This is a genomic window from Ruegeria sp. BG6, from assembly GCF_056538465.1.
Window position 1 is genome coordinate 1 of sequence record NZ_JBQFTB010000003.1, and the last position, 57048, is coordinate 57048.

General features: G+C 56.2%; 53 protein-coding genes, 1 tRNA gene and 1 pseudogene (1 of these 55 only partly in view). 20 read left to right on the forward strand and 35 right to left on the reverse strand.

The window, feature by feature from the left end; translation table 11 throughout:
• Positions 1-34 precede the first annotated feature (34 nt).
• Positions 35-1192 carry a cation:proton antiporter gene (locus tag ACR0JW_RS06965; protein ID WP_480713741.1) on the forward strand — a complete coding sequence of 386 codons (1158 nt, stop codon included), beginning with the start codon at positions 35-37 and terminating at the stop codon, positions 1190-1192.
• 15 nt (positions 1193-1207) lie between these two features.
• Here the strand turns inward: ACR0JW_RS06965 and ACR0JW_RS06970 are convergent, their stop codons facing one another.
• From ACR0JW_RS06970 to ACR0JW_RS07000, 7 genes and pseudogenes are all read right to left on the reverse strand, one after another.
• Positions 1208-1699: a c-type cytochrome gene (locus ACR0JW_RS06970; RefSeq protein WP_480713742.1), complete on the reverse strand. Its 492-nt coding sequence runs from the start codon at positions 1697-1699 to the stop codon at positions 1208-1210.
• 30 nt (positions 1700-1729) lie between these two features.
• Complete coding sequence (locus tag ACR0JW_RS06975; protein ID WP_480713824.1) at positions 1730-3334, reverse strand: Na/Pi cotransporter family protein; 1605 nt, start codon at positions 3332-3334, stop codon at positions 1730-1732.
• Positions 3335-3570: 236 nt separating this feature from the next.
• The gene (locus ACR0JW_RS06980; RefSeq protein ID WP_170680624.1) at positions 3571-4278 is read right to left on the reverse strand and encodes an IS6 family transposase; all 708 of its coding nucleotides are present in this window, start codon (positions 4276-4278) and stop codon (positions 3571-3573) included.
• A gap of 205 nt (positions 4279-4483) precedes the next feature.
• Positions 4484-5191 (reverse strand): annotated as a pseudogene (locus tag ACR0JW_RS06985) (IS6 family transposase).
• Between the two features lie 55 nt (positions 5192-5246).
• Complete coding sequence (locus tag ACR0JW_RS06990) at positions 5247-6764, reverse strand: bifunctional aminoglycoside phosphotransferase/ATP-binding protein (protein WP_170680627.1); 1518 nt, start codon at positions 6762-6764, stop codon at positions 5247-5249.
• A gap of 43 nt (positions 6765-6807) precedes the next feature.
• The gene (locus tag ACR0JW_RS06995; protein WP_170680630.1) at positions 6808-7287 is read right to left on the reverse strand and encodes a cytochrome c; all 480 of its coding nucleotides are present in this window, start codon (positions 7285-7287) and stop codon (positions 6808-6810) included.
• Positions 7288-7562: 275 nt separating this feature from the next.
• The gene (locus tag ACR0JW_RS07000; protein WP_480713743.1) at positions 7563-9404 is read right to left on the reverse strand and encodes an AMP-dependent synthetase/ligase; all 1842 of its coding nucleotides are present in this window, start codon (positions 9402-9404) and stop codon (positions 7563-7565) included.
• A 112-nt stretch (positions 9405-9516) separates the two neighbouring features.
• Here ACR0JW_RS07000 and ACR0JW_RS07005 point away from each other — a divergent pair, with 112 nt between their 5' ends.
• Both ACR0JW_RS07005 and ACR0JW_RS07010 read left to right on the forward strand, forming a co-directional pair.
• A complete protein-coding gene (locus ACR0JW_RS07005) occupies positions 9517-10746 on the forward strand; it encodes an aminotransferase class I/II-fold pyridoxal phosphate-dependent enzyme (RefSeq protein ID WP_480713744.1) in 1230 nt (409 codons plus the stop codon).
• 12 nt (positions 10747-10758) lie between these two features.
• Positions 10759-11541: an SDR family NAD(P)-dependent oxidoreductase gene (locus ACR0JW_RS07010; protein WP_170680639.1), complete on the forward strand. Its 783-nt coding sequence runs from the start codon at positions 10759-10761 to the stop codon at positions 11539-11541.
• A 4-nt stretch (positions 11542-11545) separates the two neighbouring features.
• Here ACR0JW_RS07010 and ACR0JW_RS07015 read toward each other — a convergent pair whose 3' ends face one another.
• From ACR0JW_RS07015 to ftsH, 3 genes are all read right to left on the reverse strand, one after another.
• On the reverse strand, positions 11546-12604 hold the full coding sequence (locus ACR0JW_RS07015; RefSeq protein WP_170680641.1) for a hypothetical protein: 1059 nt from the start codon (positions 12602-12604) through the stop codon (positions 11546-11548).
• Complete coding sequence (locus ACR0JW_RS07020; RefSeq protein ID WP_480713745.1) at positions 12594-14138, reverse strand: GH3 family acyl-acid amido synthetase; 1545 nt, start codon at positions 14136-14138, stop codon at positions 12594-12596. The genes ACR0JW_RS07015 and ACR0JW_RS07020 overlap by 11 nt, the downstream gene beginning before the upstream one ends.
• A gap of 408 nt (positions 14139-14546) precedes the next feature.
• A complete protein-coding gene (gene ftsH, locus ACR0JW_RS07025) occupies positions 14547-16460 on the reverse strand; it encodes an ATP-dependent zinc metalloprotease FtsH (protein ID WP_170824818.1) in 1914 nt (637 codons plus the stop codon).
• Positions 16461-16805: 345 nt separating this feature from the next.
• Here ftsH and ACR0JW_RS07030 point away from each other — a divergent pair, with 345 nt between their 5' ends.
• Together ACR0JW_RS07030 and ACR0JW_RS07035 are read left to right on the forward strand one after the other, a co-directional pair.
• A complete protein-coding gene (locus ACR0JW_RS07030) occupies positions 16806-17333 on the forward strand; it encodes a universal stress protein (protein WP_170680650.1) in 528 nt (175 codons plus the stop codon).
• Positions 17334-17391: 58 nt separating this feature from the next.
• On the forward strand, positions 17392-18423 hold the full coding sequence (locus ACR0JW_RS07035; RefSeq protein ID WP_480713746.1) for a zinc-dependent alcohol dehydrogenase family protein: 1032 nt from the start codon (positions 17392-17394) through the stop codon (positions 18421-18423).
• Positions 18424-18782: 359 nt separating this feature from the next.
• On the opposite strand, the gene ACR0JW_RS07040 is transcribed toward ACR0JW_RS07035, so the two are convergent.
• The 6 genes from ACR0JW_RS07040 to ACR0JW_RS07065 all read right to left on the reverse strand — a co-directional run bounded on the left by ACR0JW_RS07040 (position 18783) and on the right by ACR0JW_RS07065 (position 25071).
• On the reverse strand, positions 18783-19472 hold the full coding sequence (locus ACR0JW_RS07040) for a DUF6629 family protein (protein WP_171237006.1): 690 nt from the start codon (positions 19470-19472) through the stop codon (positions 18783-18785).
• A 787-nt stretch (positions 19473-20259) separates the two neighbouring features.
• Positions 20260-21381, reverse strand: coding sequence for an adenylate/guanylate cyclase domain-containing protein (locus ACR0JW_RS07045; protein WP_170824816.1), 1122 nt, complete (start codon positions 21379-21381; stop codon positions 20260-20262).
• Between the two features lie 288 nt (positions 21382-21669).
• Entirely contained in the window at positions 21670-21813 is a 144-nt protein-coding gene (locus ACR0JW_RS07050) for a hypothetical protein (protein ID WP_480713747.1), read from the reverse strand.
• Positions 21814-21827: 14 nt separating this feature from the next.
• A complete protein-coding gene (locus ACR0JW_RS07055; RefSeq protein WP_480713748.1) occupies positions 21828-23090 on the reverse strand; it encodes an MFS transporter in 1263 nt (420 codons plus the stop codon).
• Positions 23091-23145: 55 nt separating this feature from the next.
• A complete protein-coding gene (locus tag ACR0JW_RS07060) occupies positions 23146-23946 on the reverse strand; it encodes an efflux RND transporter periplasmic adaptor subunit (RefSeq protein ID WP_480713749.1) in 801 nt (266 codons plus the stop codon).
• A gap of 51 nt (positions 23947-23997) precedes the next feature.
• Positions 23998-25071, reverse strand: coding sequence for an alpha/beta hydrolase (locus ACR0JW_RS07065; protein WP_480713750.1), 1074 nt, complete (start codon positions 25069-25071; stop codon positions 23998-24000).
• A 112-nt stretch (positions 25072-25183) separates the two neighbouring features.
• Between ACR0JW_RS07065 and ACR0JW_RS07070 the strand changes: the two genes are divergently transcribed.
• Positions 25184-26197 carry a helix-turn-helix transcriptional regulator gene (locus tag ACR0JW_RS07070; RefSeq protein ID WP_480713751.1) on the forward strand — a complete coding sequence of 338 codons (1014 nt, stop codon included), beginning with the start codon at positions 25184-25186 and terminating at the stop codon, positions 26195-26197.
• Positions 26198-26401: 204 nt separating this feature from the next.
• Here ACR0JW_RS07070 and terL read toward each other — a convergent pair whose 3' ends face one another.
• From terL to ACR0JW_RS07085, 3 genes are read right to left on the reverse strand one after another with little or no spacing between them, the layout of a single operon-like run.
• Positions 26402-27835: a phage terminase large subunit gene (gene terL / locus ACR0JW_RS07075; protein WP_480713752.1), complete on the reverse strand. Its 1434-nt coding sequence runs from the start codon at positions 27833-27835 to the stop codon at positions 26402-26404.
• Positions 27816-28271, reverse strand: coding sequence for a DUF5681 domain-containing protein (locus tag ACR0JW_RS07080; RefSeq protein ID WP_058280320.1), 456 nt, complete (start codon positions 28269-28271; stop codon positions 27816-27818). Before ACR0JW_RS07080 ends, terL begins: the two co-directional genes overlap by 20 nt.
• A complete protein-coding gene (locus tag ACR0JW_RS07085) occupies positions 28271-29728 on the reverse strand; it encodes a DNA modification methylase (RefSeq protein ID WP_058280319.1) in 1458 nt (485 codons plus the stop codon). Before ACR0JW_RS07085 ends, ACR0JW_RS07080 begins: the two co-directional genes overlap by 1 nt.
• 339 nt (positions 29729-30067) lie before the next feature.
• On the opposite strand from ACR0JW_RS07085, the gene ACR0JW_RS07090 reads away from it, so the two are divergent.
• From ACR0JW_RS07090 to ACR0JW_RS07100, 3 genes are read left to right on the forward strand one after another with little or no spacing between them, the layout of a single operon-like run.
• The gene (locus tag ACR0JW_RS07090; protein WP_058280318.1) at positions 30068-30310 is read left to right on the forward strand and encodes a DUF3489 domain-containing protein; all 243 of its coding nucleotides are present in this window, start codon (positions 30068-30070) and stop codon (positions 30308-30310) included.
• A complete protein-coding gene (locus tag ACR0JW_RS07095) occupies positions 30307-30714 on the forward strand; it encodes a DUF2924 domain-containing protein (protein WP_082643527.1) in 408 nt (135 codons plus the stop codon). The genes ACR0JW_RS07090 and ACR0JW_RS07095 overlap by 4 nt, the downstream gene beginning before the upstream one ends.
• Positions 30711-32369, forward strand: a complete 1659-nt coding sequence (locus tag ACR0JW_RS07100; protein WP_480713753.1) for a recombinase family protein — start codon at positions 30711-30713, stop codon at positions 32367-32369. The genes ACR0JW_RS07095 and ACR0JW_RS07100 overlap by 4 nt, the downstream gene beginning before the upstream one ends.
• A gap of 334 nt (positions 32370-32703) precedes the next feature.
• On the opposite strand, the gene ACR0JW_RS07105 is transcribed toward ACR0JW_RS07100, so the two are convergent.
• A tRNA-Ser gene (locus ACR0JW_RS07105) sits at positions 32704-32793 on the reverse strand.
• 128 nt (positions 32794-32921) lie between these two features.
• Here ACR0JW_RS07105 and ACR0JW_RS07110 point away from each other — a divergent pair.
• The 8 genes from ACR0JW_RS07110 to ACR0JW_RS07145 all read left to right on the forward strand — a co-directional run bounded on the left by ACR0JW_RS07110 (position 32922) and on the right by ACR0JW_RS07145 (position 40470).
• Positions 32922-34178: an SPOR domain-containing protein gene (locus tag ACR0JW_RS07110; protein ID WP_480713754.1), complete on the forward strand. Its 1257-nt coding sequence runs from the start codon at positions 32922-32924 to the stop codon at positions 34176-34178.
• Positions 34179-34227: 49 nt separating this feature from the next.
• Entirely contained in the window at positions 34228-35364 is a 1137-nt protein-coding gene (locus ACR0JW_RS07115) for a D-alanyl-D-alanine carboxypeptidase family protein (RefSeq protein ID WP_480713755.1), read from the forward strand.
• A complete protein-coding gene (gene tmk, locus ACR0JW_RS07120) occupies positions 35361-35987 on the forward strand; it encodes a dTMP kinase (RefSeq protein WP_170677767.1) in 627 nt (208 codons plus the stop codon). The genes ACR0JW_RS07115 and tmk overlap by 4 nt, the downstream gene beginning before the upstream one ends.
• A 7-nt stretch (positions 35988-35994) precedes the next feature.
• Positions 35995-37116, forward strand: coding sequence for a DNA polymerase III subunit delta' (locus ACR0JW_RS07125; protein WP_170677769.1), 1122 nt, complete (start codon positions 35995-35997; stop codon positions 37114-37116).
• Positions 37113-37919, forward strand: coding sequence for a TatD family hydrolase (locus ACR0JW_RS07130; RefSeq protein WP_170677771.1), 807 nt, complete (start codon positions 37113-37115; stop codon positions 37917-37919). The genes ACR0JW_RS07125 and ACR0JW_RS07130 overlap by 4 nt, the downstream gene beginning before the upstream one ends.
• Positions 37916-38713: an MBL fold metallo-hydrolase gene (locus tag ACR0JW_RS07135; RefSeq protein ID WP_170677772.1), complete on the forward strand. Its 798-nt coding sequence runs from the start codon at positions 37916-37918 to the stop codon at positions 38711-38713. Before ACR0JW_RS07130 ends, ACR0JW_RS07135 begins: the two co-directional genes overlap by 4 nt.
• A 66-nt stretch (positions 38714-38779) precedes the next feature.
• Positions 38780-39712 (forward strand): AEC family transporter, encoded by a 933-nt coding sequence (locus tag ACR0JW_RS07140; protein ID WP_480713756.1) that lies wholly within the window; start codon positions 38780-38782, stop codon positions 39710-39712.
• Between the two features lie 62 nt (positions 39713-39774).
• Entirely contained in the window at positions 39775-40470 is a 696-nt protein-coding gene (locus ACR0JW_RS07145) for a CbiX/SirB N-terminal domain-containing protein (protein WP_170677776.1), read from the forward strand.
• A 104-nt stretch (positions 40471-40574) separates the two neighbouring features.
• On the opposite strand, the gene ACR0JW_RS07150 is transcribed toward ACR0JW_RS07145, so the two are convergent.
• The 5 genes from ACR0JW_RS07150 to ACR0JW_RS07170 form a co-directional block, all read right to left on the reverse strand.
• The gene (locus tag ACR0JW_RS07150; protein WP_480713757.1) at positions 40575-41591 is read right to left on the reverse strand and encodes a diguanylate cyclase domain-containing protein; all 1017 of its coding nucleotides are present in this window, start codon (positions 41589-41591) and stop codon (positions 40575-40577) included.
• A complete protein-coding gene (locus ACR0JW_RS07155; protein ID WP_170677786.1) occupies positions 41588-42175 on the reverse strand; it encodes a heme NO-binding domain-containing protein in 588 nt (195 codons plus the stop codon). Before ACR0JW_RS07155 ends, ACR0JW_RS07150 begins: the two co-directional genes overlap by 4 nt.
• A 101-nt stretch (positions 42176-42276) precedes the next feature.
• A complete protein-coding gene (locus tag ACR0JW_RS07160) occupies positions 42277-43836 on the reverse strand; it encodes a trimethylamine methyltransferase family protein (RefSeq protein WP_170677788.1) in 1560 nt (519 codons plus the stop codon).
• A 106-nt stretch (positions 43837-43942) separates the two neighbouring features.
• Positions 43943-44644: an HAD family hydrolase gene (locus ACR0JW_RS07165; RefSeq protein WP_480713758.1), complete on the reverse strand. Its 702-nt coding sequence runs from the start codon at positions 44642-44644 to the stop codon at positions 43943-43945.
• A 24-nt stretch (positions 44645-44668) separates the two neighbouring features.
• Complete coding sequence (locus tag ACR0JW_RS07170; protein WP_170615403.1) at positions 44669-44953, reverse strand: DUF3572 domain-containing protein; 285 nt, start codon at positions 44951-44953, stop codon at positions 44669-44671.
• 88 nt (positions 44954-45041) lie between these two features.
• Between ACR0JW_RS07170 and ACR0JW_RS07175 the strand changes: the two genes are divergently transcribed.
• Positions 45042-46442, forward strand: a complete 1401-nt coding sequence (locus tag ACR0JW_RS07175) for a diguanylate cyclase (protein ID WP_480713759.1) — start codon at positions 45042-45044, stop codon at positions 46440-46442.
• Between the two features lie 18 nt (positions 46443-46460).
• On the opposite strand, the gene ACR0JW_RS07180 is transcribed toward ACR0JW_RS07175, so the two are convergent.
• Genes ACR0JW_RS07180 through ACR0JW_RS07195 form a run of 4 tightly spaced genes read right to left on the reverse strand, consistent with a single transcriptional unit; the run spans position 46461 to position 48359 of the window.
• Positions 46461-46934, reverse strand: a complete 474-nt coding sequence (locus tag ACR0JW_RS07180; protein ID WP_170677794.1) for a periplasmic heavy metal sensor — start codon at positions 46932-46934, stop codon at positions 46461-46463.
• Complete coding sequence (locus tag ACR0JW_RS07185; protein WP_170677796.1) at positions 46931-47278, reverse strand: hypothetical protein; 348 nt, start codon at positions 47276-47278, stop codon at positions 46931-46933. Before ACR0JW_RS07185 ends, ACR0JW_RS07180 begins: the two co-directional genes overlap by 4 nt.
• Entirely contained in the window at positions 47271-47885 is a 615-nt protein-coding gene (locus ACR0JW_RS07190; protein ID WP_170824648.1) for an RNA polymerase sigma factor, read from the reverse strand. The genes ACR0JW_RS07185 and ACR0JW_RS07190 overlap by 8 nt, the downstream gene beginning before the upstream one ends.
• A 6-nt stretch (positions 47886-47891) precedes the next feature.
• A complete protein-coding gene (locus tag ACR0JW_RS07195) occupies positions 47892-48359 on the reverse strand; it encodes an EF-hand domain-containing protein (protein WP_170677800.1) in 468 nt (155 codons plus the stop codon).
• A gap of 198 nt (positions 48360-48557) precedes the next feature.
• Here ACR0JW_RS07195 and ACR0JW_RS07200 point away from each other — a divergent pair, with 198 nt between their 5' ends.
• A complete protein-coding gene (locus ACR0JW_RS07200; protein ID WP_170677802.1) occupies positions 48558-48956 on the forward strand; it encodes a DUF983 domain-containing protein in 399 nt (132 codons plus the stop codon).
• Between the two features lie 9 nt (positions 48957-48965).
• Positions 48966-49667, forward strand: coding sequence for an NUDIX hydrolase (locus tag ACR0JW_RS07205; RefSeq protein WP_170677804.1), 702 nt, complete (start codon positions 48966-48968; stop codon positions 49665-49667).
• Between the two features lie 9 nt (positions 49668-49676).
• On the opposite strand, the gene ACR0JW_RS07210 is transcribed toward ACR0JW_RS07205, so the two are convergent.
• The 6 genes in view from ACR0JW_RS07210 to nuoL are tightly spaced (at most 54 nt apart) and all read right to left on the reverse strand, a layout consistent with a single transcriptional unit that may run on beyond the window.
• Positions 49677-51344 carry a ribonuclease J gene (locus tag ACR0JW_RS07210; protein WP_170677806.1) on the reverse strand — a complete coding sequence of 556 codons (1668 nt, stop codon included), beginning with the start codon at positions 51342-51344 and terminating at the stop codon, positions 49677-49679.
• On the reverse strand, positions 51341-52120 hold the full coding sequence (locus tag ACR0JW_RS07215) for a type III pantothenate kinase (protein ID WP_480713760.1): 780 nt from the start codon (positions 52118-52120) through the stop codon (positions 51341-51343). The genes ACR0JW_RS07210 and ACR0JW_RS07215 overlap by 4 nt, the downstream gene beginning before the upstream one ends.
• An 11-nt stretch (positions 52121-52131) precedes the next feature.
• The gene (locus ACR0JW_RS07220) at positions 52132-52881 is read right to left on the reverse strand and encodes a biotin--[acetyl-CoA-carboxylase] ligase (protein WP_480713761.1); all 750 of its coding nucleotides are present in this window, start codon (positions 52879-52881) and stop codon (positions 52132-52134) included.
• 54 nt (positions 52882-52935) lie between these two features.
• Positions 52936-54378: an NADH-quinone oxidoreductase subunit NuoN gene (gene nuoN / locus ACR0JW_RS07225; protein WP_170677812.1), complete on the reverse strand. Its 1443-nt coding sequence runs from the start codon at positions 54376-54378 to the stop codon at positions 52936-52938.
• Between the two features lie 15 nt (positions 54379-54393).
• On the reverse strand, positions 54394-55938 hold the full coding sequence (locus tag ACR0JW_RS07230) for an NADH-quinone oxidoreductase subunit M (RefSeq protein WP_170677814.1): 1545 nt from the start codon (positions 55936-55938) through the stop codon (positions 54394-54396).
• On the reverse strand, positions 55938-57048 hold the 3' portion of the coding sequence (gene nuoL / locus ACR0JW_RS07235; RefSeq protein ID WP_480713762.1) for an NADH-quinone oxidoreductase subunit L. It continues 1079 nt past the right edge of the window; 1111 of the gene's 2190 nt are visible here — the last part of the coding sequence; its start codon lies off the right edge, out of view; its stop codon occupies positions 55938-55940. The genes ACR0JW_RS07230 and nuoL overlap by 1 nt, the downstream gene beginning before the upstream one ends.

Consider the following 57048-nt stretch of genomic DNA (forward strand, 5'->3'; position numbering starts at 1 on the left):
GTAGTCTAGACAAGAACTTAACGCTTGGTTTTCTATGCACATTGCCGGCTTTCTGATTACCCTTGGTGTCCTTTTCCTTGCCGGATTGGCGGCCGATCAACTTGGCCGGGCCACGCATCTTCCTCGTGTTACAACCTTACTGTTCCTCGGCCTGATTGCCGGGAACGCAGGGTTCGGGGTGATCCCGGTCGACGTTGCCAAGTGGTTCGATGAGATCTCCATTGTTGCCTTGACGATGGTCGCGTTTCTTCTTGGAGGATCTTTGACCCGCAAAAACCTGGTTCGGCATGGCCGAGCCATTCTGACGATTTCGATTTCAATCGTGGTTGCAACCCTTGTTATTGTGTCGGTTGGACTGACCGCGATTGGCGTACCGTTCGGGTTGGCGTTGGTGCTGGCGGCAATTGGCACGGCTACAGCTCCGGCCGCCATTGCAGACGTGATCAAACAATCTGGGGTGTCCAACAGCTTTACCGAAACATTAAAGGGCGTAGTCGCAATTGATGACGCTTGGGGTCTGATCGTTTTCAGCATCGCCTTGGTTCTGGCCGGTCATTCGGATGGTTGGGCCACCGTCACGACCACAGCGATGTGGGATTTCGGAGGGGCGATACTATTGGGTACCGCACTGGGCGTGCCATCCGCTTACCTGACAGGCCGCTTGAAACCCGGAGAACCCATGCAGGCAGAAGCAGTGGGCATAGTCTTTCTGACAGCGGGCCTCGCGCTTTGGCTGGAGGTTTCATTCTTGGTAGCAGGCATGGTTGCGGGCGCAGTGATCGGAAATCTTGCCCGCCATCACGACCGTGCTTTTCATGAGATCGAGCACATTCAATGGCCATTCATGATCCTGTTCTTCTTATTGGCTGGCGCCACATTGGATATTGAAGCCTTTGGCTTGATGGGCTGGGCTGGTGCACTTTTCCTGATCTTGCGCGCCGTGGCCCGCCTTGTCGGGGGTTATTGCGGAGCGAGGCTGGGCGGCCTGCCTCGCCGTGAGACCCGCTGGTACGGTCCCGCTTTGTTGCCACAGGCCGGTGTTGCGGTCGGAATGGCCCTTGTAGCTGGAGAGCAATTTCCGCATTGGGCCGCGTCGATCATGGCCATTACTCTGGCCAGTACTGTGGCCTTCGAGGTGTTGGGGCCGCCGTTGACTCTCATGTCGATCAGACGCACGGCGGATACCGACTAGCGGATTGGTCAGCGCCTATTCAGACTGGATCGATTCAAGAAAAGCGAGCAAATTCGCCAACGGCAGGCCAACCATCATAGATTGCCCATTGGGCAAAGCCACCGCGATTTGCTGGTCTGTCTCGAACACCGCGCCAAAGATTGGCATTTCGCCCCCATGAGCGAGCAATTGTGAACGACCATCAATCTGTTCAGCTATGCGAACTATCGGAAACACACCGTCGTTTTCGCCCGCCAATTTGGTGAGGTCAGGTGTTCGAATAGCAAGCATTTCGGCCATTGGCCCATCTCCGGTCGCTTCGAAACCGTGACATTGCCAACAATACGTCCGGTACAAATCACTTCCCTCGCTGACGCTGACCTCCTGCGCTAGTGCAGGCCCCGTGACTAACAGTGCCAGTAAAATCCCTCTATAAACCTGCATATTGTCCTCCAAATCGCTGCCACAAATGATGATCCCATTAAACAGCATAGTTAAGGTACGTCTTTGACCCTGCTCATGTTGCACGCGCCGAGTCTAATCCAAGCCAGCCACCAACTACGCCACTTCGTCATTGACCTCACCACCATCGCGCCCTGACGGCACTCCTTCCAATGCGTTCAAATGCCAACGAATTCGCCAGAGGTGATAAGACACACGATGCAACCATCTGAGAGCATCCAGCCGAGCCCAAACTACATCGTCCGGCAGACTGTCAGTCGCAGCGTCGGAGATGAGCAAGTCTCTGCGAAGTTTCCTCTGTCGTCGAAGAAAACGGCGAACGCGGTTCAGCGTGTTTTCACACTGCGCTGGATTGTCGACTTCCAAGTAACCATCAGTTGCTGCAATCATCACCGAAGCAAGCCGGTCCAAACGCCGGTCTTTTGGTAACTCGCTTATCCGATCATCTTGGCTACACCGGTAAAGCAGCCGGTCAAGATGATCGAGGACATGGTACATACCCTTGATGCTGGATATCTCTGCGTCGGACCTGCTGGGCAATTCTATCTTGTCTAGGTACGAGCGCGCTTCAGATACAGCAGTCTCAATGTTGTCCCGCCCATAATCGGCTCTGCTTGACTGCGATACTCCCATACATGACCAGAGGTGCGCTACTTCGGCCCTTACAATTTGTTCGACTGCAGCTTTTGCTGCATCCACAGCTATTTCCGGCACCCCGAGGACGAGAGGATCCAAAGATCTCGTTAACTCAGCACCTCGGTCCGGTACGAGCGCCTCGACAAATCTGGCGAAGGGTTTGGCGAACGGCAAGATCAGCGCTATGCCAATGGCGTTGAAGAAACTATGGAACGCGACAAGCGCAGTCAGAGAGTTTCCAGTCCCCGCCCCGCTTACAAAGACCGCAGTAAACGGCCCCATCAGGAAAAATGCCATTACCCCTGTCATCACGTTGTAGATCACGTGAGCAAAACCGGTGCGGCGCGCCATCGTGCCCCCACCTAAGGTGGCCAGAACAGCGGTGAAGGTTGTCCCCACGTCCATTCCAATGACCAGAGCCGCCGCTTGAGGGAAGTTCACAGCACCGGCGCTCAACGCAGCCAACGCCGTTGCAACACCAGCACTCGAAGACTGCGTCACCATCGTTATCAGGACGCCGATCAATACAAGCTTCAGCCTGCCAAGCAGTGTATCTGGCGGAAAATCGGCAGGAGTGACTACGCCGCGAAACGCGTCAAGCCCGGACTTGAGTTGCTCGATCCCAATGAAAATCAAACTGAACCCGGCCAACGCCAGCCCAAGGCCGGAAATCGCTCTTCTTCCCGAAAGCGCCAGCAAAGCCCCAATAAAAACAACCGGCAACATCACTTGCCCCAAGTCTAGCTTGAACCCCAAGAGCGCGACGAGCCAACCTGTCATGGTCGTTCCGATATTGGCCCCAAAGATGATCCCAAGCGCTTGGGGAAACGTGAGCAGACCAGAAGCGACAAATCCAACGGCCGCAACCGTGGTCGCACTGGAAGATTGGATTGCAGCTGTCGTGACCGCGCCTGTTACGGCCCCGGTAAACGGTGTCGACGTGAACCGGCCCAAAATATCTCGCAGTCGCGCCCCTGCCAAAGCCTTCAATCCGTCCGTCATCAACAGCATTCCGACAAGGAACAGGCCGATGCCACCCAAGGCTGGTAACAGGTTCCAGAACATCACGAATAGCTTTCCACCCTAAATCTCACACCGCCGAACATGTTTGCTTTGCCTTTAAGCCCGACGACAAACGACGGTTGGTTTGCGTTCAGCCTCGCAGACCCGACACCGCGAGTTGATTGACATAGATCAAAGCACCAACATGAATTACATAGTGAAATTCGAATGTTTCAACATACTCTAGGTGCTGTCAGACGAATTCGAATTCGTCTCTGATAGGCCAGTGATATTGTCCTTTATCCCGCGCCAAGTTCGCGCCACTCGGCAAGAGCGGTGGATCGTGTCAGCTTGAAGGTGTCTCGGCTGGCGAGCGATCTTTCCTGGTTGAAGTGGTTATAGACAGAGGAATGGACGGAGGCGAATTTCTGCAAACTTCGCATGCGCCTGAAACGCTGCATGGCGCGTTCTCTTCGTCGGAACGGCAGATGAGAATTCTCAACGCGGTTGTTGAGCCATCTGCCCGTCATTTGCTTTTCCAACGCACCCATTTCTCTGAGCGCCGCCTTGTAGGATGCGAAGCGATCTGTGACTAATTCTTCAGCTTTGCCGTGCCGCTTCATTAATTTCCTGAGGAATTTCAGCGCTGCAGCTTTGTTTCGGCGTTTGGTGACAACGGCTTCCAGCACCTCGCCTTCGTGATCAACAGCTCGCCACAGATAATGTCGCTTGCCATTTACCTTCACAAAAACCTCGTCGACATGCCACTTCCATTTCGAGAATGCACGAAGTTGCTGGACCCGTTTGCGTCTAATCTCAGAAGCAAACATTGGGCCGAACCTGTTCCACCAGTATCGGACGGTTTCGTGGCTCACGTCGATGCCTCGCTCATGCAGCAGATCTTCGACATTCCGAAGCGAGAGTGGAAACCGAATATACAGCATCACCGCAAGACGGATGATCTCGGGACTGGTCTTAAAGTACTTGAAGGAGGCAGGTTTGGTCATTCCCAAACGCTACGCATACCCCCTGCCCCGTTCAAGCAAAGTTCTTCTGACAAGACCTTTCATACGAGTGATCTTTCCGAAACGGTGCATCAAAGTTAACGTTTCTTTTCAACCAGTACTTTGATCCCGGTCAATTGACTAATCACGGCTTAGGTGCTGTCAGACTAATTCAAACCAGTCTCAGCTAGGCCAATATAGTTGCCCTTTAAGTTGCACCAAGTTCGCGCCACTCGGCGAGAGCAGCGTTACGTGTCAGCTTGAAAGTGTCTCGGCTGGCGAGCGATCTTTCTTAGTTGAAGTGGCTTCAGATAGAGGGGTTGACGGATGCGAATTTCTGCAAACTTCGCATGCGCCTGAAGCATTGCATGGCGCGTTCTCGTCGCCGGAGAGGAAGATGCGAATTCTCTACCCGGTTGTTGAGCCTACGGCCCTTTAGTTGTTTTTCGAGAGCACCCAAATCTCTGAGCGCCGCCTTGTAGGATGCGAAGAGGTTTGTGACTATTTCCTCTGCACAACCGCGTCGCTTCATCAATTTCTTCAGAAAATTTGACGCTGCAGTTTTGTTTCGGCGTTTGGTGACAACGGCTTCCAGCACTTCACCTTCGTGATCGAGGGCCAGCCAAAGATAATGCAGCTTGCCATTCACCTTCACGAAAACCTCGTCCACGTGCAACTTCCATTTTGAGAATGCGCGCAGTTACTGGACGCGTTTTCTGCGGATCTCTGCGGCGAAAACTGGACTAATCCTGTTCCGCCAGTACCGGACAGTTTCATGGCCAACGTTGATGCCTCGCTCATGCAGCGGATCTTCGACATTCCGAAGCGAGCGCGGGAAGCGGGTGTATAACATCACCACAAGGCGGATGATCTCGGGGCTGGTTTTAAAGTACTTGAAAGAGGCAAGTCTGGTCACGGGCAAAAGCTACGCAACTGCGTTGCCTGCCTCAACCCAAGCTCTTCTGACAGTTTCAGGCCAGCGTTTTCAAAATCTTCAACCGCGTTTCTTCTATCGTACAAGAGGTCTTAATATGGTTCCAATCAATCGGACCCAAGTGCTTTTGCAACTGACTTTCAAGCACTCTCGGAGTCGCATCAGAAGCTGATTTAGGCCGTGTCTGAACGCGTCGTTTGAGTTCTCCCGGCGCCGCGGTTAACCAGATGCCGTCGAAGCGAACGCAAGCTTCTCGCGCGACCAGTTCGACTTCCTTCCTTCGGCTAGGGCGATCGTAAACGGCGTCGACCACCACCGCGCTTCCACCGCTTAAAAGTGAGCCGGCTCGCTGCGCCATTGAACCATACACCCTATCCGAAACCTCAGGCGCATAGGCATGGTCCGGCAACTTGGTGTGTGGATCGCACCCAAACATTGCTTTGCGAGTCCTGTCACTTTCTATCACCCTTGCACCCGGCGCAGATCCGATGGCAGGAGCGATTGCACTCGACATAGTCGACTTGCCGCTACCACTGAAGCCGCCGATCGCGACTAAGCGTGGCTTCGAGGCACCCAAGATAGATATTGCCAGATCGTAGTAACTGCGGGCGTCTTGCCGCTTGTCGTTTGCGTCTTCGACATGTGGGTCTTCGGATTGGGTCGCGAGGACATGCGCTCGGACCGCTGCTCGAAGAGCAATAAAAAACGGCAAACAAGGGTAACCGTCTTCTTCTTCCGAAACATCTAGATAGTGATTTACGACGAGGTTCGCGAACTGAAGTAAATCTCTGTGCCAAAGGTCCATAGCTAAGAAGGCTAGATCATAAAGAACGTCAACTGTCGCCAGTTGGTCATTGAAATCGATGCAGTCGAAGAGTCTGGGGCGCCCGCCGTAAAGGCAAATGTTTCGAAGATGAAGGTCACCATGGCACAGTCTAACGCAACCACGCGCGGCGCGTTTGTCGAGGATAGGTGCCTTCTGCTTCAAGTCTGCGTGAAAAGCCCCGTCCATTAGGTCAACTTCAGCCTTGGAAAACACCGAACTTTGCTGAAACCCCGCATGATTAATATCTAGGACGGCTTCGATATTTTCACGCCCATTGGCTTGGACCTTTTTTGCCAACTGATGAGCTTTGGCGATCGTCTTGGCCAGGACACTCATCACGTCCGCATTCAACTCTCCACGCACAGCCATTTGGTCCAGAATTGCATCTTGATCGAAGCGTACCATCTCAACAACTGCGTCAACAAACTCGCCCTGCCCGTCCAAATTCAACCCTGAGCCGCTTCGAGTAATGTGCCGCACGCCGAGATAGATTTCGGGCGAAGTGATTTTGTTAAGTTGCAACTCCTTTGCGCATGCCTCTGACCGAATTTCAGAAGTTGAGAAGTCTGCATAAGGCAAATAGACCGCCTTCTTCAGCTTGTATGCTCGACTTCCGGCAAGAAAAACGATTGAGATATGTGTTTCGATAACATCGATTTTATTATTGATGCCGTACGTGGCTGGGTCCGACAGGAAAGCCACTACTTCGCTTTGGTCTTCAACAATCATCTTTGCCTCCGGTGACCAAGAAAAGTCTGTTTCGGCTCGGTGTTCACGGCACGTAACTAAGCGGCTTGGGAGATTGAATGCTCTCCAGATACTCGGTCAACGCGATGAGTTTGGCAGGAACTTCTGCTACCAAGCCATTTCCCGTATCAAATTCGACCGTAGAGCCTTCGCTTAACTCGGCGATAACGGGCATGTCCTCACGTGGGTTCGTTGTTTTTAGATAGCCATCCAAGATCGACATCACTTCTAGCATTGGCCAAACCCCGCTTCTTCGGTCGGCAATCTTGGTCAAATCCGGAGGTTGTGTTTTCACGGCTGTCGCCGCAAGCCCATTTCCCTGTGCATCAACGCCATGGCATTTGGCGCAGTGTGCGATGAATAGATCTTCGCCTTGTGTTGGAACTGTTTCCGCCAAACTCTGAAACGGATAAAACACGGAGCCAACCAGGATTACTGCCGTCAGTTTTTTCATAGTCTCAAGCCCACTAAAATTGAGTTTTTTGCCCTTCAAGATTTGAAGCAAGTCAGCGTCCTTAGGGGTGCCAACTCCACTTGTTTTCGTTGACTTCGGAAACGGCTATTGGAGCGGGCAGCAAAAAGCGAAAAACAGCTTAACCACTTAACAAGCCTATCTTAGCATTCGAAACCCGTCCAACTCCTTGATGTGGGGCAGATGACCAAGGATTGGATTCGTTTGAAAGTTCACACCGTTTTCGTATTTGTCACCCGCTGGCATACAAAAAAGACCCTGCATTGCGCGTGCGCCAATGGTGGTAAGGCGCAACAAGAAATATGTATTCAGCGGTAAAGATCTGAGAGTGCTTTCTCATACTTTGCTAGAACTCTAGCTCGCTTAGGCTTTAGTGTCGGCGTGATTAGACCGTTTTCTAGACCCCAGGGTTCAGTCTCGATGACAATGTCGCGGATGCGGGCAAAGGGCGGGATATCTTCCAATCTATTTGTTAGATATTCAACCAGATTCCGTCGAACTTCTTCGGACATTGGGTTAGCTAAGGAAACATCCGTCTTTTCGCACCAAGCTTGGAATTTCGGTGCATTTACAACGACAACCGCCGAGCACCATGGCTTGCTATCACCCAACACACAGACCTGTTCGATCAGAGGATCGGCAGCCAGAGCTGCTTCTATAGGCGTTGGATTGACGTTTTCCCCGGTCGATAGCACGAGGATGTCCTTTATTCTTCCCCTTATATAAACACGCTCATCGATTATCTCGGCCGCATCGCCTGTACGAAGCCAATAATCTTGATCGAAGGCATCGTTTGTCGCGTCTGGGTTATTCCAGTAGCCGATCATAGCGCTCGGTGAGTGGATCAACAGTTCTTGCCGATCACCTATTTTTAGTTCGCTGCCCGGAAGCGTGAAGCCGACGCTGTCACAGCGACGATCATCAATTGTCGACCCGGTTACTGCAGGTCCAGCCTCTGTGAGTCCGTACCCCTGAAGCAGCGGGATTTCCATTGCTGCGAAAAACCTAGATGTATCTGCGGACAAAGGCGCACCACCGCAAACCAGCATTCTAATTTGCCCCCCGAAAACTTCGTGCACACGCCTGCTGACACGTCTACCGATCAGGGTCCAATAAAGGTTAGCCACAATAGAAGGAGGCGGCAGTTTATTTTCAACAACTTGCCGACGGCGCCAGCCGATTGCCTCTGTCCAAGCTAACAGCCTGCTGGCTATTACCGAACCTTCTGCTTCCGAAATCACTTTATCATGGACTCTCTCGAAGAGTCTCGGCACCGCAAGCATGACGGTCGGACGCAGAGCCCGCATGTCTTCAGCCAAGTCTTGAATGGAGCGCGCGAAAGCCACCGGGCTGTTCGCAAGCATGGGACAGATATAGCCCAGGGTTCTCTCGAATGCGTGGGCCAAAGGAAGGACGGACAGGAATAAGTCCTTTTCGGAAATTGGATTGATTTCGCCCACAGTCGCCGCGTTCCAGAGGAGCGCTTTGTAAGTTAGCATCACACCCTTAGGAGGCCCCGTAGTGCCGGAGGTGTAAATAAGTGTCGCCAAATCATCTGGCGAACCAAATTCACCTCGATCTTCTTTGTAACTTCCGATCTCTATGTCGGGGCAAACCATCGCTCGACCTTTATTCGGCCCTTCCCCACTAACCAGCCAAACTTGTTTCAATACGGTCAAGGACTTACGTTCAGCCCCCAAATCTTCCCATCTATCGATACTATCGGTCACACATAAAACTGCACCGCTGTCGCGCAGAACGTGACAAATATTGGCAACACTATCCCGCGTGTAGACCGGAACAGTTACCAACCCCTCGCACATGGCCGCCAGATCAGTGACTATCCAATCGACACAGTTCGGTAAGAAAATCCCGATCCGATCCCCGGCGCGCAAATCAGCTTGCGCGAAGGCAGCGCGGCGTTTGACAACACGCTCATTCACCATGCGCCAAGTCAGTGTCCGCCAGGCACCGTTCACGAATTGAATATAGGCGGGGCTATCAGGCGTATCGTTGACCCTTGCTTCGAATGCTTCGGGAATCGTCTGGCACAGCGCTACATCCGCCCCGCTGGTTGGCGATTTCTCAAGCATGTTTAATTTTCCGAGATCGCGTTCAAAACCTCCATGATTCAAATCAATTTCATTCAACGTTTGGCGGGTTAACCTGTCGGAGTGCGCCTTGAACGGCTCGACAATTCGAAGCTTGGAAAGAAAGGTTCGACTTATGGCAGGAACTACTTCTTCACCAGCTACACGAATAATGTCCTTGACGAAACTCGTGCAAAACTCAGGGCTGTACCCAAACAACCCTATCGTAAACAGCGCGACGACCGAGCCTGTGATATGGGTCGACGGTCGAGATCATCTGCTATTTTGCTCCAACAACCTACTAGGCCTTTCCAACCATCCAGACGTCAAAGCAGCGGCCCAAAAAGCACTGGAGCGCTACGGGCTCGGATCCGGCGGATCACGACAGATGGCAGCGAACATCGATGTTCACAGAGCGCTCGAGCAGCGTATCGCCGAATTCGTTGGCCAAGAAGACGCGATCTGTTTTGCGGCAGGGTACATGGCTAACGTCGGGGTGATCCCTGCGCTTATGAAAGTAGACTTTCTTCAGTCTTTGGCCGAAACCCATCTTGGCCATCCCAGCCAAGACAAGCTTGGAGAAAATGACGCCGTTGGTTGGGAGGTGTTTAGTGAAGAACTGAACCACGCAAGCGTCGTAGACGGCGTCCGCCTTGCTAAGGCGAAGATCAGCAGGTTCCCACACAAGAATATGAAATACCTCGCTAAGGCAATTGGCGAATCGAAAATGCCTTCCAAGCTTTTGGTAAGTGATGGCGTTTTCAGCATGGATGGAGACATAGCTCCAATCCCGGCGATGGCCGATTTGGCTCGCGAGCACAATGCCATGCTGATGATCGATGATGCACACGGGGTCGGTATGCTCGGGGCCAATGGACGGGGGAGCCTCGAACACCACGGGGTCGCCACAACCGACGTGGACTTGCAAATGGGGACATTTACAAAGGCTTTTGGAGGCGTCGGTGGATATGTTTCCGGGGATCAGGAAGTAATCGACTTTTTGCGTATTTCTGCACGGACATACATCTTCTCCGCACCATTGCCGCCAGCCATCGCAGCCGGGGTAACCGAAGCTATCGACATTGCTGAACGCGAGCCTTGGAGACGCGAAAAAGCGCTTGAGAATGCATTTTATTTCAGACGTGAAGTGGAATCCCGTGGGTATGAAACTCTTGGCAGTGAAGCACACATTGTCCCAACCTTGATTGGCGACGAACTAAAAGCGGCCGAGGTTACCCGCCTGCTTAGACATCGCGGTATCGTCGCACCACATGCTCGTTACCCCGCTGTTGCGCTCGGCCAGGCTCGCATCAGGTTTGTAATGACCTGTCAACACGAACGCGAGCAGATTGACTTCCTGCTGGGTTGTCTTGCCGAAATGCGTGAGAGCCTGAACCTTTAGGAGCGCGTGACGTTGGAACCGCTAGACAACAGAACGGCGCTCATTACAGGAGCATCTTCGGGGATTGGGCGGGCATTTGCGGAAGAATACGCATCCGAAGGCGTCAATTTACTCATCGTCGCACGTCGGAATGATCCCTTACAATTGTTGGCGTCACAACTGCGATCAAAGTACGGAATAGACGTCCAAGTTTGGGTTGGAGACCTTGCTATCCCTGAGACGCCTCAAAGTTTGTTCGATTATCTGATTGAGCAAAACATCCAAGTGGACATCCTTGTGAACAATGCCGGGTTCGGCGTTCCTGGAAACCTGTGTGAGGTGGAATGGGACAGGCATCGAGAAACCATCGAAGTCATGGGCGCGGCTCCAGTGCGACTATGCTATCTTATTGCTCCCGCAATGCAGGAAAAAAGATCAGGGCGGATCATAAACGTATCCTCGCTGGCGGCATTTGTTCCACCTCACGCAGGAGGAACACTGTACTACCCTTTAAAATCGTACCTTGCTCAGTTCTCAATCGCATTGCGGGCGGAAATGAAACCAAGCGGCGTGCACGTTACCGCTGTGTGCCCCGGCTTCACACGCACGGGATTTCAGGCCGCAGCAGGTGGAACAGTAGAATCCGTCACGATCCCAAAGTGGATGTGGAGCGAGCCGAATGATGTCGCGGCTACCGCGATACGCGCCGTAGAAAAAAACCAACCAATCTGTATCCCGGGTTTTTTCAATAGGGCTGTGGCATTGTTCTTCAAGATCATACCCGGTTCGCTGGGACGCAAGATAGTTGGCGAGTGACCGATCAGAAGACGTCACCAGCACTCACCATTACAGGACCGTTTCGCAACTTCGCGATCATATCCTCGCCCATTCCGACTACGTCGATCCTCAATTTAGCTGAGCCTGACATGGCATGAGATAAGAGGCCCATTTTTCCACATTCTCGAATGCGACGTAAAACGCCGCTTCGTTCATCAAGCATTATCAGGCCAATCTTGGCTTGGTAATGATGCAAGCAGGCTTCCAATAGCTTAAAGAACACCGCTTCCTGTCCCTCTTTCACGACCAAATTTCCAAATCTGACGACCCTAAGATCCTGCAAACAGAAAACGCTATTTAGCCCAGGCAAATATGGGAGAATCCTAAGAAAAAATGCCCCTTGGATTCCGGGCATCGAGACGATCGACCACCTCAACAGTTCTGCCTGAGCAAGCGCTATTATCGCGTCTCCTTCTCTTACAGCAAAACACTCATCCGATTTGAATGAAGAGCGGAAGTCGGTCAATTCGTGGTCTTGATAAGCCTGCTCCAACTCGGCCAAAACCTGTTCCGCTTCCTCGGGACGGACCATGCCCACTTTTGGATCCTTGCGCGGAAAAAACCGCGAAAAAAGAGCCAGAGGTATGTTGGCCTCAACCGTATGACCAATCTGATCCGATAGGTGGAGCGAGTATTCAGTCGTTTCTTCGACATAGGCAAATCCAAACCCCGGTGACCCGACGGTCGAGATGCAATAATTCCGAACATGCTCAATCAGCTGCCCTGCAAGTCCCTCGTGCTGTCTATCTGGTCTAGTCGAGGCCATTACAAAGTGGAAACCATGGCACCTTTTCCCCGCTAACAATTTCAGACACTTATCCAGAACGAAAACGCAAAGCTCTTGCCCGGCATCAGACAAAACGAAAAAACTTGGGTCACGCAACCGAGCCAACTTATTTGGGACATCAATAATGCGGTATTTCGTGGATCGGCTCCCCCAGACTGTATGTCCGAGCAATTCAACGGTTGCCGCCGAAGGTTCATCCGATCGCGTGATCAGTCTGAGTAAGCTGGGGTCTTGCCAAATCAACTCAACCGTCATGAGTTTGACCTTCGTTTGACTGGCACAAAATCGCCTTGCGCATGTCATCGAACAACTTGGCATCTGTCACGATCCTGGGAACCTTATATTGACCGCCCAAGCCACGACGAGATTTCATCCATCTGAGGAACCCTCCCGAGGAAACGAAATTCACCACTGGTGCTGTAAGAGCGAGACCTCTTGCACGTAACTCGGAATAATCTTCATTTCGGCTGCACAAGACTTTGTCGACTTTTGAAGCGAACGTTTCCGCAGCATTCGGATGAGGTTCTCCCTCTACTTCGACGAGATAGAGATGGCGATTGCGCTGATCTTCGCAAACTGCGCCCACGCTATAGTCGACAACGGAGAGTCCTGTGTTCGATGCGGCCACAGCTACTGCCTCCGCGATTTCCGCTTCAATCAGATGTTCACCGAAGACGGACAGCCCGTTTTCCACTCGCCCGACCACCAACAAGCGCGGTGGCGAGAGATCCAAGAAGCGCACAATATCCCCTACAATATACGACCACAGTCCGGCGGCTGTTGAAATTGCCAAGGCGTAATCAACTCCGGTTTCAATATTTCCAACCCAGTACCGTTCGGGATTTTTGGAATGGAGCTGTTCCGCCGGAATAAACTCAAAAAACACATGACCATTAAGGTGCAGGCGCATACCCTCCCCGTCGCCTCGGTCGGCGTAGGCAAATACGCCCTCGCTGGCAGAGTACATCTCTCGTGTTTCTGCGTGGCCTCCCTGCATCAGCGCCACAAACCGCTGCCGGTACGGAGCGAAATTTACGCCACCGTGAACGATAAGCTCTAGGTTTGGATACCAATCGACTAGTTTTACTCCCGAAGTGTCCCGATCTTTTGCGAGTTCGTCCAAAAAGATAAGCAACCAGTTTGGTGACCCCCCCAAAAAACGCACATCTCTCTGCAAAGATAGGGGTGCCAGACGGCGGATCTTTTCCTCCCAATCTGCGATCCCGGCAATATCGGGGGTTGGCAACACTCGACCCTCAAACCAGTTTGGCATTGCACCGGCAGTGATGGCACTGACGGTACCCACATCCACCTCTGGAGTGGCGTGCTGCAAGTCAGTTGGGCCGGTCAAACCAAGTACAGAGCCCCCCAGCACCCTGCTGCCCGGTCGATTAACAAAGTGGTGACACAAAAGATCTAGAAATCCGCGCGCCGCAGAACGCCGCATCTCGGTCGAATATGGAATGTATTTGGAGCGACCCGTTGTTGTCCCGGAGGTCATTGCAAAATGCGGAATTCGCCCCGGCCAAGTTTGGTCGATGAGATCGGGGTATCTTGCCTGCCACCACTCCTGCCAGAACTCGGCGTATTGGCGGATAGGCACTCTCTGCTGGTAGTCTCCGAGTTTGGAGATTTGGTCAAAGCCATGGGCTTGTCCGAACTTCGTTTTAGACGCGCGGCGAACAAGCCTAGTCAACAGCGTCGATTGAACAACAGAGGGGTTCTGTCGATTCAAACTCCAAACCCTAGCCTTCGCGTACCGACGAGCCAATGGGCTGAAGTCGATCATGCGACTGGATCGGCTAATTGCTCGTGTCGGTTGAGGTTTGTTCATCGCCTAGGCTGCCCAGTTCACAATGTTAATTTGCGAAAACGATTACTTCTCCAGTGTTTCACACTTGCCATTGACTGTCGGCTAGACTCTCCGTCGTAAAATTCGCATAGCGCGGCGCCTTGTACAGAAAAATGTCCGTTTTCCACAAATACGTTGGTCTCGGCCTGCGCTACCGCTGACAGATTTCGGCATATTCTATCGAAATCTTTTTGGCCTCCCAACTTGAGAACCGTAGCTGTTCAAGTGGCGCGCCACATTGATTTGGCTCAAGCACCGTTGGCCTGACTTTGCTGTCTGCACTGAACCAAAGAAGTTGAACATTTGCTGCGTGGCCAGCGAACACAGTAGTTGATAATCTTGGTATCAGTTCTGCGGAACCGCCGGTATTTTGGTCACCGAACTCCGAGTTTGCTGCGGCTGCTCAATTGTACGTTCTGGATCCAGGCAGGCCTGAATTTCCGAGAAGTCCAGAGTTTCATTTTTTTCAAGCGCTGCAATCAACGTCTCGACCTCGGGCTTGTGCTCTTCGAGAGTGGAAATTGCTCTGGCTTCGGCGTCAATGAGCATTTTCATAACCGCCCGGTCTACTTGTGCTGCCGTTGTATCAGCTATGTTCGTCGGCTGCGCGATTGTACGTCCCAGAAATGGGTGGTCGTCGCTTTGCCGCAGGTCGATTGGGCCGAGTTCTTCGGTCATCCCCCACCTTGTCACCATACGTCTGGCGGTTTCGGTAGCCCTTCGGATGTCGTCGTCAGCGCCGGAACTGACCGTTCCCAGGAATAGTTGCTCAGCCGCTCGCCCCGCAAGCAACGCAACAATCTGATCTCTGAGAAACGTTTCACTAAGGGTATGACGCTCTGCTTCCGGCAATGAGTGTGTCCCCCCAAGTGCGTGACCTCGCGGAATAATCGTCACTTTGTACAAGGGGTCAGCTTCTGGCGTGAAATAACAAACGGCGGTGTGTCCAGCCTCGTGCACGGCAAGACGGTGCCTTTCTTCGGGTCGTATCGCAAGAGTGCGGACAGTCCCCATCATCACTTTGTCACGCGCTTCATCAAGGTCGTTGCGAGAAATCAGATCAGCTCTGCGCCGCGCTGCTCCGATTGCGGCCTCATTGAGCAAGTTTTTCAGGTCAGCCCCCGAGAACCCCGGCGTTCCTGCTGCGATCCAACCCAGGTCGCCAGTATCTTCAAGCGGCAGTTTTCTTGCATGTATGTCAAGAATAGCCCGCCGGGCATCTTTCTCAGGCAAGTTCAGTGTTACATGACGGTCGAAACGGCCAGGCCGGAGTAAGGCTGGGTCCAGCACATCTGGCCGATTGGTCGCCGCCAGCACAACAACAGATTCTCGGCCACTAAATCCATCAAGCTCGGCAAGTATCTGGTTCAGTGTCTGCTCCCGTTCATCATGACCACCGCCAAGCCCTGTTCCGCGAGTACGTCCGACGCTGTCCAACTCATCGATAAAAATAATGGAGGGAGCAGCCTTACGCGCCTCTTCAAAGAGTTTACGCACCCTTCCTGCGCCAACGCCGACGAAAATCTCAATAAACTCGGAACCAGATGTCGAAAAGAATGGTACGTCGGCCTCGCCGGCAAGGGCTTTGGCCAGAAGCGTTTTGCCCGTCCCCGGGGGGCCAACAAGCAAAACCCCATGTGGGACCTCAGCGCCGACACGGGCAAAACGCTCTGGGTCGCGTAAAAACTCTACTAACTCAATTACTTCGCGCTTAGCCTGATCCTGCCCCGCGACATCTTCGAAGGTTACCTTTCTTCTAGCTTCGTTTGGTTTTGAGAAACGACCGCTTAGTAGACCACCAGAAATACCTCCCGGACCGCCGGCTATCCCGCCCGTCATTCGTCTTTGAAACCAGAAATACAGGGCCAGGATAAATATCCACGGAATAAGATAGACGAAGACCGAGGTTCCAGATGGCTCAATCGCAGTAACATCAACACCGTTATCTTCCAGCAGCGCCAACAAATCCGGGTCGCTCTGGCTTGGCACAACGGCCCGGAAAGCTTGCTCACCATCCCCGTCTGCAGAGGTAGCGCGAACCGTTATGCTGTGATCACTTAATTCTGCTGAACGAACCCGTCCCGCACGAATGATCTCTTTCACGCCGCTATATGAAATCGTCGTAGCGGTCAGATCGGTAGGCGGCGCAAAGAAACTTGCGACAATTAAAGTTCCCATCGTGGCAACAAGCGCAACATAATAAATCCACTCTGGCCATTTTGGCCCACTGCCGGGATCTTTCGGTGGCTCTTGTGGCATAAGCGAAATCTTTCAAACAGACTGGTACTTGCGTCCGCAGACAGCACAACCTCAGACCCTCAACCAACCACACAGACTATGCATCCTTGATCAAGGCCCAATCAAATAATAGTCGACATTGCATTATCTTAGCAAAACCAAATGCAGATTTAGCTGAAGTTACATGCGTTTGAACAAACCGCTTTTCACGGCAAACCTCCAGGCTTCAACACCACTCGAACCTCGGTCAAAAGGTTGGCAACGGCGGAAATCGCAAGTTTCGAGTTCACTGAGGCTATTGACCTGCATCAATGCATCTTCCTCTGATACCCGTCAGTCTTGGCCTTTCAAAACGGAGGGGAAGCAATGATTTCGAATATCTTGGTCGCAACTGACGGCTCTGAAACAGCTGATCGTGCCGTTGAATTCGCTACAGACCTGGCGCTCAGACTGGATGTGCCAATGACTATCGGCCATGTTCTTCAACATGGCGCTCGCATTGAAGAATTGGGCCGCATGACTGAGGTCGAGCACTTAGTTCAGCAAGTCAAAAGCGATGTGAAGCTTCATTTGGGCGACATTCCATCCAATATTGACGCGGTATTTTCGGGCCCCCTGTCACGCGCAGACAGAGAGCGTATCATCACAGTGATTGGCGAGAAAATCGTTGATGGAGCGGCGCGACGCGCGAAGGATGCAGGCGCGAAGAGCGTTTCGACACGGGTAAACAATGGGGATTACGATGAAGGCATCCTAAAAATGGCCAGTGAAATCGGTGCAGACACAATAGTTATAGGCCACCGCGGCTTGGGCCGGGTTCAACGGATCTTTCAAGGCAGCGTTTCGCAAAAAGTCAATCAGCGTGCAGACTGCACGGTGATTACCGTACGCTAAAATAAAGCAAACGGACCGGATACTATTCTGTGGTACCGACGCATTCAGAATTTCTGCAATGCGCTGCGTCAATGTCGGCAACAAAGGAGATCCAGAGGAAAAAACTATGCGAGCAATGGTTTTTGGCAATGCCGTCTCAAAACTGGAACTCAGAAATGTTCCGACCCCGAAACCCGCCGCCAACCAGGTGCTTATCAAAGTTCTGGCATGTGGCGTGTGTCGAACCGACTTGCACGTTATTGACGGCGATCTTTCTGAACCAAAGCTCCCGCTTATCCCTGGGCACGAGATCGTTGGCTGCATCGAAAGATTGGGGACCAATGTCGAAGGTTACCAAGAAGGGCAGCGCGTTGGTGTGCCCTGGCTCGGGCGAACGTGTGGGAATTGCTCTTATTGCCTGGAAGGACGGGAAAATCTGTGTGATCACCCCGGGTTTACTGGCTATACGATCAATGGAGGATACGCCGAGTACTGTGTCGCTGATGCCAAGTTTGTTTTCCCATTGTCCGAAAAAGCTGACCCCGTTTCCCTGGCACCTCTTTTATGTTCGGGCTTAATCGGCTACCGAAGTTTAAAACTCGCAGGCAAGGTCCAGACACTGGGCATCTATGGTTTCGGCGCCGCCGCACACATTCTTTGCCAGATTACGAAACATCAGGGTATTGAAGTTTTCGCCTTTACTCGAGATAGCGATATAGCCGCGCAAAATTTTGCGCGAAACCTTGGTGCAAGTTGGGCAGGAGGCTCTTCGGAGACGTCACCATCACCATTGGATGCCGCAATAGTTTTCGCTCCAGTCGGAGCTTTGGTGCCTGCTTCGTTAAAGTCTGTGCGCAAGGGAGGCCGTGTTATTTGTGGGGGAATCCACATGAGCGATATTCCAAGTTTCCCGTACGCCGATCTTTGGGAAGAGCGATCAATAGCCTCCGTCGCAAACCTTACGCGTCAGGATGGCAGAGAATTTTTTACTCTTGCTGAAGCTGCAAGTGTTCGGACGGAAGTAATTCCTTATCCTCTTGAGAAAGCCAACGACGCGCTTGATCACCTTCGGGAAGGCAAGCTGCAAGGAGCAGCGGTGCTTGTACCTTAGACGTTCTGCCTGCATTTGTGCGACGTGAAAAGCCTGAGTTCTGGAACAGGCGAAGCAGTCAGCGAGAACTGCCGCGCAATGCTCATTTCCTGAACCCATTTTCTCCGGACTTCTAACGCAAACATCGTTCCACAACGGTTCTACCGGAAGCGAACAGTTTCACTGCAAAGTTCGATGCCAAGCTCTTGAAGAAAGACCTCGACGTTTAGAAGCGATATCGGGAACCAAACGTACGGCATCACGGTGAGACAAGTGATCTGGGGGATAATATTGAAGCCGTTGAAAGGAAATCGCTTATTCATGCGCTAAACCTGCGAAAGCCCCGTGCCCGAACTTAAACGCATTTTTCAAAATGTCCCTCAACCTTTGGCGGGCCCACCTAAGCCGTCTACCTCCCAGTAGTGAAACTTTAGAACGAAGTAGATATAGGCAGACAAACCAGCCGCAACGAAGCACCAGATTGACGTGAAGGCATGAGAAGCAAAGAAGAACCCCAAAGCAACGGAAACGACAATTAGATACCCGAAACCTCGTAAGCCTTTATCGCTCGATCCCACAAGCGGAACGCAGATCACCAAAGCGTAAAAAACACGTGCAAAGTTCCTCGTAATCTCGGACGGGAACGTTTCAATGTTTTCATATTGAATGGAATGTTGAGCAAGGCCAATATCTAGATTTGCTGGTGACAACAACACTGGCAAGTAAAGCAACAAGCCAAGGCAAAAACCAATTCCGCAAATCCCTTGGAATATGAGCCTGCGACGCCGGTCACTTTCAATCGAAGCCGCGGACAGCGGAACCCAAAACGGCCAAAATAAATAGGCAAAGAAGAGAAACGTCAACGCAGCTGCCGAAGAAGGGTTCGCCGACGGGTCGTCAATGGACACCCACAAGAAGCCTTCGGACAATTGCTGAATCCCAAAGAAAAGTGGAAAGCTGGCTAGCGGAAGAAATCGTTCGCCCATTTGCAACGCCAAACGTATCGTAAGACCACTGCAGGCAATGATCGCTGCACCGGCTACAAAACTGGCTTGTGATGAGAAACACATGCTTAAACCACCTCCACCATTTTACATAGCTGAAGTCGTTGAAGCAACGAACACTTTTCATTTCGAAGTACTGCGTTGTGCCGCCTAAAGGGCGCATTGTGAGTTGTCTGGCCAACCATTTAGGAACCGGTGCTGCCAGGTAAATTCGGACCAATCAAATCGGACCAACCAGCGGAATGTTGGTTGTTCAGCGTTGACGATCTCAGCGACCGGGTCTGCGAAGAAGTTGGTTAAAAAGTTAAGTGTCTTTTTGTTTTCTTCCGACGTATCAAGGAATGCCGGTACTCGTATTTCAAGCTGATTGAGTAGCGTTAGTGCATTCGACTAAGTATGCGGTTGGCTGGGCGTCGCTTTTCGCTTGATACCTTTGCAAAGCTCACAAATCCATTCAGCGGTTCCATCAATCGCTCGACTTGAAATCTTTAGGTCGTGGTAGGAAACGATCCGCTGTTCGCGGCAAAAAGGACAAGTTGCAATCGCATGAAAATCGGGAACATGGACGGCTTTCGGCGGGGCGGGATTGCAAACCATAGAGTTCTCCAATTGGTAGGATACCGCGCGTGCTGAACATAGGTTAGCGGCCTGTTTTGACACTTTGTCGGGCTATATCATCACCAATTCTAACATAAGTCGCTACGCTGTGCGATTTTCGTTTCGGAAGGCACGCCTTGAGTGCGGTTTAGTAATTTCACAGATTTAGTTAATCGTCTGCCTTGCAGACGATGCGGTCATTGGGCTTCGCACGTTTGAGCTATTTCGGGCCGTCTAGTGTGCTACAGCGCCAGCATCAGTTCGTGAAAAGTTCCATTACTCCGATATTTTTCGCCCGTGCCGTCAACTTTTTTGAGAACTTCTTACGGCTTACTGTGTCGAGTTCGTTCCAGAACTCTCGGCTGACACGGATGCTTCCAAGCTTACTATGGCCGTCCAGTATGTCTTCGGAATGGATCTGTTCAAGCCGCGCTGCTTTGTTAACCTCTGTCCCAATCATCGTGAACTGATGTCGTGTTGCAGAACCGAAATCTCCACTCACGACCAGCCCGATATGTAGGCCAATTCTGAGGGTCAAAGGCTCGTTTCCTATTCTAATCTCATTAACGTTCTTTACCGATTGCTCAGCGGCACGAACAGCGTCCGAACAGATTGACGAGGCGTCTTCGACTTTGCCCTTCATCACCCAAAACGCCATCAACCCGTCACCGATGAACTTATCTATGTGTCCGCCTCGATCGAGGACGGGGGACGTTTGTGCGTTGAAAAAGCGCTGAACGATGTCGGCGACGCGCTCCGGAGGCGCATTCAATGTGAACTTGCTGAATCCGACCACGTCGGAAAACCAAATTATAGCCCGCTCGATGAGGTATTCGGCTTGTTGTTCGCTCCCGGACTGCATTCGGCGACTTAAGGCGTACTGGTTTGTGTAAGCATGTAGAATGCGCGTGTCGTCAACCAAGTGGCGGCTAAGAGACGCAGTCTTCCTAGTCGCGCTTCGAAGTTTGATCGAGATAATTTTTGCGATGTTTCTCCAAATGATACCCGCTTCTGGGTGTGTCTCTATATTGGTCCGATCAATAACTAAAACATCGACAATACTCTCGTTTGCGACAAGGTCGTAGACACGTTGATACCCGTTGCCGGCCAAGTGTTGTTCTCCGATCACTTCGTTTCGCCGCCGAACGAAAAGAGTTTGTCCATTTAATTTAATGGCGACAGATCCATTAACGATAATCCAGAGACACTCTGCCGGATCGCCGGCACCGCAGATAGATTCACCTTCGGTGTACCTGTATCTACGTGGTTCGAGCGGCGTGGTGTCTTCGACATCGTCAATGAGTCCGGATAGCGCAAGTGCTTCCTCGTACTCTGGACCCAGCTTCTCAATTGGTGTGATCGACGCATTTTCCGCCATTCGAGCCTCCGCATCCACATCCACGTCTCCTGCTCGCAGTATCACCATAGCACGAAACCCCAAATCGAAAGTGTTGCTTGGGAAAATTGAAGGAATGCGATCTGCTCTCGGGTGGCTTGCCCGCAGTGTTCTCAAATTCCGCTCTGGGCTCGGTGCGGTCTTTCGCTACGATCTGTCTGAGGGACCGCTGTGCGGACAAAACCGACATTAGCTTTATTTGCCGGAATGACCCCTTAAAACTCCGCCGCAGACATTCATATTTTGGTGGATTGTGCGGAATGTGAATCCTCAGGCTGTTTCGGCAGAATAAACGCTAGCCGCGTGCACCAGCAGCGTCGCGCTTGCCGCGCTGATGGCCAAGGTAACAAATACGAGCCAGATGAGCAGAGTGGCTTTTTCTGCGCGAAAGAAGTTTGTGGAGGGGGTGGTCATGGTGGTCTCCTACCTTACCGTTTCTGGGTGGGGACGGATTTGAGGCTGGTGGTTTCGGTCGCCTTAAAGTGGGTTTGTTCCGCTCTGGCAGCCGGGGCCACTGTTTTGATCCTGAATGCGGTGAAGCCCGCGAAGGCGGCCATCGCAAACACAAGCGTCCAGCCCATGACCGCATCGCCAAATACCGCCGAAAGCGCGCTGGTCATGAGAGGGCCTGCAATGCCGCCGATGGTGAAGACAAACAGCATTGTGACAGCACTGGACGCGACATAGACGGGCACAGTGCGGTCCATCGCGTGAGCCAAAAGCAGCGAGTAGAGGGTGAGCATCGATCCGCCCAGGAGGATCAATCCGGCGAGCATTGCAATGTAAAGTGGTGTGCCCACGATGGCTGAATAGCGCGCACCGTCGCCAGTGGCGAAAGTGGCGAAGGCCGCAAGGGCGCCGGTTGCGACTGTCGCCGTCACTACAATGAGGCGGCGCCGATCCATGCGGTCTGACACAAATCCAAGCGGATAGAGAAACAGGATACGCCCGACGTAAATAGCAGCGATGCCAATAGCCACATCCGTGGCATCAATGCCAATGACAGCCGCCCGATACGGCACAACATTCATGAACACTGTGGACACGATACCAACGGTGAGCGCGCCGAGAGCGGCAGTGGGCGCGTCTTGAAACAGCGCCTTGAAGCGTACATTCGCCCGTTCTTTGCCCTCGGGCGGCGTGCTGGGCGTCGCGGCGATCACCACAATTGCCAGACAGTAGAGCAAGGACATCAGCACAAAAGACTGGTTCAGGTCGTCGGGTGTAACGATGACGAGAACCTGACTGAGAACCGACATCAACCCGAGGACAATGGCAAACACGGCAAGCAATCGGCCCCGCGATTTTTCGTCAACGGTTTCGCTGATCCAGGCGTCACCGATGGCAAAAAGGCCCGCGGTTGCAACGCCGGTCATCAGGCGCACGATTAGCAGCGTGGGCTCGTTCTCAGTCACGGAAAAAAGCAGGGCGGCAGCGGTGCATATGGCCGCCCCCGCAGAAAATGCACGAATATGTCCAATGCTGGTGATCCAGCCTGCAATGTAGAAACAGCCGATCAGGAATCCCAACGAGTAAGCAGCGGGCGCCAGCGCAGCGATTTCCTGAGACGCGCCGGTTTGGGCAAAATAGAGCGCGACGATGGTACCCGATGCCGCAGTCACCAGCTGTATCGCCGCGACCGCGATAAACAGGTATTTCAGGGTGTGGATTTGATCGCTGAATCGGGCCATGGAACTGCTCCAGGAAAGAGAGGAAAAGTGGGGCGCGCCTGACGCGCGACCTGCTTTAGTTTGGAAAGCTGACTTTGACTTCGACGTTCAAGCCGGGAATAAGGCCGCGCTCAAGATTTGGGATTTCCGCCCAGATGCGCAGGGTTTCGTTCGCGGCCAGCACGCTTTCAGCAAAAAGCACGCGGCCACCCTGTGCCAGTGGCTGAACGTCACCTGGCAAATGCAAGTCGACCTGAAAGCGCTCTATCAGAGCACTCAGGCCCTCTGGCGTCGACTGGTCCAGCGCGATCAGGGATTTGTACGGCATTCCGTACACAACTCGGACCGTGTCTGTGTGCACAATTTGCGCCAGCGCCTGACCGTTTTCTGTGTCCAGATAGGTGCCCACCTGTTTTTGGGCGAGCCCAATTTGCCCCGAAATCGGCGCCCTGATCTGTGTCGAAGCCAGCTCAAGCTCTGCCAATGCACGGTGCGCCTGCGCCTCTTGCAACGCCACCTTGGCCAGTATCAGCCGGTCCGTAGCGTTTTGAACGGCCAGTTCGGAAACCGCATCGCGCACTCCAAGTTTCGCCTGCCGTTGCGCCTCGGCCTCCGCTGTTGCCAATTCGGCCTCACGACGGTTTTCGATCGCACGGCTGGCGGCGAGCTTTTGTTCGTAAGCCGGGGCCGCAATTTCAAACAGCAATTGGCCTTTCTCAACCGTATCGCCCGGCTTGAAATGCACCGCCGCGAGGATGCCGCGCACCGAATTGGCCACCAGGGCGCTCTCACTGGCCTCTATCCGTCCGGTAAATGTCTCTGCGGCGAGCATGTTGGTGAAGTCTTTAACAGGCTCTGCATGGGCACTGTGTGTCATTAGAAGACCCAACAGCAGAAGCGGGAGTTTTGCAAAAACGGTCATTGTTGGTCACTCCAGATGCAGGTCAAAGAAGGTGTTGAGCTCACGCCAAGCGTCATGAGTCTCCGGCGCGTTCACGAAGAAACCTGCCATGTAGTCGCCGTGTGACTGGCCGTCGTAGACATGTAGATCGGCGGCAACTCCGGCGGCGCGCAGGGCGCGGTGCATGCGCACCGTGTCGCTCAGCAACAGGTCGCGTGTGCCGGTCAGAAGAACCACCGGCGGCAGGTTGTCCAGATTGGCGTAGATCGGGGACAGTCGTGGATCGGTGCGGTCGGTACCGTCCGCATAAATGTCAAACGTGCCTTCAATCACACCCTCGCGGGCGCCAAGCGGATCAAGACCCTGCAACGTGATCCAGCTGTCCGACGTCTGCGCCAGATCCACAGCGGGCGTGCCGGCCATAATGGCTCCAGGCAAAGGGGTGCCCATGTCGCGCAGTTGTAAAACCGTCGACAACACCAGGTTGCCCCCCGCAGAGGTGCCAAACATCGCCACTTTGGCTGGGTCATGGTCCTTGATAACTTGCTGCCACACGGCGATCACATCGTCTGTTGCGGCAGGAAACGGATGCAGCGGTGGGCGGCGATAATCGACGGACACCACCTCAACACCCAAACCATGCGCCATCCAGATCGCTTCGGCCATGGCGGCCTCACCACCATTGAAGACAAAGGCCCCGCCGTGCACGTGCACAAAAACGGTGTCCGCCCACCGGGGATCAATTGTAGTTGGCGTGACACGGTAGGTGGTCACCCCCGCCACGTTCTCGATGGCGAATTGAGCGCCGGTCATCTCAAGCAAACGTGCGATCCCTTGCAGGGAGGCAGCGTCAAACTCGGCTTGCAACGTAAGCCATTGCTCGGTGGAGGATGGCGTTTCGGCATGCGTACCAACTTGACGGCTTTCGATGAGCACGACCAATTCCGGGGACACGCCCGCAGGAACCGGCGCGGTCCGCGCCGCCATTGGCAGACCTTCAATCACGGTTTTTGCGCTGTCTGCGGTGGCGACCGCAGGCACCGAAAGAGCCGCAATCAGTGCGCTTGTCAGAACAACTTTCAGGACGGAACGGCGTTTCATGTTTGGTCTCCAACTTTCAGTTTGGGTCATTCGTTTTGCTAAACTGGAGGTAATTTGTGGGGGGAGGCCGCGCCACTTCCAAAAGTGATCATTTCACGACAAACTGTCCGTCATGGACACGGTTTTGCAAAGCACCTTGGCGTTTCGCCCCGCGCTACAAGGGCTTGACCAAATTGCATCGCCGCGGGTGTCCGAACATGCCCTGAAAGAAGCTGGACTGTCGCGAGCGGTAATGGAAGACCCGACGGTGTTCCTCCCCTATCGGCTTCAGGCGCGGTTCATGCAAGCCGCCAGCCTGAAGATCTCCGAAAAACACATCGGCGCCTATATCACGCAAGACTTCGATTACGCCTCCTTTGGGGCCTACGCAGACTATGTGCTCGGCGCGCCGAAACTGGATGTGGCCCTGGCGCGGGCCGAAAGAATCCTGCCATTCCTGCAACGAGGGTCAGTTATGCGCACCCGCGTGGTTGGCGATCATTTTGTGCTTGGGTTTGATGCCATGCTTGGCGGAATCGCCGGGGCAAATTTGATCGATCAGGACCTGCCATTTGTGCTGCAGTCTGTGGTGCGCGAGTTCTGTGGACGCTGCTGGCGGCCGAGCTGGGTGGAGATGCCAGAGGTGCACCGAGGCACCGAAACCGCGCTGCAGTACATCTACAATGCAGAGGTGCGCGTGGGGGGATCCGCTGCCAGCATTGCGATCCCTCTGTCAGAAATCGAAACCCCTAATCCGCGGACAACCGATGAGAGGCTGGCGATGACGTTGACAGGCATCCGCGATGTCCGGTCGCGGCAAACGCCCTCAACCACCAAAGAGGTGGTTGGGAACGCCTTGCGCGCGCAACTCGCCATGGGGCACGCCGACATCGAAACGGTGGCGGCCACATTGGGTGTCAGCGTACGCAAGCTGCAACGGCAACTCACTGCGGAGAACACCAATTTCAAAGAGATCCGTGTGACTGAACAGACAGATCGAGCCAGGTCGCTGCTGTCGGGCACCGACCTTTCTGTCGCGGAGGTTGCCTTCAATCTTGGGTTCAGCGAGGTCAACAGCTTCCGCCGCACATTTGCCAGCTGGTTTGGAATTTCACCATCTAAGTTCCGCAAATTGAGCGGTACGTAGGTTGCAAGGCCTCAATGGAACGGACATTGACGCAATGCGCAGCGAAGGTTCAGTTTCCGCCCAAACTGATGAACGCTGCGTAGCGAACCAGTGTCCAGTTTGGGCTCGAAGCAGTCATCTGATACATTTGGTCAGGTGTCTGCTTAGGGCGGATAGCAGTCATTGCTTGGATGTTTGCACGTCATTCAATGACATTGGCCGAGCTCATAAAACCCTCCCTAATCTACCTTTGTAGCGGGAACAGTGGCGTAATTCGTGTAGGGTATGATCAAGCGCGCGCAATGCTTGCGACATGCTATCGACCTGATCATCATGTTTGCCATTTGGGAAGGCAGCAACTTCGGCCAGAAAGACTTCTTTCCATGGTGCAGACGCTGGTAATCTGACCTGCCCCTGTTCGATCTTTGGAGACTGAATGGACATCCGCTCATCTTTAGAGAGTTTTGGAGTATGTGACCTTACACCTTTCTTGGCCTGACGGCGCAGATGATCGTACACACCGCAACCTGCACCAACCGTTTCGACCACAAGCAGATTTGGCCTCCATTTCTTGCGAAGCTTTGTCGCTTCACTCAGAAGATCCGGTTGCAGGTATTGCTGACGATGAACGTCCAGCAAATCGATGTAGTTGCCAATGAGCCCCCATGTTGTGCAGACAGAATGGTCATTGGATTCCCCGGGAACCGAGGCTGTGTCCCAGCTTTGAATAATTGCTTCGTAATCACTCGAGCGTAGGCTTGGTGGTATCGTAGCGAACCATTCTGGCTTCACGATATTCCCACCTGCGGGCACGGGTGATTGTTGGTATTGCGCCTCGAACTTTGTGCCGCCGATTTCAAGGCGAAGCGCGTTGAGCTCCTCTAGATCAATGTGTTGGGGCAACAGGATGTCACCCTTTCGTCGCGTCCAGACTAAACCGTCCGGCATGGCGACCTTCCTCTCACGAACTTCGATCACCGGAAGCACTAACACTTCCCACAGGCCGGTTTGAATCAGTCGCCCAGGCAGATCATCCGGATGGAGTCGCTGAGCCACCACGGCCACACGCGCTTCTTTGCGTTGATCCAGCCGCATCAAGGCACTACCGCTGAACCACTCCCAAACCTTTTCCCGGTGAGCTTCGGAAAATACATCCTCAGCCTTACTGGGGTCGTCGACGATAAAAAGCTTACCGCCCTTGCCCGTCATTTGTCCGCCCACGGAGGTAGCAATCCTCTGGCCACCCAGTGTTGTACGCAAGTCGGAGACGGTGGCCTTTTTCTTATCAATCTCCAGGTTAGGGAAAATGGCACATGTCAGGTCGTGGTCCATAAGCCGGCGCGATTGCCAGCTGAAGTCTTCCGCAAGACTAGCGCCATAGCTGGCGGTGATGACTTTTGTGGAAGGGTTTCGACCCTGGACCCAGACCGGAAACACAACACTTGCACAAAATGACTTCAGATGACGCGGCGGCAGAATGATCAGCAGCCGCCGGATTTCACCACGCTCCAGTCGTTCCAACTGATAACACAGAGCCCGAAGATACCGGGCCGCATGGAATTTGGCGTCTGGCTGAAGAATGCCAAAGGCAGCCTCAACAAAGGCCATAAGGTTGCTCGCACACAGGGCACGAACGATATCAATAGGCGGCATCGTCATTCCCCTCATTTTCCAAATGGTCACTTTTCTCTGCCAGTTCCGAGCGCGCCGTCTCGACTACACCGACCCAGTCTGCGTAAGTTTCGAGAACACCGAGCAGGTTTTCCGAAAGCTCCGGAGCCTTTGACGCCGACAGATCGGCGTCAGAGATGCCGAGTATCTGAGAGATGAACTTGATGCTGCCCAGATCCCCGTTCATCGCCTTGTTAAACACTGCGACAAGCATGGCTTCCCCCTGGGTCATCTTGACCGCGACTCCATTTTGGTGGACCACGATTTCTTTGGCGGACAGCCTCTTGAGTTGAACAAGCAGCGATTGCTCTTTCTTTTTCTTGCCCGTGGGGTTTCCGGATTGCCCCTTCTGCCATTGGGTGTGTTTGGGTGGCTTCTTGTACCCAACGTCGTATGGCTCATCTGGATCGTTTTCATGTGACATCAGAACGCCTCCTCTTCTGGATTGCCGTCCGGTACGGCAATACTGCAGGCCCTTTCCTGCACGGCGTCGAATGGAACCCCGGTTCCATCGTGCACAGCAGTGCCACCGGTCATCTGCTGCCATCGGCGAATGGCCAGATCGACATATCCCGGTTCAATCTCGACGCCGACGCAACGTCGACGCGTACGCTCAGCCGCCAGGAGCGTCGTGCCGGATCCAAGGAACGGATCGACGACCAGATCTCCGGGTGCGGTCACATCCAGCAAGGCATCCATGACCATGCGAATGGGTTTGACGGTCGGATGCACGTCAAAAGCATCATCCGAGTCTTTGGCTCCGCCGGTCGCCCCAGCATAGTGCCAGACGTTCGAGCGGTTCCGCCCATATATGCCGAGTTGTACGTTGTTGAGATGCCCCTGCCCCGGTTTTCGGACGACGAAGACCAGCTCGTGCTGGGAGCGATAAAGGCTGCCCATGCCGGGGTTGGATTTGACCCAGACACAGATGTTGACCGGTTCGAGACCGAGCGTTTGCAGCGCTTCCTCCATCTCACCGACATGACGCCAATCGATGCACGCGAACAAAATACCGCCTGGCCGCAGAACGGTTGAAGCATTTCCGAGGGTTTCAACAAGAAAGCCCGAGAACACTTCACGGCTCATCTCGCCGGAGGCTTCTGCGAACTCCTCAAAGCCCTGCTCTGCCCCGCGCACATGGCCGTTTATATTCACGTTGTAGGGCGGATCTGTAAACACAACATCGGCCAGAGCACCATCGAGCACGACAGCCAGCCTGTCCCTATCACGCGCCGATCCGCAAAGAATGACGTGATCTCCGAGGCGCCACTGATCCCCTGGTTGGCTGACGGGTTTCGTCTGTGCCCCCGCGAACCCGGAGATATCATCGTCGGGGTCTGGTTGGTCGGTCTCGCCCGCGCCAAACTGAATGGCCTCGATTTCCGGCATGGCAAACCCGGGGATCTCGATCTCACCGCTTATCTCGATGATCTCGTTGATCTCAAGGCGCAGATCCTCGGTATCCCATGCGCCGGTCTCTTGCAGTTTGTTGAGCGACAGGGTGAGACGACGGATCTCAACATCGGGCAGATCGTCAACAACGATGCAAGGTACTTTGCCCGCCTCAAGGCGACGAGCGGCCTCAAGGCGGACGTGCCCATCAATCACCTCGTAGCGCTGACCCCCAAGTTTGCTTCGCACCAGGATCGGGATTTTGAACCCAAACCTCTCGATCGCTCGCAGAACTGCATCTTCCTGATCCTTTAGCCCGCGACGCACACGGCGAGGCGCCGCGTCGATAAGGTCGACCGCGATCCAAACAAACAGGAATTCACGAAACGGGTCGTTCTGGAGCGCAACCTGCGGGTCGCGTGACGGACCTGCAGTCGCTTGATTACCGACATCTGCTGCGTCGGACTTGGAGTGTTCTTGATCTTTCACAGCCGTGCCTCCTTGGCTTGGGCCGAGGCACGAGAGACAGGCTGGGGATACATCGCGGGAAGCTGTTACACCAGCCGACACTCTGCGCACCTCTTGGGTTACGGGTCGGTGGTCGCAAGCTTCCTTCTGCGACGGGTTGGCATTAACATTGCGCCAAAGAACCTCCTGCGTCAAGGAAAATTATCGTTGGTTGACAAACGCTTATAAGGTCCTCAAGTGCTCGCGCCCTTTCGACTGGACTTCTGTTCCGAACAGAGCGTCATTGGTCTCGCGCCCGGGGTTCGGGCGTGGCTCGGTAGGACCGGCAGGGTGCCGATCCGCATATCCGAGGAGACCAGGATGCCAAATCTTACAACCAAATCGAAGCCGGAAACCAAGTCGGCGCTCGTACGCCGCATGCTGGCCCGCAAGGCTGGCGCCGATCTGATCGCCTTGCAGAAAGCCACCGGCTGGCGACCCCATTCGGTGCGCGCCGCGCTCAGCACCCTGCGCAAGGCCGGTTACAAGATCGACCGCCTGCCGCCCGATGCCGATGGTGGAACCGCAACCTACAAGATCACCGCCAAGCCAGCCGCGACATGACCGATCCAACAATCAGCGAGATCGAAGCGATGGACCGGGCGGCGCTGATCGCCACCTGGACCACGCTCTTTGGACCCCCTGTCCCCAAGGGGCTCAGCCAGTCCTTTCTGCGCCGCTTCCTCGCCTTCGAAGTCCAGGCGCGCCGGTATGGCGGATTACCCAAGGGATTTGACACCGATCTCAACCGCCGCGTCGCGGCAGGTCCAACGCCGTCGTCACCGACACTCAAGCCCGGCGGGCGCCTGCTGCGCGAGTGGAACGGCGTGACCCATGCTGTTGACGTTCTGGATCACGGGTATCGTTGGAATGGCGAGGTGTATCGATCCCTCTCCGCCACGGCCCGTGCTATCACCGGTGCCCGGTGGTCTGGCCCCCGGTTCTTCGGCTTGAAGGACGGGCGATGATGGCCCCTTCGAAGATCCGCTGCGCAATCTATACCCGCAAATCTTCAGAAGAGGGCCTGGACCAGGACTTCAATTCGCTCGATGCGCAGTACGAAGCGTGTTCGGCTTATGTCGCCAGCCAGAAGCACGAAGGCTGGTTGCTGGCCCGGGCCCGCTTTGATGATGGCGGGGTGTCAGGCGGGACGTTGGAGCGCCCAGCCCTGACCCGGCTGCTGTCTGAGATCGACGCGGGCCGCATCGGCATGGTGGTGGTCTACAAGATCGACCGCTTGACGCGGTCTCTGGCCGACTTCGCCCGTCTGGTCGAGAGGTTTGAGGCCTCAGGCTGTTCGTTTGTTTCTGTAACCCAGGCCTTCAACACCGCATCTTCAATGGGGAGACTCACGCTCAACGTACTGCTGTCCTTTGCCCAGTTTGAGCGCGAGGTCACCGCCGAGCGAATTCGGGACAAGATTGCAGCGTCCAAGAAGCTGGGCATGTGGATGGGAGGTGTGCCGCCGCTGGGCTATGATCCGCATCCCGACAAGCGGGTCCGGGAGCTTGTCGTCAATGTCACTGAGGCCAAAACGGTCCGAGCACTGTTCGAACTCTATGACCACCACGGCAAGATCACAGATGTCGCATGCGCGGCCGCACATGCGCGTCTGCGCTCCAAGCGTCACCGGTTCTGTTCGGGTCGGGAACAGGGCGGTGGTCCACTGTCCACTGGCCAGATTCACAAGATCCTCACGAACCCGGTCTACCTCGGCCGGATCCGCCACAAGGAGAAGACCTGGCCCGGGCGGCACCCTGCCATCATCGGCCCGGAGTTGTGGCAGAGGGTCCAGGAGAAGCTGCAGGCGGCATCGCGGCGCCGGCGGGGTCGGAAAAATGAGACGGAAGCCGCGCCACTCACCGGCAAGCTCCGGGATGAGACTGGAGATCGTTTGACCCCCACCCACTGCATCAAGGCCGGTAAACGCCATGCCTATTATGTTTCCAACCGGCTGATAAGCAACGGACCCGATCCCACCGGCTGGCGCTTGCCTGGGCGCAAGTTGGAGACAGCGGTGGCGTCTGCGATCGCCGCACATCTCGAACAGGCGACTAAGAAACACAAGTTGCTCGCAACGCCGGATCTGCGCCACGACCCTACGCTGGAAGATCGCGCCAACGCGCTGGCGTCGAAACTGCGCACAAATGCACCAGGCCTCCTGCATCATCTGCTCATCCGCGGTATCATCGCGAAGACCATCTCGCTCGAATTGGATGCAGCAACGCTCGCCGACGCTCTCAGAATATCAAAGACCGATCTCGCGCCAGACCTGCTTGAGATCACCGCGCCGTTTCATCTGCGCCGGCGGGGCGTCGAGGCGAAACTGGCAATCCGCGCCCCAGCTCCAGAGCCGGACCGAATCCTTCTGCGCACACTTTTAAATGCGCATCACTGGGCGGCAGGCCTGCGAAATGGTGTTCCAATTAAGACCATCGCACATAATGCCGGTCATCAGACGGTGTTCATTCGCACCCGTGGCCAGCTCGCCTTTCTTTCACCGAAGATCCAGGCTGCGATCCGTGATGGCACACAGCCTCCGGAGCTCACACTTAAACGAATTCTGGAACGGCCTGTTCCGCTCGATTGGAACCTTCAGGACCGGCTTTACGGGTTTACCTGATTACTCCTGAACCCCTCGTGCAGAGTTCCCTGCAAAATCGCTGCCCGGCACCCCAGGGAATTGCACACTAACCCATTGATCCACTGAGAAATCTCTGCGTCACATACAACTCAAAGAGCGTCAATGGGAGAAAACCCCCTGTAAATTCCCTGCTGGCAGGGAAAATCAGGGGCAAAACCGACCCCCGGTTTAAGCCGTGTAGAGACGCAGCGGGGAATACGAGAAAATACCGTCTCTGGGTGGTGTCTCCGCACGTTGGAACACGGCGCAAACCTCCGGAATAACGGGACAAAATCCGGAACTCACATTAATGTCTCACGATGAATTGGGTGTGTGGCGGGGAGACAGGGATTCGAACCCTGGGGACGCTCTCACGCCCAACGGTTTTCAAGACCGCCGCATTCGACCACTCTGCCACCTCCCCGTCGAAAGCAGGGTCTAAGGCCAAGTTGAAACGGTGGCAAGTCAAAAGAGGGAAATCTTGCCGAAGCCCTAGCAGTGGTCTTTCCATGGCATCACGGGCGGGTTATGATCTGCTGGAAAGACCAAATAATGCCAGCAAAACAGAACTGGCAGATCGGCGTCGGGGCACGGCGAACCAAGCCCCTTCAGGCAAGGGAATACGCGATGAATCGAGCGACTGGGACACGCGCAAAACCGCTGGGATTTGCGGTTCTGGCTGTGACTTTGGGGTTACTGTCCGGCTGTGACGAGGCGTTGTTAAATTCCGGCGCTTCGCCGGATGGGGACACAAGCGCATCGGATAACGATGGGAAAATCGAATTGCTACCGCAGGTTGCAAGCGGCTCGCAACGCGATGTCGAAGCCCCGGATGTTTTTGAAGTGACCGAAGCGGGTCTTTGGGATGGTCGTCCGTCACTGGGCGGAATATGGGTCGCACATCCAGACGCGGCACAACCTGAACGCGTTGTGATCAAGAACAAATCCAACAATAAGTCAGTGACAGGCGCCCTGTTTCGCCGCGAACGCGATTTGCCGGGCCCGGCCTTGCAGGTTTCATCGGCCGCCGCTGAAAAACTTGGCCTTCTGGCTGGCGCGCCTACCAGCATATACGTAGTGGCGCTGCGGCGCGAAACAGTTGAAGAAGCGCCCGCAGAAACGGACGAGGCACCGGCAGAGGCCGCCTCGGAGGATCAGGTTGTCGCTGACGCGACCGAGGCTTCGGAAGAAACCAAGGAAGTTTCGGAAACCGCAGAAACGCAATCCGAAAAACCGGCCAAACGGAAGTGGTGGCAAAAGAAAGCGCCCGCCGCAGCCGCCACTGCCGGAGCAGCCGCGGCTGTCGCAACAGCCGAAACCGGGTCTGACGTTGCCGCCGAAGCCACCGAAAGCACTGCGGATGCAGCGGTCCAGGCGGCTTCGACCCCCGGGCTGTCCGACGCTCCGGTTCAGGCACCCACCGAAAAGCCCGCCAAGCGAAAATGGTGGCAAAAGAAAGATCCTGACGAAATAACACAGACGCCTTTGGACCCGATTGCCGGGGCAGAAGCAGCGATTGATGCGGCCGAGCCTACTCCGGTGGCCGCGACAACCGGCACTGCGAAGGTTTCGTCCTTGACCAAACCCTACATCCAGATCGGCACATACAGCGTTGAAAAGAACGCCAACAGTGCGGCAGAAAAAATCCGGCGGAACGGAATGGCAGCCGAAGTTCGGGAACTGAAAACCGCTGAAAACACGGTTTGGCGCGTCCTGGTTGGCCCTGCCATGACCCGGTCGGAACGCAAAGCCCTGCTTGGCGATGTCCGGGACCTGGGGTTCACCGACGCTTTCACCACAAGCAACTAGGATCAAGGAGGGCCCCTACGTGCTATCCTCTCTGCGAACATCTGTCTTAATGGTTGGGCTTGCCTTGCTGGCCCTGCCTGCAAGCGCCTATGATACGACCGCGCGTGCCGCTTATGTCATCGACCAGACGACAGGCACGGTTTTGCTTTCCAAGGAAGCCGACCTGCCGCTGCCACCGGCATCGATGTCCAAGCTGATGACGCTCTATGTTGCGTTTGAGGCGCTGCGGGACGGGCGCCTGACACTGGATGAAAAACTGCCGGTGTCGGAACACGCGATGAGCTATGGCGGCTCGACCATGTTCCTGAATACGCAGGACCGCGTGCGGGTCGAAGATCTGCTGCGCGGTATCATCGTTCTTTCTGGCAACGATGCTTGCGTCGTCATCGCCGAAGCGCTCAGCCCGGATGGAACCGAAGCCGGATTTGCCCGCTACATGACCCAACGCGCCAAGCAGATGGGCATGAACACGTCGAACTTCGCCAATTCCAACGGCTGGCCCGCTGCCGGACATATGATGTCGGTACATGACCTTGCCGTTCTTGCGGACCGCCTCATTGCCGATTTTCCGGAATACTATCCTTTGTTCGCCGAAGAGGAGTTTGAATTCGACGGCCGCGCACCCTCGAATGCGCGCAACCGCAACCCGCTTCTGAAACTGGATATTGGCGCGGACGGGTTGAAAACCGGGCACACCCAGGAGGCTGGCTATGGTCTGGTCGGTTCGGCCAAGCAGGGTGATCGGCGTGTGATCTTTGTTCTGTCCGGCCTCGACAGCACGGCCCGCCGCGCAGAGGAGGCTGAGGCCGTGGTTAACTGGTCGTTTCGAAATTTTGTCGAGAGGACGGTTGCCAACCCGGAAACGCCGATAGCCGAAGCCAAATTGTGGATGGGCGCACAGAAGACGGTGGGATTGGTCCCCGAGGGCGATCTGACCCTGCTGTTCCCGGTTCTGGGCGATCAGGACGTGCAGGCCGAAGTGGTTTATGACGGCCCGATCAATGCGCCCGTCGCAAAGGGGCAGCAACTGGCGGAACTGGTGATCAAACCTGAAGGTCTGCCGGAAATCCGCCGCCCGCTGGTTGCATCCGAAAACGTGCCGCTCGGTGGCTTTGTGGTTCGCATGATGACAGTGGGCGGAATTGTTCTGAAGGACGTGATCAACGGCCCGCTGGGTGCAATGTGACGCGGCGCGGATTGTTTGTCACTTTTGAAGGGATTGACGGATCAGGTAAATCGACTCAGGCGCGCAAGCTTGCGGAACGCTTGCGCGAAGCTGGTCACGAGGTTGTCCTGACCCGCGAACCCGGCGGCTCAGCCGGGGCGGAAGAAATCCGGAAGCTGGTGCTTGAAGGGGACCCCGACCGATGGTCGGCCGAAACTGAAATCCTGCTGTTCACAGCAGCCCGGCGCGATCATCTTGAGCGCACCATCGAACCCGCCTTGGCTGCGGGAAAGGTGGTGATCTGCGATCGTTTTGCCGACAGCACGCGCATGTATCAGGGCCTGTCCCGTGGCGATCTGCGGGGCCTGGTAGACCAACTGCACAGCCTGATGATCGGGCGCGAGCCGGATCTGACCCTGCTGATCGACATGGACCCCAATACCGGCCTGTCCCGCGCCAAAGGACGGCAGGGCACGGAAGAGCGGTTCGAAGATTTTGGCCCGGCCCTGCAACATCAGATGCGCGCGGGTTTTCTTGCGCTGGCGGATGAATATGCCACCCGGTTTCGCGTGGTGGATGGTAACCGAAACATGGACAGTGTCGCGCAGGATGTGACAGAAATCGTCATGCAAGCCTTGCCATAGACGAACGATGAGCGACGACATCACTTTACCGGATCAGGCGCCCGGTGCACCGCACCCGCGCGAAACAGCCCGCCTTTTTGGTCAGGACGAGGCTGAACAGGCCTTTCTGTCTGCCTATACTTCTGATCGTTTGCACCATGGCTGGTTGCTGACCGGTCCGCGTGGGATTGGTAAGGCAACACTGGCGTGGCGTATTGCCCGGTTTTTGCTTGCAACACCGCCAGCAGATGATGGCGGGTTGTTTGGCACCCCCCCTGCCCCGCAAACGCTGGATATCGACCCCGAACATCCTGTCGTGCATCGCATGTTGGCCGGAGCGGAACCAGGCCTTGCGACAATCACCCGGTCGCTGAACGATCAGGGTCGGCTGCGCAATGAGATCGTGGTCGACGACATCCGCAAACTCGGTCGGTTCTTTGGCCTGTCCTCTGCGGATGGCGGTCGGCGCGTGGTGATTGTGGATTCGGCGGATGAAATGAATGTCAGCGCGGCAAACGCGTTGCTGAAAATGCTGGAAGAGCCTCCGGCGCGGACAACGTTGCTGCTGGTTTCCCATCAGCCATCGCGGCTGCTGCCGACGATCCGGTCCCGATGCCGAACATTGCGCCTGTCTCCGTTGGGACCCGAAGACATGCAGGCGGCGCTGACGCAGACCGGGGCTGAACTGCCGGCACAACCCGACCATCTGGCGGCGCTGTCCGCAGGGTCGGTCGGGGACGCGGTCCGCCTGATCAATCTGGGCGGGCTGGAGATCTATGCCGAACTGATCGGCATTCTGGGCACCCTGCCCAGGCTTGACCGGCAGCGCGCCCTTGCTTTGGCCGAAGCCGCCGCACAACGGGGTGCGGCAGACCGGTTCGATCTGTTGCTGACCCTGATTGATTTGGCCCTGTCCCGACTGGCGCTGACCGGCGCAAAAGGCGAACCGCCAAGTCCCGAAGCCGCCCCGAATGAGGCGCAAACACTGTCGCGATTGTCAGGATCACCGCATCAGGCGCGGCAATGGTCCGAAGCCGCGGCAATGATCACGGCACGCGCACGTCATGGACAGGCGGTGAACCTTGACCCTGCCGCTCTGGTCCTAGATACGGTGTTCAAGATACAGGAAACCGCCGGTCAGAGCAGATGAGCACTACCCCTACGATCACCGACAGCCATTGCCATCTGGATTTCCCCGATTTCGACGGGCAACTTGACGAAATCATCTCACGCGCTGCCGAAGCGGGCGTGACCCGCATGGTTACGATCTGCACCCGGCTGCGTAACGAGCACATCGTGCGCGCGATTGCCGAAGCACACGCTCCGGTGTTTTACGCTGCGGGAACGCACCCCATGAGTGCGGCGGACGAACCCCTGGCAAGTGTCGACCAGCTTGTCGCCCTCTCGCGCCATCCGAAATTCGTTGGCATCGGCGAAACCGGGCTTGATTATCATTACACCGCCGAAAGCGCCAAGGTTCAGAAACAGTCATTGCGTATTCATATCGAAGCCGCGCAGCGCACCAATCTGCCCCTGATCATCCACGCGCGCGCCGCAGATGACGACATGGCTCGGATCTTGTCCGAGGAATACCGCAATGCGCCCTATTCCTGCGTGATGCATTGCTTTTCTTCGTCCGCCGAACTGGCCAAGGCGGCGCTGGATCTGGGGTTCTATCTGTCGATGTCCGGCATCGCGACATTTCCCAAGAGCCAGGAGTTGCGTGACATTTTCGCCAGCGCCCCGGTCGACCGTATTCTGGTCGAAACCGATGCGCCCTATCTCGCTCCGCCGCCTTTCAGGGGCAGGCGCAATGAACCGGCCTATACCGCCCACACCGCCCGCAAAGGTGCCGAGGTTTTCGGCATGGACTACACCGAGTTCGCGGCGCGCACACAGGCCAATTTTGACCGTCTTTTCACCAAGGCGGCGACATCACAGGCGGCTGCATGACCGAGCTGCGCTGCACCATCCTGGGCTGTGGATCGTCGGGTGGTGTGCCCCGGCTGGGCGGGCATTGGGGTGATTGCGACCCTGAAAACCCCAAGAATGTTCGCCGCCGCTGTTCCATGCTGGTCGAACGGGACGGCCCCGAGGGTACGACTTCGGTCCTGATCGATACTTCGCCGGATATGCGCAGCCAGCTGTTGGATTCAGGAACCGGGCGGCTGGATGGCGTGGTCTATACCCATTCACACGCCGATCATGTGCACGGCATCGATGATTTGCGGATGATCGTGTTCAACATGCGCACCCGGGTTCCGGTATGGGCGGATGGCGACACGCAGAACGCCCTGCTGGGCCGGTTCGGGTATGCGTTCATCCAGCCCGAAGGCTCTCCTTACCCGCCTATTCTGGACCTCAAATCCATAGATGGCCCTTTCGAGGTGGACGGCCCCGGCGGTCCAATCCCGTTTCATCCGTTCAAGGTCAATCACGGCTCGATCGACTCGCTGGGGTTCCGATTGGGCAAACTGGCCTATCTGCCTGATGTCGCAGAGATTTACGACGATGCATGGACCGACATGCTGGGTCTGGATTGCCTAGTTATCGACGCCTTGCGCCGGTCGCCGCATCCGACACATGCCCACCTGGAAAAGACCCTGGGCTGGATCAAAAAGCTGCAACCACAGCGCGCCATTCTGACCAACATGCATATCGATCTGGATTATAAAACGGTTGATACGGAAACCCCCGATCACATTACGCCTGCTTATGACGGCATGGTGATCCGGCAGGCGCTCTGACCCTGTTGCCGGCGCCTGCGATATCGCCCTTCGGGCCATCCCCGATCTCGCAGGCGGGGCGCTAGCATGCTGCAAAGCCTGATCAACGTCATTCTGCCGGTCTTTCTGGTGATTGGTGCAGGCTATGCGTCGACCCGATTGGGTTACTTCAAGGAAATCCACATCGACGGGTTGATGAAGTTCACCCAAGGGTTTGCCATCCCCTGCCTGCTGTTTCTGGCAATCGCCCACCTTGACCTGAGCGCCAGCTTTGATCCCCGGTTGTTGGTCAGTTTCTATACCGCCGCCGCTTTGTGCTTTGCTGTCGGGCTCTTTGGCGCACGTCTGATCTTTGGCCGCGAGTGGGAGGATTGCGTCGCCATCGGGTTTTGCTGTCTGTTTTCGAACTCGGTGCTGTTGGGCCTGCCAATCACAGAACGCGCATATGGCCCCGAGAACCTGACTGGCAATTACGCCATCATCGCGTTTCATTCGCCCTTCTGTTACGGGGTTGGCATCACGGTCATGGAGATCATCCGCAACCGTGGGAACGGTGGTGCGCATATGGCTCGGTCCGTTCTCACGGCCATGTTCCGCAACGCGCTGATTCTTGGGATTGCACTCGGCTTTGTGGTTAATCTGTCCGGGTTTGCAGTTCCGGCGGTCGTGGACGAGGCTTTGGGGCTGATCACCCGCGCCGCGCTGCCCGGCGCGCTTTTCGCTCTGGGCGGGGTGCTGGTAAAATACAAACCAGAAGGTGACTTTCGTACAATCGGTTTTGTCTGCTGCATTTCTCTGGCCCTGCATCCGGGGCTTGTCTGGCTATTCGGCTCAACGGTTGGCCTGCCGCAGGATCTGTTCCGCTCGGGCGTTCTGAATGCTGCGATGGCACCGGGCTTCAACGCGTATATCTTTGCAAACATGTATGGTCGCGCCAAACGTGTTGCCGCGTCGTCGGTTCTGATTGGCACCGCGGTTTCGATCCTGACAGTCTGGATGTGGCTGACCTTTTTAGGGTGATCCGGCATTGACAATCCGCACCCGGAAAACACCTATCGCGATATCACACAGGAGACCCGGCAATGCCTCATGCTCTTATCGTCGCTCATGGCCAGCCATCGGACCCGGCCCCGGCCGAGGCCGCGCTGGCGGCGTTTGCTGATCAGGTCGACAGGCTGGCGCAGGACGTCACGGTCCGATCGGCGACATTGGCCGCCCCGGGGGCATTCGAGTCGCAGTTGGACGAGCTGCCCGCAGATGTCGCGATTTACCCCCTGTTCATGGCCAAAGGCTGGTTTGTTACCAGTGCCCTGCCGAAGCGGATCGGCGAGCGCGGTGCCCGTATTCTGGACCCTCTGGGCATTGATCCGGACTTGCCCGAACTGACCGCCCGGTCGCTGCTTGCGACGATGTCAAGGAAGAACTGGGAAACCGGCGCGACGGACTTGGTGATTGCAGCCCATGGTTCCGGACGCAGCCGTAACCCTTCTGCCGTGACAGCTAGTTTTGCAGATCAGTTGAGGGCGCATTTGCCCTTCCGCTCTGTCCGTGTCGGATTTGTCGAGGAACCGCCATCCATTGCCGAAGCCGCAGCAGGGTTGGGCGAACGTGCGCTGTGCCTTCCGTTTTTTGCCTGCACGGGTGGTCATGTTCTGCAGGACGTTCCGGATCAATTGCAGCAAGCCGGTTTCCAGGGTGTTACATTGCCCGTGATCGGAGAGCTGCCTGAAATTCAGTCTCATATCGCGGATGTTCTGACCCGCGAATGCATAGCTTAACAGGACTTTCACACACAAAAAATCTGCACCGTTTCCGTCTCAACGCACATTTGCCGAACAACTGCTGTCCGACGCACAGCCAAAGAAGCTGAGTCTAAGCTCAGCTATCGTGGTTTAACCATGTGCTTGCGCTGGACCGAGCTGGCAATGTCGGAAAAAAGGTGGTGACGGGACCTGCCGTTTCGCTTGGCCTCGTACAAGGCCAGGTCGGCGGCTTGCAGTATTTCGGCGGGCTTGAGGATGTCAAACTGTGTGGAAATCGCCGTTCCAATGCTGGCTGAAATCCGACAGGGATTCTGATCGAAATTCATCGGCTCGCGAAGCCTGCCGATTAAACGGCCCGCAATCGCCGACAGCTTCTTTTCATCCGTCAGGTTCCTGAAAACAATAACAAACTCATCCCCACCCATTCTGACGACTGCATCATCGCTGCGGGTCTCTTCGACCATAATCCGCGCGGCCTCTTGCAGAACAAAGTCACCGGCCGCGTGACCCAGCCTGTCATTCACCGATTTGAAGAAGTCCAGATCAAGGTGCATCAGGGCAAAATCGGTTTGCGTCGATGCCATCTGGCCTAGTATGTGATCCATCGCGCGACGGTTTTTCAGGCCGGTCAACGTATCGGTAAAGGCCTGTTCTTCCGCCGCCACCCTGGCGTCCTGCAGACGCTGGTTCAATGATCGCGATGCCTCCATCGCTGCGGATTTGGCCTCGACCAGATAAAGAAGCTCAATCGCAAGGTCAGCACCGGAAAAATCTGCGCTGGTCAGCGCGTAGTCGCGAACAGCATCTAGGATCGAAATACCAAACGAAAGGTTGATCACCGCGCCACCTTGATCCGGCAGCGGGGTTATCAGCCCTTTCAAAGCCGTGCGTGGTTCATCATGAAACCGCAGGTGCAGCTTTGCACCCGCCATGGACATCAGAACGGGAACGGTCGACACAGTCCGGGGGCGGACCAGTTGAAACAAGTCCAGAAAATTCTGCCCGGCCATTGCGCGTTCCGGCCTCAGTTTTTGCAGCGTCGGTCCGACCTGAACAATCCGCCCGTCATTGTCCAACAACAAGAACATCGGGCAAAGAGATTCAAGCAAGACGCCCAGACCCCGCACATCCATCATGGTCTTCGCGCCCCAAGTTCAAATTGACGCCCTTCGGCAAAGGAACTCTCCACCAGGGCAATTGTAATGACATCAGCGTCCCCCTGTACGCCGTCATGGGACAGCATCACCAAAGCGCCGTAGTCATCCGCCATGGCTCGCAAAACTCCGACCATGACACTGGAGTATCCCGGCAAGCCCGGAAAACAGTGCAACTGGTATTCAGCACCGGACAGTTCACGCAATTCAAGCGCGGGCAGAGACAGGTCGGATACTGCCAGCCTGACCCGGTCGGACAAGTCGTCCAGGGAATGCAGAAACTCAACATAAGTCACGCCGCCAAAACGCAGCATACGCCGCAACCCTTCGGTATTCGGATGCGAGACAAGATATGTCCCAAGGTCTTCAAGCATTTCGGTGCGCGCCCGGTTCCGGTCTGCACATAGCGCATCCAAAACCCGCAACGAGGTGTCCGCATCATAGACAAGCATCGCTTCGAACTCGACAAACCCGAGTTCAGCCGCCGCGGCAACGCGCAGCCAGCATGCCTGCCCATAGGTCGCGCATACGAAGGACTGTACCGCCCGGTTGATCAGACCATGCATCAATTGCCCCGGATTGATTTCGCGTTCAATCTGGCCGGACAATCCTTAACAAATACCCAATACCCGCTGCGAAACCGGAAATATTGCAGCCATTCGAATTCCTAGAAATCCGTGGGCGCGCCACCTTCAGATTTGCGCCGCGCGACAAAGTCGGCCAATTCTTCGCGAATGCCCTCATCCAATGCAGGCGGTTCAAAGCTTGTGATGATTTCCTTGAACATGTGATGCGCGCGTTCGGCTGTCCAGATGCCACCGGCCGCCGCCCAGCCTTCATAGTTCTTCCAGTCACTCAGAAACGGCTGGTAGAATGCGGTCGAGTATCGGTCTTGAGTGTGCTGGATACCAAAGAAATGCCCGTCGTTACCAACCGCTCTGATCGCATCCAACGCGATCTCGTCCGGCCCTGTGGCGCAGATTTCTGGCTGCATATATCTTTGGATTTGCTGCAGAATCTCGCAATCCATGATGAATTTTTCCGGGCTTGCGATAAGGCCGCCCTCAAGCCAGCCTGCAGCATGGTAGACCATGTTCGTCCCCGACTGCACCGCTGCCCACAGCGAGTTCGATGTCTCCCAAATCGCCTGCCCATCCGGGACGTTTGCGGCACAAACACCTGATGAGCGCATCGGAAGTCCGTAGAAACGTGCCATCTGCCCTGTCATTTGCGTCGACCGCATGTACTCCGGCGTCCCGAAGGCCGGAGCGCCGGACTTCATGTCTACATTTGAGGTGAAGGTTCCGATCACACAGGGAATACCAGGACGTACATACTGAAACAACGCAATGGCACACAGTGCTTCGGCCAGCGACTGCGCGACTGCCCCGGCCATGGTCACGGGCGCCATGGCCCCGGCCAGGGTAAATGGCGTCACCACAATCGCCTGCCCCCGACGGGCCAGTCGCAGACAGCCATCAATCATCGGGAAATCGTGCTTGAGAGGTGATGTCGAGTTGATGTTGGTGTACATCCGCGGCTTCGACTCGAACTCCTCATGGCTGAGGCCGCTGGCGATGCGCACCATTTCCATGACATCTTCCACGCGCTCCTTACCCAGCGAATAGGCGTGCATGGCCTTGTCGGTCAGGGTCAGCTTGTCATACAGCACGTCCAGATGTCGCACACTGGCGTGAATATCCACCGGCTCGACCGGATAGCCGCCAGCAAAATGGATACAGTTGAAGTACTGCGTCAGCTTCAGCAGGTTCCGGCACATCTCGCGATTCCCCGAAACCTTGGTGCCGATCTCCATATCCCAGTAGTTCGGCGGAGAAGAGACGTTCCCGAACAGCATGGTCTTGCCGCCGACTTCGATCGTCTTGTCCGGGTTTCTCGGCGTGATGGTAAAGCTTGACGGCGCTTTGGCGATCATCTCCATGACAAAGTCGCGCCCCATGCGCACATTGTCGCCGTTGATGGTACATCCTGCTTCGCGCAGAATGCCCAGCGCCTCCTTGTTGTAGAACTCGATGCCGATCTCTTCGAGTATTCGCATCGCGCCCTCGTGGATCGCCTCGATCCCGGCCTGATCCAGCGGCTCGGTGGGTCTGTCGATATTGACGGGTGGGTTCCACGGCATCTGATCGATGACTGCGCTGCCCCGGCGAGCTGCGGCTCCCGAACGTCCACCACTTCTGCGTCTGCGCGTATTGCTGTCGGCCATTTGTTCCTCCGAGGCTTTTTATCAAAAAAGCCCCGAAGTCTGGATCATGGCCGCTCTGTCTGCGACAGGTTGTGTCGGTTTCTTATTCCAAACCGCCGAAATCCGCTCAGATCGACCGATTTTCCGCCAGCCAAGCAGGAATATGTCCGATATCCGGCAATACAACATCGGCCATCGGTGCGAGCGTTTCAGGGCCTGCAAGACCGGTCAAAACCCCGATGGTGGTCATGCCGGCGGCGCGGCCTGCCTGCAGGTCATGCAGGCTGTCGCCAACCATGACCACATTCGCCGGGTCCACACACACTTGTGCGGCAAAAGCCAGCAACTGGCCCGGTCCCGGTTTGCAGCCGTGGCCGCTGTCATATCCCGCGACAAAGTCGAAATGATCCCGGATTCCAACGGATGACAGATGCTCCAGCGCGGGTCTTTCACTGTCATTGGTGGCAACGCCCAGCTTAAAGCCGGCTTCCCGTAGCTGTTCCAGAAAAGGCACAAGCGGAACGGCCGGCGCCTGTGGGGCCGCGGCGGATTCCTCGTCGATCAACTCGATCAGGGCCTCGCAGGTCATCTCGGGCAAATAGGGAAGAAGCGCTTCTGCAATTTCCACAACGCTTGCGGCAATTACGATGCTGTCATCCGAATAGGTCCCCTTCTCGGGATCAAACCCAATCACCAGTGCAAGTTCCTCCGCCTTTGATTTGTCACCCGATGACAGACGCAGCAGCAGACTGCGCCCAAATGTGCCCCAGGTGTCTGCAAAGTCAAACAAGGTACCGTCCTTGTCGAACACGATGGCGTTTATTGGCATTGGGGCTCCTGCAAAAAAGTCATCTCAGGTCCAGTGAACATCGGCTTCGCCAGACAACGCGGCGCGCGCCTGACCCGGCAAGTCATAAGGGACCGAATTGGCATCACAAAAGGCGATCACCCACGAATCGTCAAGCATCAGAAACTCAAGAACCGACGCCATGAAATCCGGCTCGCCAGCGCGGGCGCGCAGATCGCCGACCGATGCACCGGTCGAACCCAGAAACACCGGCAGAAGTTCCTCGTTACCGACAAGCCAGGTCAGCACATTCAGCGCCAGAGTTTCCGCCGAATTGCCGGAGATTGCCATATTCAAGCCTCGGATCAGAACTTGGAAAGGGTTTGTTAACCAGACTCATAAACACTTTGGCAGCACATGCAATCAACGGTGAACGAAAATGTCCGTGCAAGGAACGATCCTTGTCCTAGACGGGGCCTCGACCAATCGCATCATGCTGAAGGTTCAGCTTACGGCGGCATGGTATCACGTCGTTCAGGGTGAGAAGCTTGAGGGGCTGACACCCCTATTGCGCCGTGTGCGGCCGGATCTGGTGCTGACGGCGCTCGCGCTGGCAGATGGAACCGCCGCAGATGTAAAGCGGTTGATTCAGAACATTCCGGATCTTGGAGACATCCCCGTTGTCGCCATCGCCCCGCAGAATGACAAAGCGGCCCGGCTTGAGGCGCTGTCTGCCGGGCTGGACGACGTTCTGGCCCATCCGTTCAAGGACAATTTGCTGATGGCGCGGGTTCGCAGCCTGCTGCGCATGCGCGCGGACGTGCAGGACCTTCAGTTCAAGGAAGATACGCTTCCCATCGGCTTCGCCGAACCTCCCGCCACATTGATCGCACCAGCCGCGCCATCGCGGGTTGCAATTCTGGCCCCGTCCCACCGCACAGGTGCGTCGTGGTGCCGGGCTCTGCAGCAGCAGACGCATCATTACCTTTCCAAGCACACCCAATCGAACCTGAAAGACATCCTGTCAGGTCCTGTTCCGGATGCAATTGTCGTGGACCTGAACACCGCGCCCTCTTCCCTCAACGTTCTGGCAGACCTGAGATCGCGCAGCGCCACACGACACACCGTCCTGATCGGCGTTCTGGACAAAGAACACGCGCCCAATGCAGCCGAAGCGCTGGATCGTGGGGCCGACGCAGTTTGCCTGGGCGACTTCTGCGCACGTGAGATTGCGCTGCGACTGGACAGTCTGATTGCCCGCAAGTCCCGCACCGATCAGATGCGCGCCTCATTGCGTCGCGGACTTGCTGACTCGTGGGTCGACCCGCTGACAGGTCTAAACAACCGCCGGTTTGCGATGCAGGCCGTTGGCCATATCGTCCGGCAATCCCGGCACACCGGCCGTGGGTGCGCTCTGATGCTGGCCGACCTTGATCACTTCAAGGCAATCAACGACCGATATGGTCATGCCGCCGGAGACCATGTTCTGACCGAAGCGGCCAGACGCATGCGAAACGCGCTTGGCCCCCGCGGCTTTGTCGCCCGTTTCGGAGGTGAAGAGTTTATGATCGGGGTGCCTGACGCGACCAATGCGCAGGCATTGAACCTGGCAGATGCGATGTGCAGATCGATCCGCGAAAGGCCCTTTTGGCTGCCGGACCAGAACGGGTTCACCCAAGTCACGACCAGCATAGGCCTGAACGTGTTTCGGCCCCCTTACCCGCAATATCAAACCGAACACGCGCTTCTGGACAGTTTGATCAAATCCGCAGACAAAGCTCTTTATGCTGCGAAAAAAGCCGGTCGCAACCAGATCAGCACCCGGCAAAGCGCGGCGTAACACCGGTTTCAGCGCGCTTTAGTCCTTTTTCTTGTGCCAATGCCGACCGCGTTTTGTCACCTCGTCCAGCCGGTCGGCATACACTGCCCGTTCTGCATCGCTCATTGCGATGACACGCGCCAGCCACTGCCCTTGCAGGGCACCCTGCAATTCCGCCGAAGCCCGCGCCTGCTGCGTCAGCAAAACCTCGACGGCGGCCGGATCGAATGGCACGGTTCGCAAGGCCTGGCTGAGAGCTGCGAAATCCTTTGACCTGTGCCGCGATCCCTCTTTGCGCAAACCGGACAGGTCCGACCGCATCGCAGTTCGCTCTGATTTGGGCAATGCCCGGTAAAGGGCCGATCCGAACCCCGGCGGCGCCTTGGCATGATCGCTGCCCTTGACCCTCATGAAAGTCCCCAAAGCGACACCGACAATCAGCAAGTTAAGGGCCAGGGACGCAGCCAGAAGTATCGGCATCCAACGGCGTTTTGGCTTGGGTGTTTCGGTCATTCCGTATCCTCCAGGAACACTGCATCCAGGTCCGCCACTTCATAGGTTGCGTCCTGCGAGAACAGATACGTCGCCGGGTCCGGCAGAAAGGCCGGAGCCGAGAACCCGATCCAGACACCCGCCGCACTGGCCGCGACCAGCCCGCCAAGGCCCTGCCAACCACCGATACCGTCCAGAAGGCGTTGCCACGTGCTGCGCCCCGGCGGGACAGGTTTGGCAAGCCGATCCAGTCGAACTTGTTCTGCGTCCGTCATAATCCGAACCGCCAGATCGTCCGGCAGGTATCGACGCCCGGCTCTGGCCTGCGCAAACATTTGATTCAGCTCGGTATCATCATCAGCCATCGTCATACCCCAGTTCGTCCCGACGCCCGGCAAGATATCCCGCCAAGGCGCGTTTTCCGCGTGCCGTCAGGCTTTCGACCGCTTCTACAGATATGCCCATGATCCCGGCAATCTCGGGGTTGGGCAGCTCTTCGATATGCCGCAATACAACTGCCTGTCGCTGCCGTTCGGGCAGATGAGACAGGGCGGATTGGAGCGCGTCTTTTCGGGCCTCGTCCTGCATGCGTTCAACCACGCTTGCGCTGTCATCCTCGGGATCGACACCTTCGGCCAGCCTGTCAGGCTGTTTCTTGCGGCGCAAGTCAACGCACAGGTTCAGCACAACGCGATACAGCCAGGTTGAAACCTTGGCCTGCCCCGGCATCCAATCCGGCGCCATCTGCCAAAGGCGCATCATCGCGTCCTGCGTGACATCTTCGGCTTCGGCTCGGTTGCCCAGCATCCGCAAGGCGACGGAAAAACAGCGCGGGCCAAGCCGGTCAGTCAAAACACGCGCCGCCGCCGCGTCGCCGGCGGCAAACTGCTCCAGCAACGCATCGTCACCGATTGCGTCCGCGGCGCAAGTCCCGCCGCGAACGTCTTGCGTTGAGGAGGTCAGATCCTCCATCCCGCATCAGCTGTCGTCAGAGTCTGCCTTGCCACGCTTCTTGTGGTGCCGACCCATTCTGTCTTTTGCATCCGCAAATTCCTGCTCCGAGATCGTTCCGTCATCATTCGCATCGATCCGGTCAAACATCTTGTCAGCCCGGCGCGGTTTCGGCAACTCATCCGTGGTCAGGAAACCATCGTTATTGGCGTCGTGTTCTTCAAACATACTTGCAATGCGGTCGCTGGTCTTTTTCTGCGCTGCGGCCTGCATCTCTTCAACGCTCAACTGGCCGTCCCCGTTGGCATCCGCATCGGTAAATCGCTGATTGCGATGGGCCAGCATTTCGTCTTTCGTAACCTGCCCGTCGCCATTCGCATCCAGTTCCTGAAACGACACCGGTTCCCGGGTTTTCGACCCTGCGGCCAAAGCCGTTGTGCCTGTAATCGCAACTGCCGCAACAACAATTGCCGAAATGAACTTTGCGCTGTGCATGTCGTGTTTCCTTTTTTCGCGCGACCCCATTGCCGCTGCTTATGGTGTTAAAACGGGACAGCCGCAGATTTCCGTCGCTGAAAACCAAATTTATTTCAGACCATTTTTCGCCGGATGCGGTCATTGCGACGCACCCCCCTTTCAAGCAGACCCAAAGATGCGCAATATATGCGACATTCGAATGCGCGAGTTTTCATCATGACGGATCATACGATCGACACCACAACTCCTCAGGATCGTGAGACCTGGCCCGCACTGGTCAAAGGCTTTCGTTGCCGTTGCCCGAAATGCGGTGAAGGCAAGCTGCTGCACAGCTACCTCAAGGTCAACGACAGCTGCAGCAATTGCGGGCAGGAACTGCACCACCACCGGGCGGATGATGGCCCTGCATACCTGACCATTCTGATTGTAGGCCACTTGCTCGCGCCCGCGCTGCACGTCTCATATGTGCACTGGCGCCCTGATCCGCTGACGATGGCCCTGGTTTTCGCCATTGGCTGTACGGTTCTGACCCTTGCCTTGCTGCCCAGGATGAAGGGGGCCGTCGTGGCCTATCAGTGGGCGCGGCGGATGCATGGGTTCGAACGAGCCCGGTGACGGACAGGCATGACCACAGACAAAACTGCAATTCGCAACGCCGCAACCGTAATTGTCCTGCGGGACAGAATGACCGAGCCATCAATTCTGATGGGCCAGCGTGGAGCCAAAGCGGCTTTCATGCCGAACAAGTTCGTTTTTCCTGGCGGTGCAGTCGATGCCGCGGATGGTGATGTTCCGCTTGCCACGCCGCTGACTTCAAAGTGCCACGGCCGTCTGGCCGAGCGGGCAGAGACAAATTTGCAGAATGCGCTGGCTTCGGCCGCGATCCGCGAGTTGTGGGAAGAAACCGGCCTGATCCTGGGGCAACCGGGCACCTGGCCGGGAGACATCCCTGAAGACTGGCAGGGCTTTGCCGAGATGGGTTTTCGGCCCTCTGCGCAAGGCCTGCAGTTCGTGTTTCGCGCACTGACGCCGCCGGGCCGCCCCCGTCGCTTTGATGCGCGGTTCTTTCTGGTTGATGCCGATGAGGTACAAGGCGATCTGGACGATTTCAGCCATGCCTCGGACGAGCTGTCGCACCTACAATGGGTCAGGCTGGATCAGGCGCGTGATTTTGACCTGCCCTTCATCACCGAAGTTGTTCTGGCCGAGATCGCTGCACGGGTCGCGGAAACATCACCCCCGGCCTCTGTGCCGTTTTTCCTGAACAATGAAGAGGCCAGCCTGTTTCTGCGTCTCAAGGGCTATCCCATGCCCGAAGCAGACTGACCCGTCCGCTTATTTCATCCGGCTGATGACAACGGTAACTTCGGGCTTTTTCCCGATCTCAGTTTTTGTGCTCTGGCGCACGATCCGTCGCATCGCTTCTTCCAGCCTGTCATCATCGCGCAGGGTTTTGGCCTCGGCCCGCATCAGGAACTGGTTCAGGTCCTCCTCCAGCACCTCGACCAGCGCCGCGCGCGACGACCCAAGCTCCGGCAGGCCCATGGTGTCACACCAGGGTTCGCCCAGCGGTTCATCTTCTTCATCCAGAATAACCGTCACAGTCACGTGGCCGTTCAGCGCCATGCGAATCCGGTCCCGCACAACCCCATCCAGCGCGCCAATCTTGACGGTTCCGTCCAGATAGGTGCGACCGGTTTCCAAGTAGTCCGCAACCTCGGGCGTATCCCCGGTTAAGTCCAGCATCGTCCCGTTCACGGCCAGCATACCGGTTCGGCCGCCCGCCTCGGCCAGTTTCGCATGTTCACGCAGATGCCGGTGTTCACCGTGCATAGGGATGACCATCTGCGGGTTCATCAACTCGTGCACCCGCTCAAGGTCAGGGCGGTTGGCGTGGCCTGAAACGTGATACAGACCCGAACTGTCTTCCACCACATCCACGCCCTTTTCGCTCAGTTGGTTCATGATGAAAATCACGCCCCGCTCGTTGCCGGGAATGGTTTTGGAGGAAAACAGAAACAGGTCGCCGTCCTTCAACTCAAGTCCGCGATACTTTCCACGCGCCAACTGTGCGCTTGCGGCCCGGCGCTCACCTTGGCTGCCGGTCACGATCAGCATCAGGTTCTGACGCGGCATATCCACCGCCTCTTCGGCGCTGACGACTCGGGGAAAGTCCGAAAGGATGCCGGTTTCCGTCGCGGCCTCGATCATGCGGCGCATGGCGCGCCCCAGCAGAACAACAGACCGGCCGGCCCGTTGACCGGCCTCGGCCAGAGTTTTGACCCGCGCGACGTTTGAGGCGAATGTGGTCGCGACGACCATGCCGTCGGCCTCTTCGACCAGTCGTGTGATTTCGGGCCCGACTTCACTTTCCGAGCGTCCGGGATGGGACGAGAACACGTTTGTGCTGTCACAGACCAGCGCCTTGACGCCGGGCTTGGCTACTTCGGCCCACAGATCGGGATCGAAGGCTTCGCCGACAACAGGGTTGGCATCCAGTTTGAAATCGCCTGTATGCACGATCCGGCCAGCCGGGGTGTCGATCACCAGCGCCGCACTTTCGGGGATGGAGTGTGAGACCGGCAAAAATCCGACCGTAAACGGACCCACCTGAATCTGTTCGGGCCAGGCAGACGCTGTGCGCACCGCGTCCTCCAGATGGCCGTATTCCTCCATCTTGCGGCGCGCGATATTGGCGGTGAAGGCCCGCGCATAGATCGGCGCGTTCAGCGCGTCATAACAATGCGCAACCGCACCGACATGGTCTTCGTGCGCGTGGGTCACGAATACCGCGTCCAGCCGGTCCGCACGTTCCCGCAGCCATGAGATATCGGCATGGATCAGGTCAACGCCCGGGGTGGTATCCATATCCGGAAACGTCACGCCCAGATCCACAAGGATCAGCCGTTCCTGCCCCGGTTTGCCATACCCGTAGACATAGGCGTTCATGCCAATCTCGCCCGCGCCGCCCAGCGGCAAATAGATCAATCTTTCGCTGCTCATGCCGAGCCGTTTTCCTTGTTGTAGCGATGTATCACGGTCAGACCGTGCATCGTCAGATCATCCTCGATTGCGTCGAACCCCACGTCGGCCTGATCGAACAGAGGCGCAAGCCCACCGGTTCCAACGACTTTCATCGGCATTCCGTATTCAGCCTTGATCCGGGAAATCAGCCCTTCGATCAGCCCGGAATAGCCCCAATACACGCCGGACTGGATACAGCCAACCGTATTTGTCCCGATCACTTTTTCCGGACGTGTTATGTCGATATGCGGCAATGCCGCCGCGCCCTGATGCAATGCCTCAAGACTCAGGTTCACGCCGGGGGCGATGATGCCGCCGACATAGGCACCATCTGCGGCCACCACATCGAAATTGGTTGCAGTGCCGAAGTCCACCACAACGACATTGCCGCCATGCCGGTCAAAGGCACCGACGGCATTGGCCAGCCTGTCCGGCCCAGGAACCGTCCCTTCATCCACGCGTGGGGGCACGGGCAGCATACAGTCCGGCCGGCCCACGACCAGCGGGCGACAATCAAAGAAACGGTCCGCAAAAACCCGAAGGTTGAAAACCACGCGCGGCACGGTCGAAGCGACGATGACATCAGTGATTTCCGCTTCGATCCCATAGTGTTTTACCAAGGTCGAGTACCAGGTGAAATACGCATCAGCCGTACGGGCGTGATGGGTCGATGTGCGCAGGGTGCACAGGAACTTCTCGCCATCCCAGATCGAGAAAACGGTATTCGTGTTGCCGCAGTCGATAGCCAGAAGCATGTACGCCTCCCTCAGAAAAACACATCGGCCGCAGGAATGCTCACCCGGCCTTTCGCGGTGTTTAAGACAAGGTTTCCTGTCGCGTCTACAGTTTCGAAGGTTCCAACCGTTTCTGACGCTGCGGTCCGGGCGGTAATAACCTCGCCCAACCGGGCCGCACGGGACAGCCATGCCTTTCGGATCGGGTCAAACCCAAATGTGACAAACTGCGTTTCGTACTGGGCATAGGCCGCTGCAAGTTCCGTCAGGAAATCTTCGGGCGAAACCTGCGCCCCTGTTTCCGACAACAACGATACGGGCCGAACAGCGCCGGGTTCGACCATATCCGCCCCCGGAGCTTCGGTCAGGTTGACGCCGATGCCGATCGCCAGATGCGACACCTCGCGCCCGTGGCCAGTGCTTTCCAGCAATATGCCGGCCAGTTTACCACCGTTCAGCAGAACGTCATTGGGCCATTTCAACGACAAACCGGACGCCCGGCCTGAAACAGCGACGCATGCATCGAACAGGGCCAGAGCAGCCACAAAGCTTCGCAGGGCGGATTGTTCCGGGTTGCCCTGTGGGCGCATCAGCAAGGTCGCCGCCAGATTACCTTTCGGATTGGCCCAAACCCGTCCCCGTCTGCCCCGCGCCTCCGTCTGGTGATGGGCCATGATCCAGACAGGTCCCTGCGCAGTCGGAGCGATCCGGGCCGCTTCGTTCAGGGTGCTGTCCACCTCCTGCACAACATGCAGGCCGTATCCGGCGGGCCACCTGCTCATGTCAAAAAGGCCCGGTCGAATGACCGAGCCTCCTGAATGTTGCGAAAGGGAAGATCAGTTGACAAGTGTCGCCGCCGCAGCCGCAGCCGCCCCCTCGATCCCGAACTGGTAGAACACGCCGATCAGCATGAGTGCCGCCGACCCCATCAGAGCGACCCACAGAACCGGTGTGGAATGTGTCTCGATCGGTTCTTCATTCTCTTCACCGAAGTACATGTAGAACACGATCCGCAGATAATAGAAGGCACCAATGACCGAAGCGATGGCTGACACAATGACCAACCCGGTCAACCCCGCGCCGACACCGGCCTGCCAGACGCCGAACTTTGCGAAGAAGCCCAGCATCGGCGGCACCCCGGCTAGGCTGAACATCAGGATCAGAACGGCCAGTGCCTTGCCCGGATCACGCTTGGAGTATTGGCGCAGAGCGTCAATGTCGGTGACCGGTTTGCCGTCACGCTCCATCATCAGGATGAAGGCAAACGTGCCGATGTTCATGGTCACATAGATTGCCAGATACATCAGCATCGCCTTGACGCCCATTTCCGTGCCTGCAGCCAGGCCGATCATCGCGTAACCCATATGGGCGATTGATGAAAACGCCATCAGTCGCTTGATGTTGCGTTGTCCAATCGCGGCAACCGCACCCAGCAGCATCGACAGAACCGAAAGCAGCACAATCACCTGCTGCCAGTCTTTCACCACACCACCAAAGGCGTCATGCATCAGTCGGGCGAACAGCGCCATCGCCGCCACTTTAGGCGCGGTGGCAAAGAAGGCCGTAATCGGCGTGGGCGACCCCTCGTAAACGTCCGGTGTCCACATGTGGAACGGCACGGCCGACACTTTGAACGCAAGTCCCGAGATCAGGAAGATCAGGCCAAACAGAAGGCCAATCGAGACGTCGCCGTGGTGAACCGTCTGGATAATGCCCGAGAACAGCGTGGTGCCGGTGAAACCATAGACCAGCGACGCACCATAGAGCAGCAAGCCCGAACTCAGCGCGCCCAGAACGAAGTATTTCAGACCGGCTTCGGTCGACTTTGCACTGTCACGACGCAGGGCGGCCACAACATACAGCGACAGTGATTGCAGTTCCAATCCCATGTAAAGAGACATCAGGTCGCCGGCACTGACCATCATCATCATGCCAACAGCGGCCAGGGCCACCAGCAAGGGATATTCAAACCGCAACAGACCGCGGCGGGTCATGTAGTCCTGGCTCATTACCAGAACGGCAGCGGCCGACAACAGGATTGCAACCTTGGCAAAGCGCGAGAACCCGTCATCCACGAACATGCCGTTGAACGCGACATTGGTGCCGTCGCCATTTGTGGCAATCCAGAAGGACAGCAGCGCCATCAGACCTGCCGTCGCCCAGACCAGAACCGGCGCCAGCCCGTCTTTCGTCGTATAGACAGCCCCGATCAGAGCAGCCATCGCATACACGGCCAGAACGATTTCCGGCAGGATTATTGTCAGATCAGCCTGGATCATGTCTCCAAAGCTCCCTTAATGCGAGGCGGCCGTCTGGGTCGCGGCCTCAGCCGCGGCCAGAGCCGTGTCATAGTTCGAAATCAATGCAGCGGTCGATTGGCCGATCACATCTGTTACCAGTGACGGGTAGACACCCAGCAGGATGGTCATCACGATCAGCGGCGCGAAAATCAATCGCTCTCGCGAACTCATGTCCGTCATTGCCTTCAGGCTTTCCTTGATCAGGTCGCCAAAGACAACACGGCGATACAGCCACAGCGCATATCCGGCCGAGAAGATTACACCGCTTGCGGCAATCGCAGTCACCCAGGTGTTGACCTGGAATGCGCCCATCAGGGTCAGGAATTCGCCAATGAACCCGGAGGTGCCCGGCAAGCCGACATTGGCCATGGTGAACAGCATGAAGACCAGCGCATAGGCGGGCATCCGGATCACCAGACCTCCGTACGCTTCGATGTCGCGGGTGTGCATCCGGTCATAGATTACTCCAACGCAAAGGAAGAGCGCCGCCGAGATGAACCCGTGGCTGAGCATCTGGAAGATCGCACCGTCAATACCCTGCTGGTTCGCCGCGAAAATCCCCATAGTCACAAAGCCCATGTGCGCAACGGATGAATAGGCGATCAGCTTCTTCATGTCCTCCTGCACCAGCGCAACTAGCGAGGTGTAGACAACCGCGATGGCCGACATCCACAGCACCAGATCGGTCATCACCGCCGAGCCCACGGGGAACATCGGCAGGCTGAACCGCAGGAAACCATAGCCGCCCATCTTCAGCAGGATCGCCGCCAGCACGACCGAGCCCGCAGTCGGGGCCTGCACGTGCGCGTCCGGCAACCAGGTGTGGACCGGCCACATCGGCATCTTCACGGCAAATGATGCAAAGAAAGCCAGGAACATCAGCGTCTGCATTCCGCCGACAATGTAGATGCCCAGAACGCTGAACCCTTCGGACGAGAACTGATGCGTCATCAGCGCCTCGATATCCGTGGTTCCCGCATCCGAATACATCGCGACCATCGCCACCAGCATCAACACGGAACCGAGGAAGGTATAGAGGAAGAATTTGAAGCTGGCGTAAATGCGGTCCTTGCCGCCCCAGATGCCGATGATCAGGAACATCGGGATCAGACCTGCCTCGAAGAACAGGTAGAACAGCACCAGATCCAGCGCCATGAACACGCCCAGCATCAGGGTTTCCAGCATCAGGAAGGCAACCATGTATTCCTTGACGCGGGTCGTGACATTCCAGCTGGCCAGAATGGTCAGCGGCATGATGAAGGTGGTCAGCAGAACGAACAACACGCTGATGCCATCCACGCCCATCTTGTATTTCAGGCCCATCAGCCATTCACCCTCTTCCACCATCTGGAAGCCGGTGTTTGACGGATCAAAGCCGGTATAGATGCCGATGGACACCAGGAAGGTAACAGTAGTCGCCAGCAGTGCGATCCATTTCGCATTGCGCTGTGCCGCGGCATCATCGCCTTGCAGGAACAGCGCCAGAATACCGGCGGCCGCTGCGGGGATGAAGGTGACGATGGAGAGGATGTTATCCATTAGTGTGCGCCCCCGCCAATCGACATCCAGGTGATCAGGGCTGCGATGCCCAGTACCATCCAGAAGGCGTAAGTAAAGATGTACCCCGTCTGCGCCTTGCCTGCGAGGCGGGTAAAGAAGGGAACTACGCCCATGGCAACCCCGTTCAGGAAGCCGTCAATCGTGTTGCCGTCACCGCGTTTCCACAGGAACCGCCCCAAAGCCACGGTGGGTTTGACGAAGATCGCGTCGTAAATCTCGTCAAAGTACCATTTGTTCAGCAGGAACAGGTACAGCGGACGCTGGTTCGCAGCCAGCCGCGCGGGCAGCGAGGTGTTCACGATGTAGAACCAGTACGCGACGACAAAGCCCAGCAACATCGCAATGAAGGGCGAAACCTTGACCCATTTCGGCGCCGCATGTGCATCGTCCAGAACGTGATTGTCCGGTGCGATATACAAGGCGCCGTCACCTGGTTCTCCGGCAAAGACATAGTGGTGATCGCCGCCTTTTGCGTCCTTGTCACCATGAGCGGCATCTTCGCCATGCCCTTCATCCGCGTGCGCTGTATCAGCATGAGCTTCTTCTGTTTCGTCACCGTGATGCTCCTCGGCGGTCCCGTCAGCCACATGCTCAGAATGCGTTTCGGCGTCATGACCTTCCGCATGTTCCGAGGCTTCGGCCACGGGGATGCCGTAGAACTTGCCGACCTTGTCGGTATGCCCAAAGAAGGGGCTGTACCAGAGCATCCCGGCGAAAACCGCACCAAGTGACAGAATCCCAAGCGGCACCAGCATTGTCATCGGGCTTTCATGCGCGTGATCATGAGTATGCTTGTCGCCGCGCGGGTCGCCATAGAAGGTCAGGAAGATCAGACGCCAGCTGTAGAATGAGGTAAACATTGCCGCAATGACCAGCATCCAAAAGGCATAACCCGTACCGCCCGCGTAGGCGCTTTCAATGATGGCGTCCTTGGACAGGAAGCCGGCAAAGCCGAATGTCGTCAGCGGGATGCCCACGCCGGTAATGGCCAGCGTACCAATCATCATCGCCCAGAAGGTATAGGGGATCTTTTTCCGCAGACCGCCGTATTCCGTCATCTCCTGCTCGTGATGCATCGCGTGGATCACC

Coding starts and splice junctions, on each gene's coding strand:
- ACR0JW_RS06965 (WP_480713741.1), top strand. CDS start 35: ATGCACATTGCCGGCTTTCTGATTACCCTTGGTGTCCTTTTCCTTGCC.
- ACR0JW_RS06975 (WP_480713824.1), bottom strand. CDS start 3,334: ATGTTCTGGAACCTGTTACCAGCCTTGGGTGGCATCGGCCTGTTCCTT.
- ACR0JW_RS06980 (WP_170680624.1), bottom strand. CDS start 4,278: ATGACCAAACCTGCCTCCTTCAAGTACTTTAAGACCAGTCCCGAGATC.
- ACR0JW_RS06990 (WP_170680627.1), bottom strand. CDS start 6,764: ATGATTGTTGAAGACCAAAGCGAAGTAGTGGCTTTCCTGTCGGACCCA.
- ACR0JW_RS07005 (WP_480713744.1), top strand. CDS start 9,517: ATGTCCTTGACGAAACTCGTGCAAAACTCAGGGCTGTACCCAAACAAC.
- ACR0JW_RS07015 (WP_170680641.1), bottom strand. CDS start 12,604: ATGACGGTTGAGTTGATTTGGCAAGACCCCAGCTTACTCAGACTGATC.
- ACR0JW_RS07020 (WP_480713745.1), bottom strand. CDS start 14,138: ATGATCGACTTCAGCCCATTGGCTCGTCGGTACGCGAAGGCTAGGGTT.
- ftsH (WP_170824818.1), bottom strand. CDS start 16,460: ATGCCACAAGAGCCACCGAAAGATCCCGGCAGTGGGCCAAAATGGCCA.
- ACR0JW_RS07030 (WP_170680650.1), top strand. CDS start 16,806: ATGATTTCGAATATCTTGGTCGCAACTGACGGCTCTGAAACAGCTGAT.
- ACR0JW_RS07035 (WP_480713746.1), top strand. CDS start 17,392: ATGCGCTGCGTCAATGTCGGCAACAAAGGAGATCCAGAGGAAAAAACT.
- ACR0JW_RS07040 (WP_171237006.1), bottom strand. CDS start 19,472: ATGTGTTTCTCATCACAAGCCAGTTTTGTAGCCGGTGCAGCGATCATT.
- ACR0JW_RS07045 (WP_170824816.1), bottom strand. CDS start 21,381: ATGGCGGAAAATGCGTCGATCACACCAATTGAGAAGCTGGGTCCAGAG.
- ACR0JW_RS07050 (WP_480713747.1), bottom strand. CDS start 21,813: ATGACCACCCCCTCCACAAACTTCTTTCGCGCAGAAAAAGCCACTCTG.
- ACR0JW_RS07055 (WP_480713748.1), bottom strand. CDS start 23,090: ATGGCCCGATTCAGCGATCAAATCCACACCCTGAAATACCTGTTTATC.
- ACR0JW_RS07060 (WP_480713749.1), bottom strand. CDS start 23,946: ATGACACACAGTGCCCATGCAGAGCCTGTTAAAGACTTCACCAACATG.
- ACR0JW_RS07065 (WP_480713750.1), bottom strand. CDS start 25,071: ATGAAACGCCGTTCCGTCCTGAAAGTTGTTCTGACAAGCGCACTGATT.
- ACR0JW_RS07070 (WP_480713751.1), top strand. CDS start 25,184: ATGGACACGGTTTTGCAAAGCACCTTGGCGTTTCGCCCCGCGCTACAA.
- terL (WP_480713752.1), bottom strand. CDS start 27,835: ATGACGATGCCGCCTATTGATATCGTTCGTGCCCTGTGTGCGAGCAAC.
- ACR0JW_RS07080 (WP_058280320.1), bottom strand. CDS start 28,271: ATGTCACATGAAAACGATCCAGATGAGCCATACGACGTTGGGTACAAG.
- ACR0JW_RS07090 (WP_058280318.1), top strand. CDS start 30,068: ATGCCAAATCTTACAACCAAATCGAAGCCGGAAACCAAGTCGGCGCTC.
- ACR0JW_RS07095 (WP_082643527.1), top strand. CDS start 30,307: ATGACCGATCCAACAATCAGCGAGATCGAAGCGATGGACCGGGCGGCG.
- ACR0JW_RS07100 (WP_480713753.1), top strand. CDS start 30,711: ATGATGGCCCCTTCGAAGATCCGCTGCGCAATCTATACCCGCAAATCT.
- ACR0JW_RS07110 (WP_480713754.1), top strand. CDS start 32,922: ATGCCAGCAAAACAGAACTGGCAGATCGGCGTCGGGGCACGGCGAACC.
- ACR0JW_RS07115 (WP_480713755.1), top strand. CDS start 34,228: ATGGTTGGGCTTGCCTTGCTGGCCCTGCCTGCAAGCGCCTATGATACG.
- ACR0JW_RS07125 (WP_170677769.1), top strand. CDS start 35,995: ATGAGCGACGACATCACTTTACCGGATCAGGCGCCCGGTGCACCGCAC.
- ACR0JW_RS07130 (WP_170677771.1), top strand. CDS start 37,113: ATGAGCACTACCCCTACGATCACCGACAGCCATTGCCATCTGGATTTC.
- ACR0JW_RS07135 (WP_170677772.1), top strand. CDS start 37,916: ATGACCGAGCTGCGCTGCACCATCCTGGGCTGTGGATCGTCGGGTGGT.
- ACR0JW_RS07140 (WP_480713756.1), top strand. CDS start 38,780: ATGCTGCAAAGCCTGATCAACGTCATTCTGCCGGTCTTTCTGGTGATT.
- ACR0JW_RS07145 (WP_170677776.1), top strand. CDS start 39,775: ATGCCTCATGCTCTTATCGTCGCTCATGGCCAGCCATCGGACCCGGCC.
- ACR0JW_RS07150 (WP_480713757.1), bottom strand. CDS start 41,591: ATGATGGATGTGCGGGGTCTGGGCGTCTTGCTTGAATCTCTTTGCCCG.
- ACR0JW_RS07155 (WP_170677786.1), bottom strand. CDS start 42,175: ATGCATGGTCTGATCAACCGGGCGGTACAGTCCTTCGTATGCGCGACC.
- ACR0JW_RS07160 (WP_170677788.1), bottom strand. CDS start 43,836: ATGGCCGACAGCAATACGCGCAGACGCAGAAGTGGTGGACGTTCGGGA.
- ACR0JW_RS07165 (WP_480713758.1), bottom strand. CDS start 44,644: ATGCCAATAAACGCCATCGTGTTCGACAAGGACGGTACCTTGTTTGAC.
- ACR0JW_RS07170 (WP_170615403.1), bottom strand. CDS start 44,953: ATGGCAATCTCCGGCAATTCGGCGGAAACTCTGGCGCTGAATGTGCTG.
- ACR0JW_RS07175 (WP_480713759.1), top strand. CDS start 45,042: ATGTCCGTGCAAGGAACGATCCTTGTCCTAGACGGGGCCTCGACCAAT.
- ACR0JW_RS07180 (WP_170677794.1), bottom strand. CDS start 46,934: ATGACCGAAACACCCAAGCCAAAACGCCGTTGGATGCCGATACTTCTG.
- ACR0JW_RS07185 (WP_170677796.1), bottom strand. CDS start 47,278: ATGGCTGATGATGATACCGAGCTGAATCAAATGTTTGCGCAGGCCAGA.
- ACR0JW_RS07190 (WP_170824648.1), bottom strand. CDS start 47,885: ATGGAGGATCTGACCTCCTCAACGCAAGACGTTCGCGGCGGGACTTGC.
- ACR0JW_RS07195 (WP_170677800.1), bottom strand. CDS start 48,359: ATGCACAGCGCAAAGTTCATTTCGGCAATTGTTGTTGCGGCAGTTGCG.
- ACR0JW_RS07200 (WP_170677802.1), top strand. CDS start 48,558: ATGACGGATCATACGATCGACACCACAACTCCTCAGGATCGTGAGACC.
- ACR0JW_RS07205 (WP_170677804.1), top strand. CDS start 48,966: ATGACCACAGACAAAACTGCAATTCGCAACGCCGCAACCGTAATTGTC.
- ACR0JW_RS07210 (WP_170677806.1), bottom strand. CDS start 51,344: ATGAGCAGCGAAAGATTGATCTATTTGCCGCTGGGCGGCGCGGGCGAG.
- ACR0JW_RS07215 (WP_480713760.1), bottom strand. CDS start 52,120: ATGCTTCTGGCTATCGACTGCGGCAACACGAATACCGTTTTCTCGATC.
- ACR0JW_RS07220 (WP_480713761.1), bottom strand. CDS start 52,881: ATGAGCAGGTGGCCCGCCGGATACGGCCTGCATGTTGTGCAGGAGGTG.
- nuoN (WP_170677812.1), bottom strand. CDS start 54,378: ATGATCCAGGCTGATCTGACAATAATCCTGCCGGAAATCGTTCTGGCC.
- ACR0JW_RS07230 (WP_170677814.1), bottom strand. CDS start 55,938: ATGGATAACATCCTCTCCATCGTCACCTTCATCCCCGCAGCGGCCGCC.